This is a genomic window from Sphaerisporangium flaviroseum (assembly GCF_039537005.1).
GTDB lineage: Bacteria > Actinomycetota > Actinomycetes > Streptosporangiales > Streptosporangiaceae > Sphaerisporangium > Sphaerisporangium flaviroseum.
This window is the reverse complement of sequence record NZ_BAAAZR010000008.1, coordinates 165,548-222,661: the sequence shown is the minus strand read 5'-3', so window position 1 is coordinate 222,661 and position 57,114 is coordinate 165,548. Positions and strand designations below refer to the sequence as shown.

49 protein-coding genes and 1 pseudogene (1 of these 50 running past the window's edge) are annotated in these 57,114 nt (G+C 69.6%); 22 read left to right on the top strand and 28 right to left on the bottom strand.

The genetic code is table 11. The features are described from left to right. Both ABD810_RS17375 and ABD810_RS17370 read right to left on the bottom strand, forming a co-directional pair. Window positions 1-653, bottom strand: partial view of a class III extradiol ring-cleavage dioxygenase family protein gene (locus ABD810_RS17375; protein ID WP_344940582.1) — the 5' portion only. Its footprint begins 4 nt before the window's first position; the window shows 653 of its 657 coding nt (coding positions 1-653); the start codon lies at window positions 651-653; its stop codon lies off the left edge, out of view. Between the two features lie 335 nt (window positions 654-988). Next, the gene (locus tag ABD810_RS17370) at window positions 989-2,167 is read right to left on the bottom strand and encodes a CAP domain-containing protein (protein ID WP_344940579.1); all 1,179 of its coding nucleotides are present in this window, start codon (window positions 2,165-2,167) and stop codon (window positions 989-991) included. A gap of 348 nt (window positions 2,168-2,515) precedes the next feature. Between ABD810_RS17370 and ABD810_RS17365 the strand changes: the two genes are divergently transcribed. Continuing rightward, complete coding sequence (locus ABD810_RS17365) at window positions 2,516-2,995, top strand: hypothetical protein (protein ID WP_344940576.1); 480 nt, start codon at window positions 2,516-2,518, stop codon at window positions 2,993-2,995. A gap of 6 nt (window positions 2,996-3,001) precedes the next feature. Here ABD810_RS17365 and miaB read toward each other — a convergent pair whose 3' ends face one another. Beyond that, complete coding sequence (miaB, locus tag ABD810_RS17360) at window positions 3,002-4,507, bottom strand: tRNA (N6-isopentenyl adenosine(37)-C2)-methylthiotransferase MiaB (protein WP_344940573.1); 1,506 nt, start codon at window positions 4,505-4,507, stop codon at window positions 3,002-3,004. A 189-nt stretch (window positions 4,508-4,696) separates the two neighbouring features. On the opposite strand from miaB, the gene ABD810_RS17355 reads away from it, so the two are divergent. The 6 genes from ABD810_RS17355 (at window position 4,697) to ABD810_RS17330 (ending at window position 11,175) form a co-directional block, all read left to right on the top strand. Next, window positions 4,697-5,452 (top strand): amino acid ABC transporter ATP-binding protein, encoded by a 756-nt coding sequence (locus ABD810_RS17355; protein ID WP_344940569.1) that lies wholly within the window; start codon window positions 4,697-4,699, stop codon window positions 5,450-5,452. A 161-nt stretch (window positions 5,453-5,613) separates the two neighbouring features. Then, window positions 5,614-6,471, top strand: a complete 858-nt coding sequence (locus ABD810_RS17350; protein ID WP_344940566.1) for a glutamate ABC transporter substrate-binding protein — start codon at window positions 5,614-5,616, stop codon at window positions 6,469-6,471. Window positions 6,472-6,533: 62 nt separating this feature from the next. Beyond that, complete coding sequence (locus ABD810_RS17345) at window positions 6,534-7,217, top strand: amino acid ABC transporter permease (RefSeq protein WP_344940563.1); 684 nt, start codon at window positions 6,534-6,536, stop codon at window positions 7,215-7,217. A 58-nt stretch (window positions 7,218-7,275) separates the two neighbouring features. Next, entirely contained in the window at window positions 7,276-8,157 is an 882-nt protein-coding gene (locus ABD810_RS17340) for an amino acid ABC transporter permease (RefSeq protein WP_344940560.1), read from the top strand. A gap of 52 nt (window positions 8,158-8,209) precedes the next feature. Next, window positions 8,210-9,145 (top strand): transporter substrate-binding domain-containing protein, encoded by a 936-nt coding sequence (locus tag ABD810_RS17335; RefSeq protein ID WP_344940557.1) that lies wholly within the window; start codon window positions 8,210-8,212, stop codon window positions 9,143-9,145. Between the two features lie 38 nt (window positions 9,146-9,183). Next, window positions 9,184-11,175, top strand: coding sequence for a S9 family peptidase (locus ABD810_RS17330; protein ID WP_344940555.1), 1,992 nt, complete (start codon window positions 9,184-9,186; stop codon window positions 11,173-11,175). Window positions 11,176-11,401: 226 nt separating this feature from the next. Here the strand turns inward: ABD810_RS17330 and rny are convergent, their stop codons facing one another. Further along, complete coding sequence (rny, locus tag ABD810_RS17325) at window positions 11,402-13,021, bottom strand: ribonuclease Y (RefSeq protein ID WP_344940553.1); 1,620 nt, start codon at window positions 13,019-13,021, stop codon at window positions 11,402-11,404. 467 nt (window positions 13,022-13,488) lie between these two features. Between rny and ABD810_RS17320 the strand changes: the two genes are divergently transcribed. Continuing rightward, window positions 13,489-14,454, top strand: coding sequence for an LLM class F420-dependent oxidoreductase (locus ABD810_RS17320; RefSeq protein ID WP_344940551.1), 966 nt, complete (start codon window positions 13,489-13,491; stop codon window positions 14,452-14,454). 290 nt (window positions 14,455-14,744) lie between these two features. Here the strand turns inward: ABD810_RS17320 and recX are convergent, their stop codons facing one another. Both recX and recA read right to left on the bottom strand, forming a co-directional pair. Then, window positions 14,745-15,686, bottom strand: a complete 942-nt coding sequence (gene recX, locus ABD810_RS17315; protein WP_344940548.1) for a recombination regulator RecX — start codon at window positions 15,684-15,686, stop codon at window positions 14,745-14,747. 16 nt (window positions 15,687-15,702) lie between these two features. Beyond that, a complete protein-coding gene (gene recA / locus ABD810_RS17310) occupies window positions 15,703-16,797 on the bottom strand; it encodes a recombinase RecA (RefSeq protein WP_344940545.1) in 1,095 nt (364 codons plus the stop codon). Between the two features lie 263 nt (window positions 16,798-17,060). On the opposite strand from recA, the gene ABD810_RS17305 reads away from it, so the two are divergent. Then, complete coding sequence (locus tag ABD810_RS17305) at window positions 17,061-17,393, top strand: PadR family transcriptional regulator (protein WP_344940542.1); 333 nt, start codon at window positions 17,061-17,063, stop codon at window positions 17,391-17,393. Beyond that, window positions 17,390-18,328: a hypothetical protein gene (locus tag ABD810_RS17300; protein ID WP_344940539.1), complete on the top strand. Its 939-nt coding sequence runs from the start codon at window positions 17,390-17,392 to the stop codon at window positions 18,326-18,328. Before ABD810_RS17305 ends, ABD810_RS17300 begins: the two co-directional genes overlap by 4 nt. A gap of 272 nt (window positions 18,329-18,600) precedes the next feature. Here ABD810_RS17300 and ABD810_RS17295 read toward each other — a convergent pair whose 3' ends face one another. Beyond that, entirely contained in the window at window positions 18,601-18,795 is a 195-nt protein-coding gene (locus ABD810_RS17295) for a DUF3046 domain-containing protein (RefSeq protein ID WP_344940536.1), read from the bottom strand. 142 nt (window positions 18,796-18,937) lie between these two features. Continuing rightward, window positions 18,938-19,426 carry a VOC family protein gene (locus ABD810_RS17290; RefSeq protein ID WP_344940533.1) on the bottom strand — a complete coding sequence of 163 codons (489 nt, stop codon included), beginning with the start codon at window positions 19,424-19,426 and terminating at the stop codon, window positions 18,938-18,940. A gap of 136 nt (window positions 19,427-19,562) precedes the next feature. Here ABD810_RS17290 and ABD810_RS17285 point away from each other — a divergent pair, with 136 nt between their 5' ends. After that, window positions 19,563-24,233, top strand: coding sequence for an ATP-dependent helicase (locus ABD810_RS17285; RefSeq protein ID WP_344940531.1), 4,671 nt, complete (start codon window positions 19,563-19,565; stop codon window positions 24,231-24,233). Between the two features lie 85 nt (window positions 24,234-24,318). On the opposite strand, the gene ABD810_RS17280 is transcribed toward ABD810_RS17285, so the two are convergent. The 3 genes from ABD810_RS17280 to ABD810_RS17270 all read right to left on the bottom strand — a co-directional run bounded on the left by ABD810_RS17280 (window position 24,319) and on the right by ABD810_RS17270 (window position 27,630). Next, a complete protein-coding gene (locus ABD810_RS17280; RefSeq protein WP_344940528.1) occupies window positions 24,319-24,699 on the bottom strand; it encodes a VOC family protein in 381 nt (126 codons plus the stop codon). A 1,001-nt stretch (window positions 24,700-25,700) separates the two neighbouring features. Next, on the bottom strand, window positions 25,701-26,315 hold the full coding sequence (locus ABD810_RS17275; RefSeq protein ID WP_344940525.1) for a M15 family metallopeptidase: 615 nt from the start codon (window positions 26,313-26,315) through the stop codon (window positions 25,701-25,703). A gap of 121 nt (window positions 26,316-26,436) precedes the next feature. Further along, window positions 26,437-27,630 (bottom strand): ROK family transcriptional regulator, encoded by a 1,194-nt coding sequence (locus ABD810_RS17270; protein ID WP_344940522.1) that lies wholly within the window; start codon window positions 27,628-27,630, stop codon window positions 26,437-26,439. Between the two features lie 217 nt (window positions 27,631-27,847). On the opposite strand from ABD810_RS17270, the gene ABD810_RS17265 reads away from it, so the two are divergent. From ABD810_RS17265 to ABD810_RS17250, 4 genes are read left to right on the top strand one after another with little or no spacing between them, the layout of a single operon-like run. After that, entirely contained in the window at window positions 27,848-29,182 is a 1,335-nt protein-coding gene (locus tag ABD810_RS17265; RefSeq protein ID WP_344940519.1) for an extracellular solute-binding protein, read from the top strand. 2 nt (window positions 29,183-29,184) lie between these two features. Next, a complete protein-coding gene (locus ABD810_RS17260; RefSeq protein WP_344940516.1) occupies window positions 29,185-30,198 on the top strand; it encodes a carbohydrate ABC transporter permease in 1,014 nt (337 codons plus the stop codon). After that, window positions 30,198-31,049, top strand: a complete 852-nt coding sequence (locus tag ABD810_RS17255) for a carbohydrate ABC transporter permease (protein ID WP_344940514.1) — start codon at window positions 30,198-30,200, stop codon at window positions 31,047-31,049. The genes ABD810_RS17260 and ABD810_RS17255 overlap by 1 nt, the downstream gene beginning before the upstream one ends. Window positions 31,050-31,094: 45 nt before the next feature. Beyond that, window positions 31,095-32,639 carry a glycoside hydrolase family 3 protein gene (locus ABD810_RS17250; protein ID WP_344940511.1) on the top strand — a complete coding sequence of 515 codons (1,545 nt, stop codon included), beginning with the start codon at window positions 31,095-31,097 and terminating at the stop codon, window positions 32,637-32,639. Window positions 32,640-32,898: 259 nt separating this feature from the next. Here ABD810_RS17250 and ABD810_RS17245 read toward each other — a convergent pair whose 3' ends face one another. Further along, window positions 32,899-34,077, bottom strand: a complete 1,179-nt coding sequence (locus tag ABD810_RS17245) for an ROK family transcriptional regulator (RefSeq protein ID WP_344940508.1) — start codon at window positions 34,075-34,077, stop codon at window positions 32,899-32,901. Between the two features lie 228 nt (window positions 34,078-34,305). Between ABD810_RS17245 and ABD810_RS17240 the strand changes: the two genes are divergently transcribed. From ABD810_RS17240 to ABD810_RS17230, 3 genes are read left to right on the top strand one after another with little or no spacing between them, the layout of a single operon-like run. Continuing rightward, a complete protein-coding gene (locus tag ABD810_RS17240) occupies window positions 34,306-36,234 on the top strand; it encodes an endonuclease/exonuclease/phosphatase family protein (protein ID WP_344940505.1) in 1,929 nt (642 codons plus the stop codon). Between the two features lie 20 nt (window positions 36,235-36,254). Beyond that, window positions 36,255-36,704, top strand: coding sequence for an RrF2 family transcriptional regulator (locus ABD810_RS17235; protein WP_344940502.1), 450 nt, complete (start codon window positions 36,255-36,257; stop codon window positions 36,702-36,704). A gap of 7 nt (window positions 36,705-36,711) precedes the next feature. Then, the gene (locus ABD810_RS17230; protein WP_344940499.1) at window positions 36,712-37,503 is read left to right on the top strand and encodes a DNA-formamidopyrimidine glycosylase family protein; all 792 of its coding nucleotides are present in this window, start codon (window positions 36,712-36,714) and stop codon (window positions 37,501-37,503) included. Between the two features lie 96 nt (window positions 37,504-37,599). Here ABD810_RS17230 and ABD810_RS17225 read toward each other — a convergent pair whose 3' ends face one another. The 6 genes from ABD810_RS17225 to ABD810_RS17200 all read right to left on the bottom strand — a co-directional run bounded on the left by ABD810_RS17225 (window position 37,600) and on the right by ABD810_RS17200 (window position 44,256). Continuing rightward, window positions 37,600-37,965: a helix-turn-helix domain-containing protein gene (locus ABD810_RS17225; protein ID WP_344940496.1), complete on the bottom strand. Its 366-nt coding sequence runs from the start codon at window positions 37,963-37,965 to the stop codon at window positions 37,600-37,602. Between the two features lie 253 nt (window positions 37,966-38,218). Then, the gene (locus ABD810_RS17220; protein ID WP_344940493.1) at window positions 38,219-38,713 is read right to left on the bottom strand and encodes a CinA family protein; all 495 of its coding nucleotides are present in this window, start codon (window positions 38,711-38,713) and stop codon (window positions 38,219-38,221) included. After that, window positions 38,710-39,315, bottom strand: a complete 606-nt coding sequence (gene pgsA, locus ABD810_RS17215; RefSeq protein WP_344940490.1) for a CDP-diacylglycerol--glycerol-3-phosphate 3-phosphatidyltransferase — start codon at window positions 39,313-39,315, stop codon at window positions 38,710-38,712. The genes ABD810_RS17220 and pgsA overlap by 4 nt, the downstream gene beginning before the upstream one ends. Continuing rightward, window positions 39,312-40,718, bottom strand: coding sequence for a 30S ribosomal protein S12 methylthiotransferase RimO (gene rimO, locus ABD810_RS17210; protein ID WP_344940487.1), 1,407 nt, complete (start codon window positions 40,716-40,718; stop codon window positions 39,312-39,314). The genes pgsA and rimO overlap by 4 nt, the downstream gene beginning before the upstream one ends. Before the next feature lie 123 nt (window positions 40,719-40,841). Then, window positions 40,842-41,585 (bottom strand): helix-turn-helix domain-containing protein, encoded by a 744-nt coding sequence (locus tag ABD810_RS17205; RefSeq protein WP_344940484.1) that lies wholly within the window; start codon window positions 41,583-41,585, stop codon window positions 40,842-40,844. Between the two features lie 100 nt (window positions 41,586-41,685). Beyond that, window positions 41,686-44,256, bottom strand: a complete 2,571-nt coding sequence (locus tag ABD810_RS17200; protein WP_344940482.1) for an FtsK/SpoIIIE family DNA translocase — start codon at window positions 44,254-44,256, stop codon at window positions 41,686-41,688. Between the two features lie 129 nt (window positions 44,257-44,385). Between ABD810_RS17200 and ABD810_RS17195 the strand changes: the two genes are divergently transcribed. Continuing rightward, window positions 44,386-45,882 (top strand): sodium:solute symporter family protein, encoded by a 1,497-nt coding sequence (locus ABD810_RS17195; protein WP_344940479.1) that lies wholly within the window; start codon window positions 44,386-44,388, stop codon window positions 45,880-45,882. An 81-nt stretch (window positions 45,883-45,963) separates the two neighbouring features. Here the strand turns inward: ABD810_RS17195 and ABD810_RS17190 are convergent, their stop codons facing one another. Beyond that, window positions 45,964-46,149 (bottom strand): tautomerase family protein, encoded by a 186-nt coding sequence (locus ABD810_RS17190; RefSeq protein WP_344940477.1) that lies wholly within the window; start codon window positions 46,147-46,149, stop codon window positions 45,964-45,966. Between the two features lie 82 nt (window positions 46,150-46,231). Between ABD810_RS17190 and ABD810_RS17185 the strand changes: the two genes are divergently transcribed. Next, window positions 46,232-47,173, top strand: a complete 942-nt coding sequence (locus tag ABD810_RS17185; protein WP_344941965.1) for a sugar kinase — start codon at window positions 46,232-46,234, stop codon at window positions 47,171-47,173. A 5-nt stretch (window positions 47,174-47,178) separates the two neighbouring features. Here the strand turns inward: ABD810_RS17185 and ABD810_RS17180 are convergent, their stop codons facing one another. The 9 genes from ABD810_RS17180 to ABD810_RS17140 all read right to left on the bottom strand — a co-directional run bounded on the left by ABD810_RS17180 (window position 47,179) and on the right by ABD810_RS17140 (window position 55,634). Further along, a complete protein-coding gene (locus ABD810_RS17180; RefSeq protein ID WP_344940474.1) occupies window positions 47,179-47,979 on the bottom strand; it encodes an IclR family transcriptional regulator in 801 nt (266 codons plus the stop codon). Next, a complete protein-coding gene (gene kduD, locus ABD810_RS17175; protein ID WP_344940471.1) occupies window positions 47,976-48,722 on the bottom strand; it encodes a 2-dehydro-3-deoxy-D-gluconate 5-dehydrogenase KduD in 747 nt (248 codons plus the stop codon). Before kduD ends, ABD810_RS17180 begins: the two co-directional genes overlap by 4 nt. Next, entirely contained in the window at window positions 48,722-49,534 is an 813-nt protein-coding gene (gene kduI / locus ABD810_RS17170) for a 5-dehydro-4-deoxy-D-glucuronate isomerase (RefSeq protein ID WP_344940468.1), read from the bottom strand. Before kduI ends, kduD begins: the two co-directional genes overlap by 1 nt. A 110-nt stretch (window positions 49,535-49,644) precedes the next feature. After that, window positions 49,645-50,427: an IclR family transcriptional regulator gene (locus ABD810_RS17165; RefSeq protein WP_344940465.1), complete on the bottom strand. Its 783-nt coding sequence runs from the start codon at window positions 50,425-50,427 to the stop codon at window positions 49,645-49,647. A 42-nt stretch (window positions 50,428-50,469) separates the two neighbouring features. Further along, window positions 50,470-51,237, bottom strand: a complete 768-nt coding sequence (locus ABD810_RS17160; RefSeq protein ID WP_344940462.1) for an NAD-dependent epimerase/dehydratase family protein — start codon at window positions 51,235-51,237, stop codon at window positions 50,470-50,472. Further along, entirely contained in the window at window positions 51,231-52,382 is a 1,152-nt protein-coding gene (locus ABD810_RS17155; RefSeq protein WP_344940459.1) for an enolase C-terminal domain-like protein, read from the bottom strand. The genes ABD810_RS17160 and ABD810_RS17155 overlap by 7 nt, the downstream gene beginning before the upstream one ends. Window positions 52,383-52,497: 115 nt before the next feature. Continuing rightward, a complete protein-coding gene (locus ABD810_RS17150; RefSeq protein WP_344940455.1) occupies window positions 52,498-53,811 on the bottom strand; it encodes an ABC transporter substrate-binding protein in 1,314 nt (437 codons plus the stop codon). Between the two features lie 27 nt (window positions 53,812-53,838). Beyond that, complete coding sequence (locus ABD810_RS17145) at window positions 53,839-54,720, bottom strand: carbohydrate ABC transporter permease (protein WP_344940452.1); 882 nt, start codon at window positions 54,718-54,720, stop codon at window positions 53,839-53,841. Between the two features lie 11 nt (window positions 54,721-54,731). After that, window positions 54,732-55,634, bottom strand: a complete 903-nt coding sequence (locus tag ABD810_RS17140; RefSeq protein WP_344940449.1) for a carbohydrate ABC transporter permease — start codon at window positions 55,632-55,634, stop codon at window positions 54,732-54,734. Window positions 55,635-55,873: 239 nt separating this feature from the next. Here ABD810_RS17140 and ABD810_RS17135 point away from each other — a divergent pair, with 239 nt between their 5' ends. Together ABD810_RS17135 and ABD810_RS17130 are read left to right on the top strand one after the other, a co-directional pair. Beyond that, window positions 55,874-56,794 carry a 5-dehydro-4-deoxyglucarate dehydratase gene (locus ABD810_RS17135; RefSeq protein WP_344940445.1) on the top strand — a complete coding sequence of 307 codons (921 nt, stop codon included), beginning with the start codon at window positions 55,874-55,876 and terminating at the stop codon, window positions 56,792-56,794. Between the two features lie 134 nt (window positions 56,795-56,928). Then, window positions 56,929-57,114, top strand: a pseudogene (locus ABD810_RS17130) (hypothetical protein); the annotation flags it as partial.

The window sequence follows — 57,114 nt, the reverse complement described above, 5'->3', positions numbered from 1 at the left end:
GCTTCTCGGAGGCTCCAGCGGGCCACCAGGTACCCGACGCCGTATGGCGCGTCGTCGTAGAGCAGCTCACCCCGGAGACCGTCTCCTGCCCGGCCCGCGCCCGCGAGGACCTGGAACGCCGCCCGGCCTCCCACCCAGAGCTCCTGGGCGTCCGCGGGGTCGAGGGCCGCCAAGGCCTGGATGTCCGCGCCACCGAGGGCCTGGGCGAGCGCTTGATGGTACGCGGGAGCACCGGTCTGGAGATAGCCGGGCGCCTTCACGGTCAGCGTGGCCGGGCCGTCACCCATGACGAGCAGCGCGAGCCGCCGCCCGCGCTCGGCCAGGACCGCGCCCAGCCGGGCGCACGCGTCCGGCGAAGCCTCGGACGGCACCGCTTCGTACCCGGAAGGGGGACCCGCACCGGCGAGGCCCAGGAGCAGGCCGCCGATCGTCAGGGAGAGCGGAAGCACCGCGTTTCCCGAACCGACCCGGATGTCGACCCCCCAGGGCGCCAGGCTTCCCCCCGCGTCCGGCTCGTACGAGCCCGCGACGCCGGCGCCGCCTACCACGATGAGCGTGTCGGGCCGGGAACCGGCCAGGGACCGGACGGCGGACACACAGGCGTCCCGCAGGTCGTCCAGCTCCGGCGCCGCCGCACCTGCCAGCTCAGGCACGATCAACGGAGGATGCGGGCACACGGCCGCGGCGACGAGCACAAGATCAGGCTAACCGCACCCACACGCCACCCGGACCATGGCCGGCACCCACCTCGGGCGGATACCCAACTGAGGCCGGAAACTCGTCCCACGCCCGGGCGGGGGCACGTACTCCCCCGACCCCGCCTCGCCACTTGGTCCGGGGCACGTACTCCTCCAGGCCCACGCCGCCCGCCGCCTAGGCCGGGGCACGTACTCCCCCAAGCCCGCGCCGACCCCGGCCGGGCAGGCGATCGCCTGCCCGGCCGGGGTCGGTGGCTCGCCGTGGTGGCGGGAGCGTCAGCCGAGGGCGATCAGTCGGAACCGAAGTCCTGGGTCCACCAGGGGCCGCCGCTACCGAAGTGCACGCCGACGCCGATGGCCTTGAGCTTGCAGTTCATGATGTTCGCGCGGTGCCCGGGGCTGTTCAGCCAGCCCTTGACCACCGCGTCGGGCGTGGCCTGCCCGCGGGCGATGTTCTCGGCGAACATCGACGACTTGTACCCGGTCGCCTTGATCCGGTCCCAGGGGGAGCGCCCGTCGGCCGAGGTGTGGTCGAAGTACCCCTTGGCCGCCATGTCGTCGGAGTGGCCACGAGCCGCCTTGCGAAGGAGCTCGTCGATGCGCAGCGGGCCACAGCCCTGCTGCTGCCTGGCGACGTTGGTGAGGCGTGCCACCTCGTCCTCCGCGGCGACGACCGTGGAGGTCTTGCCCGTCGGAGCCGCGGTGGGCGACTTGGTGGGGCTCTTCGACGGCTTGGGCGCGGGCTTCTTGGTCGGCTTGGCCGAAGGCTTCGCGCTCGGCGTCGCCGAAGGCTTCGGCTTGCTGGAGGGCGGGTCGCTCGGCGTGGCGATCGGGCCGAGCCGCATGAAGCCGGCGCCCAGGCCGTTGAGCCTGCCCGGCAGCTGGGCGTTGGGCTGGACGTAGCCGGCCGCCGCCTCGGAGGACGGGCCCTGGCCCTGCGTGCCGGTGTTGTTCTTGGTCTGGACCTTGGCGACGGGCTCGGCGTTCTCGCCGGCCGGGGTGTCCGACCGGCCGCCCTCGTTCCCGGACTGGCCGGAGCCGCCCGATGCGTCGGACCTTGTGGATCCAGACGAACCGTCGGATCCAGACGAACCGTCGGATCCAGACGAACCGTCGGATCCAGACGAACCGTCGGATCCGGAGGAGCCGGCGCCCTTGTCGGAGGCGTCGTTCGGGTCTGACGCGGTGTCGTCCGCGGCCGCCCCGGAGTCGGCTTCCTCCGAGTCCGCTTCGTTCTGGAACGACTGCTCGCTCGCGGCCCCGGCATCGCTGGTGGCGGCGGTGCGGTTCGTGAGCGTTATCACCCCTCCGGCGGTGACGGCGGCCGCGAGCACGGCGGCCGCCGCGCTGATCACGAGGATCCGCTTCTTGGAGCCTGCCGGCGAGGGGGACTCGGCGGAGAGGTATTCGGTCGGTAGTGCAGAGCTGGACTCGTAGCGGCCCGGCGACAGACGGTCGTGCCGATCCATGTGGTGACTCCTGCGGCCTATCGGGGGGAAAGCGCTCCGGCTTCCGCGGGCGGTCGTCACACTAGCCCCATTGGCCGAATTGCCGCACCTCAATCACGAAAGAATCACGACTTGTCATCACTTGGACCGATCTCATTTCGAACAGTGGCCGCCGCAGGCGGTGTGACAGCCGTCTTCGGCATCGTGGGGCTGGCGATCACCCTTGGCACCGTTCCAACGACACCCCTATCCCCGCCCCCGCCGCGCGATCGGGCACTGCCCGCGCCGGCCCCCGATCACCTGCCCGACCTGCGCGCGGAGAGCGCGCCCGGTCCGCGACCGAGCGCATTATTCGAACAACAGAAAATCTTGCGCCATCCTGCTCTCGCGGCCTCCCTGGGGCAGGTGGAAGCGCCCGAGCGGCTGTGGACCCGATTCGTTCCCGCTCCCGTGGGCGGCGCCTTCGCCGAGGCGCCGGTCCATCCGGACCGGTGGCCGGGTACGGCGGGCTCGTACGCCGCGGGCCCGGCGAGAAGCGCCAAGACGGCAGGACGTACGGCCCGCGGTTCCGGGGGCGCGTACGGGCGCAGGCGCGGCCCCGCCGTCCCCCGCCAGGACGTGTGGCAGGGTCCCCCGGCGCAGGGGACACCCTCGGGACGGTGGAGCCCGCCGGTGACGGCGCCGGAGGAGACCTCCGAACCCCGGCCACTCCCCACACCGCCCGCGCGACCGCCGTCCGCCGACCGGTCCCCCTCGGCCGACCGGCCGCGCCCGGCTCCGAACCCCTGTGCGACCTTCGGCGACTTCCGCAGGGACTACTGCGACCAGGTACTCGGCAGACGCCGGTGAGGTGGGTCAGGAGCGCCGGAGGGACGGCATGCCCAGGGACACGGTGCCGGGCCGGCCGGACTCGGCGCCCGATCCCGTGCCGCAGGCCGCGCTCTCACGCGCCTCCCAGGCGTCACCCGCGCGGGTGCGGCGCAGCGCGAGGGCGGGGCCGTCGGCGACGAGATGGTGCGGAGCGGCGTAGGTGACCTCGACGGTCACCATGTCGCCCGGCCGGGGGAGCTCGCCGTTCCGGTCGGTCGCGTCCCGCAGGCTCGGCACGAAGTGGACAAGACGGTTGTCGGGGGCGCGGCCGGACATACGGTGGGTCGCCTCGTCCTTGCGGCCCTCGCCCTCGGCCACCAGCACCTCCAGGGTGCGGCCGACCTGTGCCTTGTTCTCGGCCCACGAGATGTCGTTCTGCAGGGCGACGAGCCGTTCGTAACGCTCCTGGACGACCGCCTTCGGTATCTGGTCGTCCATGGTGGCGGCCGGGGTGCCAGGACGGATGGAGTACTGGAAGGTGAAGGCGTTGGCGAAGCGGGACTGCCGCACGACGTCGAGCGTGCCCTGGAAGTCTTCCTCGGTCTCGCCGGGGAATCCGACGATGATGTCGGTGGAGATCGCGGCGTCCGGCATGGCGGCGCGCACCCGCTCGATGATGCCGAGGTAGCGCTCTGCCCGGTAGGAGCGGCGCATGGCCCTGAGCACGCGGTCGGATCCGGACTGCAGGGGCATGTGGAGCTGGTGCATGACGTTGGGCGTCTCGGCCATGGCGGCGATGACGTCGTCGGTGAAGGCCGCCGGGTGCGGCGAGGTGAAACGCACCCGCTCGAGCCCGGAGACGTCACCGCAGGCGCGCAGCAGCTTGCCGAACGCCAGCCGGTCGCCGAACTCGACGCCGTAGGTGTTGACGTTCTGCCCGAGCAGCGTGATCTCAAGGACGCCGAGCTCGACCAGGGAACGGATCTCGGCCAGGACGTCGCCGGGGCGGCGGTCCTTCTCCTTGCCGCGCAGCGCGGGGACGATGCAGAACGTGCAGGTGTTGTTGCACCCGACGGAGACCGACACCCACGCGGCGTACGCCGACTCGCGCTTGGTCGGCAGCGTGCTCGGGAAGACCTCGAGCGACTCCTTGATCTCGACCTGGGCCTCCTGCGCGATGCGCGCGCGCTCGAGGAGGACCGGCAGCGAGCCGATGTTGTGCGTGCCGAAGACCACGTCGACCCAGGGGGCCTTGCGGACGATCTCGCCCTGGTCCTTCTGCGCGAGGCAGCCGCCCACGGCGATCTGCATGCCGGGATTGCTCATCTTGGCCGGGCGCAGGTGGCCGAGGTTGCCGTACAACCTGTTGTCGGCGTTCTCCCTGACGGCGCAGGTGTTGAACACGACCACGTCGGCCGTCTCGCCGTCGCCGGGCCGGACGTATCCGGCGTCCTCCAGCAGACCCGAGAGCCGCTCGGAGTCGTGGACGTTCATCTGGCACCCGTACGTGATGACTTCGTACGTGCGGGTGCGCTCCTCGGTCACAGTCATCTCAACAGACAAGGGTAGGCGCTCCACGACGCCCACCGCACGCCGCGGTCCGTCCCGGTTCCGAACGCGGCCGGCAGGGGTCGCGAGCAGTCTCCGCCACTGGTGAACCCCCGCTCTGTGACCAGGCCGTGATGCGATCGGTACCGCCTGGTTAGTGACTGGTGGCATTGACCACCTACGTTGTGCAGCATGACGGAGAACGGGGACGCGACTCCTCTCGTCAGGGTCGAGAACGTCAACAAGAACTTCGGTGCCCTGCATGTGCTCAAGGACATCAACCTGACGGTCTCCCGGGGCGAGGTCGTCGTGGTGATCGGCCCTTCCGGGGGCGGTAAGTCGACGCTGTGCCGTGCCATCAACCGGCTGGAGGCGATCGACTCCGGCACCATTACCTTCGACGGGCAGCCGCTTCCCGCCGAAGGGAAGGCGCTGGCGCGGCTGCGGTCCGAGGTCGGGATGGTCTTCCAGTCCTTCAACCTGTTCGCCCACAAGACGATCCTCGAGAACGTCACGCTGGGGCCGATCAGGGTTCGGGGGATCCCCCGCGAGCAGGCGGAGAAGCGGGGAATGGAGCTGCTCGAACGGGTCGGCATCGACAGCCAGGCGGGCAAGTACCCCGCCCAGCTCTCCGGTGGCCAGCAGCAACGAACCGCCATCGCCCGCGCCCTGGCGATGGACCCCAAGATGATCCTCTTCGACGAGCCGACCTCGGCGCTGGACCCCGAAATGGTCCAGGAAGTGCTCGACGTCATGATCGGTCTCGCACGAGACGGCATGACGATGGTGGTCGTGACCCACGAGATGGGTTTCGCCCGCAGAGCCGCCAACCGCGTCGTGTTCATGTCCGAGGGACAGATCGTCGAGGAGAACACCCCCGACGAGTTCTTCACCACCCCCCGGACCGACAGGGCCAAGGATTTCCTGTCCAAGATCCTTACGCACTGATTCACACGCCCATGAACTCCCCGATCCAGCCGCAGCGTACAGCCTGGACAGCAGCTGTACGCCGCGATACGGACGTGTGGAACCCCCCGCGATCCCGACGCGTTGATCACGCCGCGCTGACAATCGACCGATCGTCACGAAGAAAGCTGAGGTACACGCATATGCGTTCACGACAGATCGGGGCCATCCTCCTATCTGCCGCGGCCCTGGCCGGCAGCCTTGCCGCCTGTGGCAGCAGCGGCCCCACGTCGGCCATCCAGAAGGCCAAGGACGACAAGAAGCTGACCATCGGCGTCAAGTACGACCAGCCGGGAATGGGCCTGAAGAAGCCCGACGGCACGGTCGAGGGCTTCGACGTCGACGTCGCCAAGTACATCGCCAAGGAACTCGGCGTTCCCGAGAGCGGCATCACCTGGAAGGAGGCTCGCTCGGCCAACCGTGAGACCTTCCTCCAGCAGGGCCAGGTCGACCTGATCGTCGCCACCTACTCCATCACCGAGGCGCGCAAGCCCAAGGTGACCTTCGCCGGGCCGTTCTACATCGCCCACCAGGACACGCTGGTCCGCGCGGACGACTCCTCGATCACCTCGCTCGACAGCCTCAAGGGCAAGCGCATCTGCCAGGTGACGGGCTCCAACTCCTGGAAGAACATCGCCGAGGGCACCAACAAGGAGAACAAGAAGGTCGACGTCACCCTGGTGGCGGCCGGTGCCTACGACGAGTGCATCACCAAGCTCAAGGGTGACGCCATCGACGCGGTGACCACCGACGACATGATCCTCGCCGGCTACGCCAAGCGTGAGGGCTCGGCGCTCAAGGTGACCGGCGCGCCGTTCACCGACGAGAAGTACGGCATCGGCCTGAAGAAGGGCGACAAGGAGACCTGCGAGGCGGTCAACAAGGCCGTCACCAAGATGTACCAGGACGGGACGATCCAGAAGCTGTTCGACAAGCACTTCGGCGGGACCGGTCTGACGTTCACTGCGACCGGGGCGCCCCCCGCCGAGGGCTGCAGCTGATACCCACGTCCACGCGCCGGTGAGGTCACCTCACCGGCGCTCCCCGTCTCCGGTGGAGCCCGATGGAATCGCTTTTCGACTTCAGCCCACTCGTTCAGGAATTCAGCACGATCCTCTCAGGCTTCTGGTCGACGATCCGCCTGACCCTCATGAGCGCGCTCCTGGCGCTGATCCTCGGCACGATCCTGGTCGCGATGCGGGTGTCACCGACGCCCGTCCTCCGTGCCGCCGGGACGCTCTACGTCAACGTCCTGCGCAACACCCCGCTCACCCTGGTGCTGCTGCTGTGCGCGCTCGGGCTGAGCGACACCCTGCAGCTCACGCTCTCCAGGGACCCCGGAGTCAACTACTACTGGTGGGCGACGGGCGGCCTGTCGGCCTACACGGCGGCGTTCGTCTGCGAGGCGCTGCGGTCCGGCATGAACACCGTGCCCATGGGGCAGGCCGAGGCGGCTCGTGCCATCGGGCTCACCTTCATGCAGTCCCTGCGCCTGGTCGTGCTCCCGCAGGCCTTCCGCTCGGTGATCGCCCCCCTCGGCAGCATCCTCATCGCCCTCACCAAGAACACGACCATCGTCATCGTGGCCGGCTATATCGAGGCCTCGGCGGTGATGAAGCAGATGTTCGACGACTACGGCGGCACGCTGCCGATCTTCCTGGGCTTCGCCGCGGGGTACATGGTCCTGACGCTGCCCACCGGGTTCTTCTTCGGCTGGCTGGCCAAGCGCCTGGCGGTGAGCCGATGACCACCGCCCCGGCCGGTATCGGGACCCCCGTACGGCCCCTGCGAGAGGAGGAGGACGCGTGAGCACCACCAACGTCCTTTTCGACGTACCGGGCCCGCGGGCACGCCTGCGCAACAACATCCTCACCCTCGTGTCCGCCGTCGTGGTCCTGGGCATCGCGTACCTGCTGATCAAGGGGCTGGCCGACAAGGGCCAACTGGCCGGCAAACTCTGGGAGCCGTTCCTCCGTGCCGACGTGTGGACGGGCCAGATCATCCCCGGCCTGTTCGCCACGCTGCAGGCCGCCGCGCTCTCCGCGGTGCTGGCGCTGATCTTCGGCGTCGTCTTCGGACTGGGCAGGCTCTCCGACCACGCCTGGATCCGGGTGCCGTCCGGGGCGGTCGTGGAGTTCTTCCGCGCGATCCCGCTGCTCCTGCTGATCTTCTTCGTCCAGGCGGGCCCGGCGACCATGAGCGGGTACACCCTCAACGTGCCGGCCTTCGCCGCCGTGGTCGTCGGCCTGACCCTGTACAACGGCTCGGTGCTCGCGGAGATCTTCCGCGCGGGCATCCTGTCGGTGCCGAGAGGGCAGTCGGAGGCGGGCTACTCTCTCGGGCTGCGCAAGGGAGGCGTGATGCGGCTCGTCCTGCTCCCGCAGGCCGTCACCGCCATGATGCCGGCCATCGTGAGCCAGATGGTGGTGCTCCTCAAGGACACGGCGCTCGGCTGGGTCATCGCCTACGAGGAGCTGCTGAACTTCGGCCTCAAGCAGATCCCCGCGAACTTCGGCAACCTCATCCCGAGCGCGATCGTCATCTCGGTGGTCTACATCCTGATCAACCTGCTGCTCAGCTACCTCGCCAACAGGCTCGAAAATCGGAGCAGGCGCAGCCGCCGCACCACCGCGAGCGTCGTCATGGCGCCGGGCGCCGTGGGCGTCAGCGCGGGCGGGGTCGAGTAAAGGTTTGACCTGATGGTGGGCGGGGGTGGCACCGGGCGGCTCTAATACTGCGATGAGCAGGACTCCGCCCGCCGCACCCCCGCCCGCGACACCGTGGGCGGGGCACGACCGGCCGCCGGCCGTCCCGACACCCCCACGCTCCACGCCACCGGCCGCCCCGACCCCGCCGACGCCTTCACGCTGCGCGCCACCGGCCCTTCGGACCCTGCTGGCCGTGGTGCTGTTCGCGGCCGGGACGGTACTCACCGGCTGCGAGAGCGGCCACGGCACGCTGGTCGTCGGGGTACGGCCCGGGCGGCCAGGGCTCGTCGACCGCGTACCGGCCGGGGGCTACGCCGGGTTCGAGATCGAGATCGCCGGCTACGTCGCGAGGCGCCTCGGCTACCGCGACGACCAGGTCCGCTACGTCGATCTGGGGCAGCGGACCGGCACGGGATCCCCTCTCGACCTGACCATGGGCGCGCTCGTGGCGACCGGCCGGGATCCCGCGGGCGTGCCCGTCTCCGGGCCGTATCTGGTCTCGGGGCAGGACATCCTCAGCGGCGCCGACGACCTCTCCATCCGGCGGCTCAGGGACCTGACCCAGAAGAGGGTGTGCACCGGCTCCCCCGGTCCGCTGGTCGCCCGGTTCGGCGTCGCGTGGCAGCGGGCGTTCCTGATCACCTCGACGGTGGAGGACTGCGTGCGGATGCTCGCCACCCGCCGGGTGCACGCGGTCACCGACGACGCCGCCGTGCTCGCGGGGCTCGCCGCCGCGTCGCCGGGAGGCTTCCGGCTCGTCGGCCACACCTTCACGCGGGACAAGTACGGCATAGCCCTGCGCGAGGACAGCGGCGATCTTCGCACCCGGGTGGACGACGCCCTGCGCGCGATGTTCGAGGACGGGACCTGGCGGCGCGCCGTCATCGACCATCTGGGGTCGCTGGCCGCGAAATACACGTCTCCGCCCACTTTGGAGAGGTACGCGAAGACGCGATCACCGCAGTAGCGACCACACGCCAGGGGGTTTTCCGGCAGGATGCGGCTATGCCCCCCGAGCGCACGTCCGGGCACCCGGCCTTGCCGTTTGGTGCCTGGCCCTCGCCGATCTCCACCTCAGATGTCGTCCGTGCCGGGCTGCGGCTCTCGTACCCGGCGGTTCATGACGAGGACGTCTGGTGGGAGGAGGACCGTCCCGCCGAGGGCGGGCGGCGCACCATCGTCCACCGCGCCGCCGACGGCACGCGCCGGGAGCTGCTGTCCGCGCCTTGGGACGCCCGCACCCGGGTCCATGAGTACGGCGGCCGCTCGTACGCCGTCGCGCCTGGGGTCGGCGTCGTCTTCGCCAACCACTCCGACCAGCGACTCTACGTGGTGCCCGCGGATTCTTCCGGCGGCGCTCAGGGAGGTGCTTCCGGTGGTTCCGGGGCCGCCGCCGGTCGTGGCGCCGCGGGCGACTCCGGCAACGGCCGGGTCGGCGGCGTCGCGCCCCGGGTCATCACGCCCGAGCCCGAGACCCCGTCCGGCCTGCGCTACGCCGACCTGACCATCCACGGGGACGAGGTGTGGTGCGTCCAGGAGCACCACGCCGAACACGGCAAGGTCATCCGGTCGATCGTGTCCATCCCGCTGTGCGGCGAGGGCGAGCCCAGGCAACGGGTGGCCGGCAGCGACTTCTACGCCTTCCCCACGATCTCCCCCGACGGCGAGCACCTGGCGTACATCTGCTGGGACCATCCGCGGATGCCCTGGGTCGGCACCGAGCTCCGCGTCACGAGCATCGCCGACGGCGGCTCATGGCGTGTCACGGGGGGTGCCACGGAGTCGGTGCTCGCTCCCCAGTGGAAGGACGACCTCACCCTCTACCTGATCTCCGACAGGTCGGGCTGGTGGAACCTCGAGCAGGCCGGCATCCACGACACGTCCACTCAGCCGCTCTGCCCGGCCGAGGAGGAGTTCGCCTGGCCGCTGGCCGAGCTGGGCGGCGCTCCGTACACCAGCCTCGGCGACGGGCGGCTCGCGGTGCTGCACGGGCGGGGGGACATGCGGCTGGCGATCCTCGATCCGCGGACCGGCGTCCTCACCGAGCCCGACCTGCCCTACGACGGCTGGGTCCCCTGCCTGAGTGCCGACGGGTCCACCCTGTGCGGCATCGCCTACGGCGCGGCGATCCCCCGCTCGGTGGTGCGGATGGACACCGTCACCGGGCGGGTGGAAGGCCTGCGGCGCGACATCGGCGAGCTGCCCGACATCGCCTACCTTCCCGTGCCGCGATCTGTGGAGATCCAGAGCCGGTTCGGGCGCCGCGTGCACGCCTACGTCTACCCGCCCGCCAACCCGGCCGTCCAGACCGGCGACGCCGCCCCGCCGTACGTCGTGTTCGTGCACGGAGGGCCGACCTCCCACAGCACCACCGAGCTCGATCTGCGGAAGGCCTTCTTCACCAGCCGCGGGATCGGCATCATCGACGTGAACTACGGGGGTTCCACCGGATACGGCCGCGTCTACCGTGATCACCTGAGGGGCCGTTGGGGCGTCGTGGACGTGGAGGACACGATCGCCGCCGCCGAGTGGCTGCTCTCCGACGGGCTGGCCGACCCCGAGCGCATCGCGATCCGGGGCGGCAGCGCCGGTGGGTGGACCACCATGGCCGCCTGCTGCGCCTCCGGGCTGTTCTGCGGAGGCGTCTCCATCGCCGGGGTCAGCGCGCTTGCGCCGCTCGCCGCCTCCACGCACGACTTCGAGTCGCGGTACGTCGAGTGGCTCGTGGGGCCGGAGGACCCGCTCCTGTACGCCTCGCGGGAGCCGCTTGCCAGGTGCGGCCAGATCGACTGCCCGATGCTGCTGATGCAGGGGCAGGACGATCCGGTCGTGCCACCGGCGCAGTCCGAGGCGTTCGTGGCGGCCCTCACCGAGCGGGGCGTGCCCTGCACTTATCTCGCCTTCGAGGACGAGTCCCACGGCTTTCGCAAGGCCGAGACCAAAATCGCCGCCCTCGCCGCCGAACTCGCCTTCTACCAGCAGCTTTTCCGCACCTGACCCTCCGCTCCCCCAGGACGAACCCGGCGCGCACCAGCCTGGCGGCCTCGTCAGGCGCGAGGGGGCCGGGCACGGGTGTTCCCGTTCCGGCGGGGGAGGCGGATCGCCGGTGCCCGGTCCGGGACGGTCGAGGAGACCGCCGAGTCTCAGCGGGCGAACGCGGCCGGGCGGCCTCGGCGAGCGCGAGGGGGCCGGGCACGAGGTGTTCCCGTTCCCGGCGGGGGTCTCAGCGGGCGAATTCGGTCGCCCTGGACTCGCGGACCACGGTGATGCGGATCTGGCCGGGGTAGGTCAGCTCCTCCTCCACCTGCTTGGCGACGTCCCGCGCGATCACTTGGGCCTGGATGTCGTCGATCGCCTCCGGCCGGACCATGACCCGGATCTCGCGCCCGGCCTGCATGGCGAAGACCTTCTCCACCCCGTCGTAGGACTGTGCGATCTCCTCCAGCCGCTCCAGCCGCTTGACGTAGGCCTCCAGCGACTCCCTGCGCGCGCCGGGACGGCTGCCGCTGATGGCGTCGGCGGCCTGCGTCAGCACGGCCTCGACCGTACGGACCTCGACCTCGTTGTGGTGCGCCTCGATGGCGTGCACCACGTCCTCGTGCTCGCCGTACCGCCGGGCGATCTCGGCGCCGATCAGGGCGTGACTGCCCTCGACCTCGTGGGTGAGCGCCTTGCCGATGTCGTGGAGCACCGTGCACCGCTTGAGCAGCATGGGATCCAGACGGAGCTCGGAGGCCATGATGCCCGCGATGTGCGCCGACTCGATGAGGTGCTTGAGCACGTTCTGCCCGTACGAGGTGCGATAGCGGAGCTGGCCCAGCAGCGTGATGAGCTCCGGGTGCATGTCGGTGATGCCCAGCTCGACCAGAGCGTCCTCACCGGCCCGCACGCACAGGTCCTTGACCTCGTCCTTGCTGCGCTCGTACGCCTCTTCGATGCGCTGGGGGTGGATGCGGCCGTCGAGGACGAGCTTCTCCAGGGTCAGCCTGGCCGTCTCGCGCCGCACCGGGTCGAAGCAGGACAGCAGCACGGCCTCGGGGGTGTCGTCGATGATCAGGTTGACACCCGTGGTCGACTCGAAGGCCCTGATGTTGCGGCCCTCACGGCCGATGATGCGGCCCTTCATCTCGTCGCCGGGCAGGTGGAGCACGCTGACCACGGACTCGGCGGTCTGCTCGGTCGCCACCCGCTGGACGGCCAGCGTGACGATCTTGCAGGCGCGCTTCTCGCCCTCCTTGCGGGCCTCGCCCTCGATCTCCCTGACGATCAGCGCGGCCTCGCGCTTGGCCTGGTTCTCGATGGTCATCACGAGCTCGGACTTCGCCTGATCGGCGGTGAGCCCGGCGACCCGTTCCAGGACCGCCCGGCGCTTCTCCTCGACCTGGTCGAGCTCCGCGCGCCGGTCGGCGAGCTCGGTCTCCGTCTCGGCGAGCTTCCTGCCTTGGTCGGCCTGCCTGCGGGCCTCCTCGTCGAGCCGCTGCTCCCGCTCGGCCAGGCGGTTCTCCCTGCGCTCCAGGTCGGACCTGAGCTCTTTGAGCTCGTTCTTGAGGGAGCGGGCCTCCTCCTCGACCTCATTGCGCATCCGTAACGAGGTCTCGGCGGCCAGCTCGGCTCTGCGGAGCACCTCGCCCGCGTCGGACTCGGCCTTGACCCGGATCTCCACACCCTCGCGGCGTGCCTGCTCCAGCTCGGCCTGGATGTCGGCCAGCTCCTCAGGCGTCGGGCCCCGCTTGGCCGACCGGTCGCCACCCGTCCGGCGTATCAGCACAACAAGCGCGACAATCGCGATAAGTGCCAGCAAGACAACGGCCACCGCCAGCATGATCACGACTGTCGAATCCATGCGCGCCCACCCCTCCTCGCGTCGCGAGCATCAGCACGCAAGGTGTTACACGCACAGCACGGACCGGTCCGACCGGGCGATTGTGGTCAGACGAATATATCCAGCGTTCGGATGCGGAGGCATCTGGCCGCTGGGTGTGATCGGTCTTGATCGTCCGTCGTTTACCGTTATGGCAATCCGCACTGCGCGGAGTAACTCCTCACTGTGGTCGAGATTAAGCGTCAGAGAGGTAACGAGCAAGCAAAGACCGCCCGTCAAGCCACTTTTGCCCTCTCACGGGAGCCTGTTCGCACTTCCCGCGAGGCACTCTCTGCCCGATTGATCCCGTTTTGCAGCCTAAACGGTGAAAAATGATCTTAAGTTGTAGCGGCGTGCTGCTGCGGGCCGGCGGCTGACCCTCCACCCGATTGCGAAGATCTTCAGCTGCGGGCCGCACGATTTCAGGGCAGGGCGGGTATGTGGCCGCCATGGCTCAGATCGGTTACACGCTAATGTGCGAGCAGACCCCGCCCAAGCAACTGGTCGAGGACGCCGTGAGCGCCGAACGCGCGGGATTCGACTACGAGACCATCTCCGACCACTACTTCCCGTGGCTGGAGGAGATGGGGCACTCGCCGTACGCATGGTCGGTGCTGGGCGCCGTCGCGCAGGCCACCGAGCGCATCCCGCTCATGACGTACGTGACCTGCCCGATCATGCGTTACCACCCGGCGGTGGTGGCGCAGAAGGCGGCGACCATGGGCGCGCTGTCGGACGGGCGCTTCACGCTCGGCCTCGGCGCCGGTGAGCACCTCAACGAGCACGTGGTCGGTCAGGGGTGGCCGCCGGTGAACATCCGCCACGAGATGTTCGGCGAAGCCATCGAGATCATTCAGGCGCTGTTCGGCGGGGAGTACATCAGCTACCGAGGCGACCATTTCACCATCGATTCGGCGAAGCTCTACGACCTCCCGGATGAGCCCGTGCCGGTCGGCATCGCCGCTTCCGGGCCTCAGTCGGTGGACCTCGCGGCGGAGTACGGAGACGCGTTGATCACCACCGAACCCGACCCGGAGCTGGTGGAGCGCTTCCGCGCGTCCGGGGGTGCGGGCAAGCCGATCTACGGCCAGCTCGTGGTCTCGTACGACACCGACGCCGAGGCCGCCAAGGAACGGGCCCACCGCCTGTGGAAGTGGTTCCCCGCCGGGTGGAAAGTACTGGCCGAGCTACCCGGCCCGGTGAACTTCGCGGCTTACTCGCAGTTCGTCCGCCCCGAGGACGTGACGGAGCACGTGCCCTGCGGCGCCGACGTGGACGCGGTGGTCCAGGCGGTCAAGCAGTTCACCGACGCCGGGTTCACGCACGTGGCCCTGGTACAGGTCGGCGCGGACCGCCAACGCGAGTTCCTCGCCTGGTCCGAAAAAGAACTCCTCCCCACCCTCCGCACCCTCTGACCACCCCGGCCAAGACCAGGAGTCCATCCGCCACGTCGTCCACCGGTGGCCTGTATAACGTCACCCCGAACGAACCCACCAACGCCCACCAGCCCATCCCAAACCACGAGCCCACCCCTAAGCCAGCAGCCCAACCCAAGATCAGGAGCCCACCCCAAGACCACCAGCCCATACAAAGACAGGAGCCATCCCAAGGCCAGGAGTCCATGTGGCGGCAGATATCGCGGACCCTCTTCCAGATCACCAGCAACCGCGACGATCAGCATGCGAGCGTCAGGAATGTGTGGGATCTATTCCAGGCCGTCAGGGATGTCGTCGGTCGACTCGCCCTCGCTTTCGAGGGCCTCTCGGACGACGCGGTAGGCAAGGCTGCCGGAGTAACCCTTACGGGCGAGCATGCCTGCCAGGCGCCTGACCCGGGCGGGCGGTTCGAGACCGCGGGTGCCCGGAAGCTTGCGGGCCACCAGCCGCCGGGCGGTCTCCAGCTCCTGATCGGGGTCGAGCTGATCGACCGCGTCGCGAACGGTGTCCTCGTCGACACCCCGTGTGCGCAGCTCGGCTGCCAGCGCCCGCCTGGCCAGACCCCGGCCGGCGTGACGGGAGCTGACCCATGCCTGGGCGAACGCCTCGTCATCGATGAGCCCCACATGGGAGAAGCGCGCCAGCACCGACTCCGCCGCGTCGTCGGGGATGTTCCTCCGGCGCAGCGCTTCGGCGAGCTGGGCTCTGGTGCGCGGGGCGAGAGTCAGCAACCGCAGGCAGACAGACCTGGCCACCGCTTCCGGATCGGCCGGAGGCCCCTGAGCGGCCATGGATCCGGCAACCGGCCCGTCGAACGGGGAACCAGCAACCGGCCCGTCGGCTGGGGAACCGGGAACAGGCCCGTCGAACGGGGAACCGGCAACCGGTCCGTCGGATCGCCGTGACGAGGCACCCCGCCTGCCCCCGTAACCTCCGCGCCCTCCCGATCTCCCACCCGACCTACGCCGAGACCCTTCCCCAGAACCGTACTGACGCGACTCCTCACCAGGCACGGCCCCAGAACCGTACTGAGGCTCCTGCTCATGCTGGGCTGTTTCAGGTGGGTGTTCGGAGGTTCCGGTGCGGTTGCGGCCGCTGCGGCGGCCGCCGGGCCTGGAGCCGGCGGGTCGATCACCCTCGGGGGTCTCCTCGACCCAGGCTCCCCAGTCCCCTGGCCGAAGCCGGCCAGGGGTGTCGTCGCTCGCAGGCATGTGAGATCAGCTCAGATCAGACGTCACCCGGCTTGGGAGCCTTGCTGCCACGACCGGCGGCCGCGGGAACCGGAGCCGCCACCGGAGGGGCCGAAGCCTCGGCGGGGGTGTCGAGGCGAGGCCCGACACCGAGCTTCTCCTTGATCTTCTTCTCGATCTCGTTGGCGATGTCGGGGTTGTTCTTCAGGAAGTTACGGGCGTTCTCCTTGCCCTGCCCGAGCTGGTCGCCCTCATAGGTGTACCAAGCGCCGGCCTTGCGGACGAAGCCGTGCTCGACGCCCATGTCGATCAGGCCACCCTCGCGGGAGATGCCGAAGCCGTAGAGGATGTCGAAGTCGGCCACGCGGAAGGGCGGGGCCATCTTGTTCTTCACGACCTTGACGCGGGTGCGGTTGCCGACCGGCTCGGTGCCGTCCTTGAGCGTCTCGATGCGCCGCACGTCAAGGCGCACCGAAGCGTAGAACTTCAGCGCCTTGCCACCCGTCGTGGTCTCAGGCGATCCGAACATGACGCCGATCTTCTCGCGCAACTGGTTGATGAAGATGGCTGTCGTGCCGGTGTTGCTGAGGGCGCCGGCCACCTTGCGGAGGGCCTGCGACATCAGACGGGCCTGCAGACCGACGTGGCTGTCGCCCATCTCGCCTTCGATTTCGGCCTTGGGCACCAGAGCCGCGACCGAGTCGATGACCACGAGGTCGATCGCGCCCGAACGGATCAGCATGTCGGCGATCTCCAGCGCCTGCTCACCGGTGTCGGGCTGGGAGACCAGCAGGGCGTCGGTGTCGACGCCGAGCTTCTGGGCGTAATCGGGGTCGAGGGCGTGCTCGGCGTCGATGAAGGCGGCGATGCCGCCCCCGCGCTGGGCGTTGGCGACGGCGTGGAGCGCCACCGTGGTCTTACCGCTGGACTCGGGGCCGTAGATCTCGACGATGCGGCCACGGGGGAACCCACCGATGCCGAGCGCGACGTCGAGGGCGATGGCCCCGGTGGGAATGATCTCGATGGGGGCTCGCGCGTCATCGCCGAGGCGCATGACAGAGCCCTTGCCGAACTGCCGCTCGATCTGAGCGAGAGCAGTCTCAAGGGCCTTCTCGCGGTCGTTGGCTGCCATGGAGTGCTCCCCTGGAGGGTGTGTCGAAGTCGTTTCCGTCGCCTGAAAGCTACGGGCTGCCACCGACATTTTCCCGGAGCGGGCCCAGGGGCGTCGGCAACTTTCAATATAGCCGAACGATTGTTCGATCACAGCTCAACACAACGAGAGCCCTCGAATGGGCCATGCCTCTCGCGGGGACGTCGTCATGTGATCCGTCTTGACCTCTGAACAATTGTGACGATCGCTCACCTATAAGTAGATGATCGGCATATATTGATCACATGAGGCAGATGCAGGAGCCGACCTTCCTGATCCTGACCGCGCTAGCTGCCGGTCCACAACACGGGTACGGCGTCATCACTGATGTGGAGCGCATCTCCGACGGCCAGGTTCGCCTGCGCGCCGGCACCTTGTACGCCGCTTTCGACCGACTCCAGGAAGAGGGCCTGATCATCGAGGACCGAGAGGAGATCGTCGATGGCCGGGTGCGTCGCTACTACCGGCTGACCGGCGACGGTGCGGCGAGACTGGCGGCGGAGGCTGAGCGGATGCGTAGGCACGCCAAGGCGGCCACCGCACGCCTGCGCGCGATCGGCTCGGGAGGAATGGCATGAGCCCGCTCGAAGCCCGCTACCGGCGGCTGCTGGCCTGCTATCCCCGCGACCACCGGGCGCGGCACGAAGCGGAGATGATGGGAGTGCTGCAGGCGGGGGCACGGCCCGGACAGACCCGCCCAGACCTGGCTGACGTGGCCGACCTGCTGCGGGGTGCGGCGCGGGTGCACACCCGGCGGGCCTTCGGCGCGGTCTCGGCAGGCGCCTGGCGCGACGGGCTGGCCGTCGCCGTGGCGCTATGGCCGTTCCTGATGCTGGTCACCGAGGTGGCGACCGTGTCGCTGCGGGTCGCCGAATCCCTGCGTCACGGCGCGGCCTTCCTGGAGCAACCGAGCTCGATCCGTTTCCTGACCGAGCCGGCCCTGGTCGCGGCCCTGCCCGCGCTGGCCGTGCTGTTCGGCCGCCGGTGGATCGCCGTGCTCGCCGTGGTCGCGTTCGCGCTGGCCGGCCACCCGGGCCCTGAACTGAATCTGGACATGCTGTTCCTCCCGAACTACGGCCCCCTCCTGCTGGCCGAGGTGATGGCGCTGGTCATCGCCTTCATGCCGGTGGCCTACCGCGCGGTCGGGCTGATCCCCCGGGGCGCCTTCCTGCTGTGGGGGCCGCTCGCCCTCGTGGGGCTCATCGCCAGCGAGGCCATCGTGCGCGCGCGCTGGGTAGACGTGATCGCCGACCACGTCATCACGACCTGGAAGCCGGTGCCGTGGCTGATCGTGGTCGCGCTGGCGGCCGGGTACGCGTGTCGATCGGCCGTGGGTCGGCGGGCGGCGCTACTGCTGTTCCTGCCCGCGGCGGCCCTGGGCGACCTCGGGGACCTGCCGTCGGTGCCCACCTCCACGGCCCTTGCCCAGCTCGGGTGTGCGGCCCTAGCCTTCACCGCCGCGGCTGCCTTAACCCGGCGGCGGAGCGGCCAGAGACGAGCCCCGGCTTCTTGAGGAAGAACGCCCAGCGGATCAACGACCAGGCAGCCTCGATGGAGTGGTACCAGCGCTCGCTGAACATGAATCCGCCTCATCCAGGCGATACCACCGGTCGCTGAGCTGGTACCAGAACTCACGCATAGACCCAGTCACTCAAATTTCGCTGGCACACGCTCAACCTTCGCTGGCACAGGACACGAACAGGCATATCCGTCTCGTGATCAGGTGTCCGGCCAGGTCATGATCGGCATACGGACCCGGCGTCCGTCCGTGGAAGACGCCCTCGATCAGCGCAGCCGGGGGTCCACGTCGGTCACTCCGCACACGGCGCGCCAGACCTCTTTGGCCGCCACCCCGTCGTCGAGCGCCTGCTTCACGGTACGACCACCGAGCTCGGCGATCACGTAGTCATGCGCCCAGGAGGTGGCGTACCTCTCACCGAAGTGGCGGTTCATCCGGTTCCAGAAGTCGGTCAAGCGCATTCTTCCAGTATGGTCCCGGAAGCCGCATGGACGGACCTGAGCCCTCGTTCGGGCCACGATCAAGATCCAGGCGCTCCCGAGACGACACGGGCCGGAGAAGGACCTGGCGCGCGGAGCCGGATCGGCCGAGGAACGCCGGCGGTCACAGGACGCGAGAGCCGTACATCTCCCCGAGAGGGTCGGCGAGCAGCTCCAGGCGGGCACCATCGGGATCACGGAAGTAGATGGAGGCGTCGCTCTCGATCTGGTACTGCACGCCCGCGTCGTCCAGCTTGCCCCGGAGCCTCTCCCATTTCCCTCGTTCCACGGAGATGGCGATGTGATGCAGCCCGCCCAGCACCTCCTGGTACGGTCCCAGGTCCAGTCCGGGGAGATCGAAGAACGCCAGCAGGTTGCCGTTGCCGATGTCGAAGAAGAAGTGGTTCGACCCCTTGTAATCACGGTTCTCGAAGATCTCCGTGAGCGGGAACTCCAGGACCCCCTGGTAGAAGTCGATGGTTCGCTCGACGTCCGAGCAGATCAGTGCGAAGTGGTGAAGGCCGCGCGCGCTGCTCTCGGGGCGTTGCGCGTGGAGATGCCGTTCCCGGATCCGCTCCCGGGTCGCCTCGATGGCCGCGTAATCGATGTCCATAGTCCAGATGACGGCCCAGACGCGCCCGATGTCAAGTCGGAGTGCCTCGTCCTGGACGACACCTTCTTTTCCTCAGACGCACGCCCGGCGACGGGCGGTGGCGCGTTTTGTCGGTGGCGCGTTGCATGATGAAGCGGTGACGGCATCAGTGTTCGACCATTTCACCTCGGTGACCAGGCAATGGTTCGCCGACTCCTTCGCCGCGCCCACCACGGCGCAGGAGGGGGCGTGGAGGTCGATCGCGCGCGGCGACAACACGTTGGTGGTCGCGCCGACAGGGTCCGGCAAGACCCTGGCCGCCTTCCTGTGGTCGCTCGACCGCCTCGCCGCCGAGCGCATGACCACCGGGCCGCGAGACGGAGGGTCACCCGAAGCCGGGGCACCCCGGCAGCGAGCGGCCAAGACCCGCGAGCGATCGCTCCAGGAAGCGAACCCGGCGCGCCAGTGCCGCGTCGTCTATGTCTCACCGCTGAAGGCGCTGGCGGTCGACATCGAGCGCAACCTGCGAGCCCCGCTGACCGGCCTCAAGCAGACCGCCCGCCGGATGGGCCTGCCCGTGCCGGAGATCTCGGTCGCCATCCGTTCGGGAGACACCGCCGCCGAGGACCGCCGCCGCTTCGCCGCCAACCCGGCCGACATCCTGATCACCACCCCCGAGTCGCTTTACCTGCTGCTCACCAGCAAGGCGCGTGAGGCGCTGCGCGGGGTGGAGACGGTCATCATCGACGAGGTGCACGCCGTCGCCGCCACCAAGCGAGGGGTTCATCTGGCCCTGACCCTCGAGCGGCTCGACGCGCTGCTCGCCCGCCCGGCGCAGCGCATCGGCCTGTCGGCCACGGTCCGGCCGGTGAGCGAGGTGGCGACCTTCCTGGGCGGCGCCCGGCCGACGACGGTCGTGCAGCCGCCTTCCCAGAAGGTCATCGAGGTCGACGTGATCGTCCCCATCGAGGACATGACCGAGCTCAACGTGGCTCCCCAGCAGACCGCCCCGGCCGACGACGACGAGTCCTCCTGGTCGATGCAGCCCCCGGCGCGGCGGTCCATCTGGCCGCACGTCGAGGAGCACCTGCTCGACCTGATCGAGTCCCACCGATCGACGATCATCTTCGCCAACTCCCGGCGCCTCGCCGAGCGCCTGTGCGCCCGGCTCAACGAGCTCGCGTTCGAGCGCATGGCGGGCCAGGCCGACGGCCCGGTGACCTCTCCCGGAGACGACCTCTCACTCGGGAAGTGCTCACCACCCGCTCTGTCGCCACCGGCGGCGCTGATGGCACAGGCCGGTGCCACCAAGGGCGTGGTGCCCGAAATCGTCCGCGCACACCACGGGTCGGTCTCCAAGGAGGAGCGAGCGCAGATCGAGGAGGCGCTGAAGTCCGGGCGCCTGCCGGCCGTGGTCGCCACCTCCAGCCTGGAGCTCGGCATCGACATGGGCGCGGTCGATCTCGTGGTCTGCGTGGAGGCTCCGCCTAGCGTCGCCAGCGGCCTGCAGCGCATCGGCCGGGCCGGTCACCAGGTGGGCGCGGTCTCCAAGGGCGTGATCTTCCCCAAATATCGTGGCGATCTGATCCAGACCACCGTGGTGTCCGAGCGCATGAAGAGCGGCCAGATCGAGGAGATGCGCTATCCACGCAACCCTCTCGACGTGCTCGCCCAGCAGATCGTGGCGATGTGCGCGCTCGACGAGTGGACGGTCGACGAGCTCGAGACTTTGGTCAGGCGGGCCGCTCCCTACGCCACACTGCCGCGGAGCGCCCTTGAGGCCACACTCGACATGCTGGCCGGGCGTTATCCCAGCGAGGAGTTCGCCGAGCTGAGGCCCCGCATCGTGTGGGACCGCGTGACCGGCCGTATCACCGGGCGTCCAGGTGCCCAGCGCCTCGCGGTCACCAACGCCGGCACCATCCCCGACCGGGGCATGTTCGGCGTCTTCCTGGTAGGCGGCGATACCGGGCGCGGCGGCAGGCGGGTCGGCGAGCTCGACGAGGAGATGGTCTACGAGTCCCGGGTCGGGGACGTCTTCGTGCTGGGCGCCACCTCATGGCGCATCGAGGACATCACCGCCGACCGGGTGCTGGTCTCCCCCGCCTCTGGGCAGCCGGGCAAGCTGCCGTTCTGGCACGGCGACGCGCTCGGCCGGCCTGCCGAGCTGGGCCGGGCACTCGGCGCGTTCCTGCGCGAGATGTCGGAAGGGAAGACCGAGCGCCTCTCCGAGGCCGGGCTCGACGCCTTCGCCGTCGGCAACCTCCTCGCCTACCTCTCCGAACAGCGTGAGGCCACCGGGTACGTCCCCGATGACCGCACCCTGGTCGTCGAGCGCTTCCACGACGAGCTCGGCGACTGGCGCGTCGTCATCCACACACCGTACGGCGCCCGTGTCCACGCGCCCTGGGCGCTCGCCATCGGGCGCCGCCTGCGCGAGCGGTACGACCTCGACGTGCAGACGATGCACTCCGACGACGGCATCGTGCTGCGCATCCCCGACACGCTCGAAGGGGCGCCCACCGATGTGGCGATCTTCGACGCCGACGACATCGAGCAGATCGTCACCGAGGAGCTGGGCGGGTCGGCGCTGTTCGCGTCCCGCTTCCGCGAATGCGCCGGCCGCGCGCTCCTGCTCCCCCGGCGTAACCCCGGAAGGCGATCTCCCCTGTGGCAGCAGCGCCAGCGCGCGGCCAACCTGCTGAAGGTCGCGAGCAAGTACGGCTCGTTCCCCGTGGTCCTCGAGACCATGCGCGAGTGCCTCCAGGACGTTTTCGACGTGCCGGGGCTGGTCCAGCTCATGCGCGACATCGCCGCCCGTCGCGTGCGCGTGGTCGAGGTGGAGACGAACCAGGCGTCGCCCTTCGCCGCGTCGCTGCTGTTCGCCTACGTCGGCGCTTTCATGTACGAGGGGGACGCGCCGCTGGCGGAGCGGCGTGCCCAGGCGCTGGCCCTGGACACCCATCTGCTGGCCGAGTTGCTGGGCGAGGCCGATCTTCGGGAGTTGCTCGACCCCGACGTGGTGGCCGACACCGAGCGGGAGCTGGCCAGGCTGGGCCGGCCGCTGCGCGACGCCGAGGACCTCGCCGACCTGCTGAGGACCCACGGCCCGTTGCAGGCCGAGGACGTCACCGTACGAGAGGGTGATCCCGCCTGGCTGGCCGATCTGGAGTCGGCCCGGCGGGCCATCCGCGTGAGGGTCGCCGGAGTCGAGCAGTGGGCGGCGATCGAGGACTCCGCGCGACTGCGTGATGCGCTGGGCGTGCCCCTCCCGATGGGCGTGCCGCATGTCTTCCTGGAGCCGGTGACCGATCCGCTCGGCGACCTGCTCGCCCGGCACGCGCGCACGCGCGGCCCCTTCCCCGCGTCCACGGCGGCAGTCCGGTTCGGTCTCGGCGTCGCGGTCGTCATCGACGCGCTGCGGCGGCTGGCGTCGTCGGGCGGGGTGGTGTCCGGTGAGTTCCGTCCCGGGGGTTGGGGCGAGGAGTGGTGCGACGCCGGTGTGCTGCGGCTCCTGCGGCGCAGATCGCTGGCCCGGCTCCGTAAGGAGGTCGAGCCGGTCCCGCCGGAGGTGCTCGGCGCCTTCGCCCCCGCGTGGCACGGCATCACCGAGGGCAGGTCCGCCCGGGGCATCGATGCTCTGGTGCACGCCATCGAGCAACTGCAGGGCGCGGCCGTGCCGGCGTCCGCGCTGGAGACGCTGGTCCTGCCCAGCAGGGTCCCCGGGTACGAGCCCGCCCTGCTCGACGAGCTGACCGCCTCGGGCGAAGTCGTCTGGGCCGGGCAGGGTTCGCTGCCCGGAAGCGACGGCTGGGTGTCACTGTTCTTCGCCGACACCGCCCCCCTGCTGCTGCCTCCGCCGGCCGAGATCACGATGACTCCGCTGCACGAGAAGGTGCTGGAGGCGCTGAGCGGCGGCGGCGCCCTGTTCTTCCGCGATCTCGGAAGCCGGGTCGCATCGCTCGACGACACGGCGCTCGCCGGCGCGCTCTGGGATCTGGTGTGGGCGGGGCGGGTGTCCGGCGATACGCTGGCACCACTACGGGCGGCGCTGGGTTCCGGACGGCCGGCGCACCGCGCGTCATCGGCCCGCAGGCGCAGAGCCGTGCTGCCGACCCGGGCCGGTCCGCCGACCGTCAGCGGCCGCTGGTGGCTGCTGCCCGAGCCCTCCGCAGATGCGACGCAGCGCGCTCATGCCCAGGCCGAGGTCCTCCTGGAGCGGCACGGCGTCGTGACCAAGGGCGCGGTGGCGGCGGAGCGTCTCACCGGAGGCTTCGCCACCGTCTATCCCGTGCTGCGGGCATTCGAAGAGTCCGGGCGGTGCCGCCGGGGGTACTTCGTCGAAGGTCTGGGAGGCGCGCAGTTCGCCCTTCCCGGTGCCGTCGACCGCATGCGGGCCATCGGGTCGAGCATGTTCTCCGAGATCGGCGGCGCCCGCCCGCAGGAAGGCGCCCGGGTCGAGCGACGTGCGGTGGTCCTCGCCGCGACCGACCCCGCCAACCCGTACGGCGCGGCGCTGCCATGGCCGGCCCACCCTGGGGAGATCACCCATAAGCCCGGGCGCAAGGCAGGTGCGCTGGTGGTGCTGGTCGACGGCCGGCTGGTGCTCTACGTCGAGCGCGGCGGGAAAACCCTGCTGTCCTTCGCCGACGACGACCGGCTGCGGCCCGCGGTGGACGCCCTGGCGCTGGCCGTCCGCGACGGAGCGCTCGGGAAGCTCACCGTGGAGAGGGCCGACGGCACGTCCATCATCGACTCCCCGCTCGCCGCCGCGCTGGAGTCCGCCGGCTTCCACCCGACCCCTCGCGGCCTCCGCCTACGCGCCTGACCTTTCACTGAACCGCTGGTCAGAGGGCGGTTGGTTAGTTGATCAGCCGGTCAGGCGTCAGTGGGTTCCGGTTTGTGGAGGTTGGTCAGGGCCAGATTTTGGCTTGCACTCCGAAGACATCCGGGTCGCTTTCCACGGGGAGGACGCAGAGCAGGTGCCCGCCGGGCGCGCGCAGCACGCGGCACTCCTGCCACTGCGACACCTGCGTGGCACCGAGGCCGATCAAGCGCGCGGTCTCGGCCTCCACGTCGTCCGTCTCAATGTCCAGGTGGTAGCGAGGTACGTCCTCGACCGCCTGTATAGCGGTGACCAGCCCGGGAATGGCCTCGTGCAGCGTGGTGAACTGCGGTTCCGAGGGGAGGGCCTCAGTCCGGACGCCGAGAGCGGCCGACCAGAAAGCCGCCGCGTTGGCGGCTTCGGCTTCGGGCGTGTCGATCAGAATGGCGTAGACGCGGCTTCGATGCATGCGCCGCAGATTATCGGTCCCTCTTGGTCTTGTGACGGAGATCGATCCGGCGCAGGGCTCGCCGTTGACAGGCTTGTAAACGGGTCCCGGTCAGGGGGCTTGATAGACCGGCTTCGTCGGCTCGCAGGCGAGCGGGGTCGGGGCGGCGGATTACGGCCCTCCCGGCGCCCCTGCTGATCGGGAAACCTGGTTGTCCGGGAACCCGGTTGATCGTAGACCGTGCCTGGTTGGGGGTAAGAACCGCCCGAACGAGTGGGCCGGCGTGTTATAGGCAAGATCGAGAAAGTGTGGGTGGCCGGGCGGCTATGCGAGGTTCCTTGGTTCGGCCCTTCTTGGGGGGTCCAGGGCTGGGTGGGAATCAACCGGGTTCCCCGATCAAACGGGCGCCGGGAGGGACCTCTACGAGTCACCACCACCAACGCCATCCACCGTCCCACCGCACCACGATCCCGCCGCCGCTACAGCGGCGCACATGGGTGCGAAAGACCATACAACTGCCAAGAACCCCTCCACCAACCACCCGAACGCCCCTCGGGATAACCCAGCTCGGCCCCTCCAGGGCCGTCCACCGCCGGGGTGGGAATCAACCGGGTTCCCCGATCAAACGGGCGCCGGGAGGGACCCTCTACGAGTCACCATCACCCAACGCCATCCACCGTCCCATCGCACCACGATCCTGCCGCCGCTACAGCGGCGCACATGGGTGAGACGGCCATATGACTGCCGTCCATGCAACCGCCGAGAACCTCATCACCAAGCGCCCCAACGCCCCCGGAGGTAACCCAACTCGGCCCCCTCCAGGGCCGTCCGCTGCCGGGAGGGGTGCGGACCTGACCGACGCGAACCTGAACGCGGCCGGCATCGACGACCAGACCAAGCTCCCCGCAGGGGCCCCTGGGACGTGAGTAACCGTGTGTCCCACCCCAGGCGTCCCGCCCCCAGCGTCCAACCCCCGGCGTCAAACCCCCGCGATCACGACCCGACGGCTGTGCAGGCACTCACTAAGGGAGTGTGCGAGGGCCGTAGATGGCGGTTCTGGTGTTGGTGGTCATGGCCCAGTAGCGGTCGCCGTAGGACCAGTGCCACCACTCGGTCGGGTAGTTGACCAGCCCGGCGGCCTCCAGAGCCGCGCCGAGGATCTTCCGGTGCGCGCGTGCGTCGGCGGAGATGTTCGGGGCGGCGGTGTAGCAGGCTCCGTCGCTCTCCTCGGGGTTGGCGTTGACCGGGGTGCCCATGTCGAGTTCGACGCCGGCCTCGGTGGCGAGGGTAAGGTCCACCGCCGCGCCCGCCGTGTGCGGTGCGACCTCGATAGGGGAAACGTACCGACTCGCCGCTACATGCAGCTCTTCAGGCGACATTTCCGGGAACGCCCCCCGAAGCTCGTCCTTGTATCCCTCGAAGTACTGCCGTTGCAGCGCCGGAGGCCGGTACCCCTCGACCACGAGCAGCCGGTAGCCGTACGGGAGCTTCCGCTGCGCCTTCACCAGCCGGGCGAGCAGGCTCTCACGCAGGTGCGCGTAGGCGCCGCCCGGGTCCGCCAGCCTGCCGTCGACCGCCAGGACGCCCCTCACGTCGGCCAGCGGCTCCCCGTTGTCCTCCACGGGGATCGAGGTCACGCGAGGGTCAGAAATCAGGACGACATTGTGCATGAGCAGCAAGTCTGGCATAAACGGCATGCCAAGGACGGCAGCCAAGGGTCGCACGGCGGATGACCTTGCCGTACGACCAAGCGTCTCCTCAGACGTCGACCGTGTTGGAGAAGACTTCCTCCCGCGCCTGGTCCAGGGCCGCCAACACCGCCCCGCGCAGCACCGGATTGCCCTCGACCCGCGTGACGGCGACCCGCGGCCGGCTCGGGCAGATCTGGGCCACCGCCTCCTCCACCCTGCTCGCCAGCGCCCGTCCACCGGCACGGCCCACGTCCCCGCTCAGTACGACCAGCCCGGGGTCGAGCACGACCGTCACCGCTGCCACCCCGATGGCCAGCCGCCGCGCCAGCTCGTCCAGGAACCGGTCGTGACCGCCCGCGACGGCCATACGGACGATCCCCGCCGCGGAGCCGGCCCCGTGCGAGGAGCCGTTCGAGCCGAGGATGCCGTGGGCGGCGGCGAGGCCGATGACGGCGGCGGTGCCGACCAGGCGCTGGAAGGAGCCGGACTGCGGCTCTGCGACGTCGATGGGCAGCGGTTCTCCCGGCACCGGGAGCCATCCGATCTCCCCCGCTCCTCCGGTGAACCCCCGGTGCAGGCGAGAGCCCAGCATGACGCCCAGCCCCTGGCCAACCCCCGCCCATACCAGGACGAAGTCATCGAACCCGCGCGCGGCCCCGTACGAGTGCTCGGCCAGCGCGGCCAGGTTCACATCGTTCTCGATCATCACCGAGGACCCCAGCGTGGCGCGGAGGTCGGCGAGCACGCCCGCGTGCCAGGACGGCAGGTCGAAGGAGAATCGGACGTCACCGGTCCGCGGATCGACCACGCCGCGGGTGCCGATGACCAGGGCGCTCAGCCGGGACATGCTCACGTCGGCCGACTCGCAGGCCTGCCGCACCGCGCGGTGCACGGTCTTCACAGGCTCCCCGGTCCGGCAGGGGTCCACGGTCACCTCGGCGATGATGTTCCCGGTGATGTCGGCCACGCCCGCGGTCACCCTGTCCGGCAGCACTTCCAGGCCCGCGACGTAGGCGCTGGAGGGGACCACCGTGTACAGCGCGGCGTTGGGCCCGCGGCCGCCAGGGCGCTCACCCGAGATCGCCACCAGCCCGCGTTCTTCGAGGCGGGCCAGCAACTGCCCTGAGGTGACCTTGGACAGCCCTGTGTGCTGGCCGAGTTCGGCCCGGGTCAGCGGTCCTTCGGAGAGCAGGAGTTCCAGGGCGGCGCGGTCGTTGAGCTGACGCAGGAGCCTGGGCGTCCCTGGGCGTCGTCTGGGCATGGAGTCTGGCCCTCTCGTCACGATCCGCTAACGGGCGTTTCTTTTAAGAAAGTTTCTTGTTAGTTTAGCGGCAGTCACCCCGCAGGCAAGTGATCAGGCCTCGGGATGTCGCAGCGCAGAGCACGAAGATGGCGCCTTTCGCCTGGTGCACCGCCCCTGACGTGCGCCTTTCGATGAGCGCGAGCCCGACGTAAAGCCGGGAAGGGAGAACCCGAACGTGAAGATCGGAAAGATCGCTGCCGCGACGGCCACGACCGCCGCTCTTGCCCTTGGTGTCGCCGCCTGCGGGAGCAGCGAGCCCACCAAGCCGGCCGAACCCCAGGCGTCCGCCGCCGCCTCGGGCCCGAAGTTCGCCGGTCAGACCCTGACGGTCTGGCGACTCGGGGCCCCCAACGACGTGCAGACCAAGTACATGGAAGACCTGAACGCCAAGTTCAAGGAGCAGACGGGCGCCGAGGCCACGGTCCAGTGGATCCCTTGGCCTGACGCCCAGAAGAAGTGGACCGCCGCGCTCGCCGGCGGCGAGGGCCCGGACGTGACCGAGTTCGGCAACGACCAGGTCGCCGCCTGGGTCGCCCAGGAGGCCCTCGCCGACATCACCGACGTGGTGAAGGCCAACGCCGACTTCCAGCAGATCCCGCAGAACCTGTGGGGCTACGAGACCATCGACAACAAGATCTATGCCGCGCCGTGGGGCGGCGGCACCCGGGCCGTCCTCTACCGCAAGGACTGGTTCAAGAGCCTCGGCATCGAGGCGCCCAAGACCTGGGACGACCTGGTGGCCGCGGCCAAGCAGATCGTCGCGAAGAAGGGCAAGGACGTCGACGGCTTCGCCTTCAACGGCGGCTCCGACGCCAACATGTCGCTCTCGCCGTTCGTCTGGTCCGCCGGCGGCGACTTCGCCGCCTTCGAGGGCGGCAAGTGGATCGGCAAGCTGACCGACCCGGCCTTCAAGGAGGGCTTCCAGTTCTACACCGACCTGGTGGCCAAGGAGGGCGTGTCCGGCAAGGCGCGCCTCGCCCAGAACTCGGTGGACATCAGCCAGCGCTTCGCCGCCGGCAAGGTCGGCATGTACGTCACGGGTGGCTGGGACATCGACACCATCAAGGAACAGAGCAAGGGCAAGGTCGGCGACGACCAGATGGCCTTCTTCTCGCTTCCCAACAAGGAGGGCAGCGGCCCGGCGCCCGCCTTCCAGGGCGGCAACGACATCGCCATCTGGAAGGACGCCAAGAACCCCGAACTGGCCGCGGAGTACCTCAAGCTCGCCGCGGGCAAGGAGTTCGGCACGCGGTACGCCAAGGAGGGCGGCCTGCTGCCCCTCTACCCCGACGCTCTGGCCGACTTCGCCAGCGACCCGGTGCAGGCGCCGTTCGCCGAGACGTTCAAGGTGGCCAAGGGCTTCCCGGCCGACCCGAACTGGGCCGAGGCCAACGACACCAAGGCCGTGCTGCAGAACGCCGCGCGCGCCGTCATCGAGGGCAAGAAGAACATCGACACCGCCCTCGCTGACGCCAACAAGGAACTCGAGACGATTTTGAACCAGCAGTAGCCATGGCGCAGACCTCCACGGTCGCCCGGGGCGGAGGCAAGTCCTCCGCCCCGGCGCGGCGCCGGTCCCACCGCCCTCCACGCCGGTCAAGCGGCATGCCGGCCTGGGTCATCCCCTACGCCATGCTGCTGCCCGGCCTCCTGGTCATCGCGATCCTGCTGCTCTATCCGCTGTACCAGATGGTCGACATGTCCTTCCACAAGGTGGGACTGCGGCAGATCCGGCCCAACCCCCAGCCGGCCGAGTTCCTGGGGCTGGGCAACTACACCCAGGTCTTCCAGTCCGACCTGTTCTGGTCCTCACTGCGCAACACCGTGGTCTTCGCCGTGATCACCGTCGCGCTCACGCTGCTCACCGGCACGCTGGTCGGGCTGCTGCTCCACAGGCTCGGCAAGAAGATGTCCACCTTCGTCATCGTCGGCATCATGGCCGCCTGGGCCACCCCGCCCACCGCCACCGCCATCATCTGGAAGTGGCTCTTCGACCCCGACGCCGGCGTGGTGAACTGGTCGCTCAACCTGCTTCCGGACTGGTTGTCCAGCATGGTCCTCGGACGGTCGGACTGGTCGGGCCAGCCCTGGCTCAACGATTCCACGACGATCTACCTGGTGCTGATCGTCGCCGTGGTGTGGGCGTCCTTCCCGTTCATCGCGGTGTCGGTGCTGGCGGGGCTCAAGAGCATTCCGTCCGAGCTGTACGAGGCGGCCAGGGTCGACGGGTCGACCCCCCTCATGACCTTCAGGCGGATCACCTTCCCGCTCCTGAAGCCGGTGTTCTCGGTCCTGCTGGTGCTCTCCGTCATCTGGGACTTCAAGGTCTTCACCCAGCTGTACGTGCTCGCTGGTGGCACGACCAACAGGGACGCGTTCAACCTGTCGCTGTGGGCGTACACCGAGGCGTTCAGCGCACCGCCCAAGATGGGCTTCGGCGCCGCCATCGCCGTCATCCTCACGGTGATCATGCTGCTGATCACCGCCGTCTATGTCCGGCAAATCGTGAGAACGGAGGACGTGTGATGAATCCGCGGACCACCAAGCGGCTGAAGCTGTCCGGGTTGAACGCGGCCGGCGTCCTGGTCTTCCTGTTCGCGGTCTTCCCCGTCTACTGGATGGTCGCCACGGCCTTCAAGCCCAACGACGAGATCTTCACGACGCGGTTCATCCCCTTCCCGTTCGCGCCCACCCTTGACCACGTCTCCCGGGTGCTGACCAAGGGCGTCGCCGGGCACTCCGTATGGCAGTACCTCATGAACAGCGCGGTCGTCGCCCTGGGCACCGTGCTCATCGGCTCGATCTTCGCGCTCCTGGCCGCCACCGCCGTGGCGCGCTTCAGGTTCAAGTTCCGTACGAGCTTCCTGATCCTGCTGCTCATCGTGCAGATGGTGCCCGCCGAGGCACTGCTGATCCCGCTGTTCCTCATGGTCAAGCGGCTCGGGCTCTACGACCAGCTCCTGGGCCTGATCGTGGTCAACGTGGGATTCACGCTCCCGTTCGCGATCTGGATGCTGCGGACCTTCGTGGCCGCCGTGCCCAAGGAACTGGAGGAGGCGGCGGCGATCGACGGGGCCAGCCGGTTCGAGACGTTCTGGAAGGTCCTGTTCCCCCTGGTGGCGCCGGGCCTGGTGGCGACGAGCATCTTCTCGTTCATCACCGCGTGGAACGAGTTCGTCTTCGCGCTGACGCTGATCAACGACCAGGGCTCGTACACGATGCCCGTGGCGTTGCAGTTCTTCACCGGGCAGCGGTCGACGGACTGGGGCGGGATCATGGCCGCCTCGACCCTGATGACCATCCCGGTCATCGTGTTCTTCCTGCTGGTGCAGCGACGCATGGTGTCGGGCCTGGTCGCCGGCGCCGTGAAAGGCTGACCATCAGAGCCTCCCAAACTCTGAGCTAAGGAGTCGAGTACAGCCATGTCTGAGTTCTCCGTGGGCGAGTCCTCCGTGGACGGGTTCTCCGTGGGCCGGTCCTCCGTGGACGGGTTCTCCGTGGGTGATTCCTCCCTGGACGGGTTCTCCGGGGGCGGAGGCGACCGGGGGCTGCACCGTCTCGCGGCCGGCACGCTGCTCGCGGCCTTCCCCGGCACCACCGCGCCCGAGTGGATCCTGCGCGAGCTGGAAGAGGGTCTGGGCGGGGTCACGCTCTTCGGCTTCAACGTCGCGGGAGCCGAACAGCTGGCGGCGCTCACCGCACAACTGCGCGACGCCGGTGACCCCGTCATCAGCCTGGACGAGGAGGGCGGGGACGTCACCCGGCTGGCGTACCACGTCGGCAGCCCGTACCCCGGCAACGCGGCACTCGGTGCCGTCGACGACGTCGAGCTGACCCGCCGGGTCTACCGTTCGATCGGCGACGACCTCGCCCGCTGCGGCGTCAACCTGGACATGGCCCCCGACGCCGACGTCAACACCGCCGACGACAATCCCGTCATCGGGACCCGTTCGTTCGGCTCGGACGCGGCCCTTGTGGCACGGCACACCGTGGCGGCCGTGGCGGGGTTGCAGGACGCCGGTGTGGCGGCCTGCGTGAAGCACTTCCCCGGGCACGGCGCCACCCGGCAGGACTCCCACCTGGAGATCCCCCTGGTGGACGTCTCCCGCGAGGTGCTGTGGGAGCGCGAGCTCGTCCCCTTCAGGGCCGCCATCGAGGCGGGCACCAAGTCGATCATGACAGCGCACGTGCGGGTCCCGTTCCTGACCGGTACGGCTCCCGCCACGCTGTCGGCCGCGGCGCTGACCGAGCTGCTCAGGGGCGAGCTCGGTTACGACGGCGTGGTGATCTCCGATGCTCTCGACATGCACGCCATCACCGAGAGCGTGGGGCTGGGCGGAGGTGCCGTGCTGTCGCTGGCGGCCGGGTCGGACCTGCTCTGTCTCGGGCCGCTGCCTACGCGGGAGCAGATCGGCCAGGTCAGGGCCGAGATCGTGGCCGCGGTCCGCGACGGCCGGCTTCCGCTCGCCCGTCTGGAGGAGGCCTGCGAGCGCGTCGCCCGGCTGCGTGGCTGGTTCGGCTCGCCGCGCGAGGAGGCCAGGGACGGCAACGTGATCGGCCTGACCGCCGCCCGCCGGGCGGTGAGCCTGTCGGGTACGGCGACCCCGCTGGTGAACCCCTTCGTGATCGAGGTGGACACCCCGCCCACGATCGCCGTCGGGGACGTGCCGTGGGGATTCGCCCCGTGGCTGCCGGACGCCGAGATCGCCCGGATCAAGCCGGACTCGGCCGACACCACCGGGCTGCTGGAACGCGCGCGGGGGCGCTCGCTGGTGATCGTGGTCAAGGACGCCCACCGCCACCGCGCGAGCCAGGACATCGTCTCCGCGCTGCTGGCCGCCCGCCCCGACGCGACCGTCATCGAGATGGGCCTGCCGATCTGGCGTCCTTCCGCGGCGGCCTACATCGCGACATACGGCGCCGCCCGCGCCAACGCCCAAGCCGCCGCAGAACTCCTCACGGCCTGATCATCAACCCACCCCCGACCAGTGCCCCCCCGTGAACGACCAATGCCCCACCGTAAACGGCGCCGCCCCCACCGCTCCCCTCCTCGCCGTACCGGCGCCGGCCAAAAGACCCAACAGCGGCGAGGAACGGGCACGTGCCGGACACGGTGGTCGGGGTGGTCGGGATGAGGAGGTGAAGAGCTCCTCGCGCGAGTTTGTGTCGGTGGTGGCGGCCAGGAGGTGAAGAGCTCCTCGCGCGAGTTTGTGTCGGTAGTGGCCGTCAGGAGGTGAAGATCTCTTCGCGGGCCTGGTCGAGGGCGGCGAGGATGGCGCCGCGGAGGACGGGGCGGCCTTTCACCTCGCTGACGACGACCTCGGGGCGTATCGGGCAGATGGCGGCCACGGCCTCCTCGACCCGATGGGTCAGGGCGCCGCCGCCCGCCCGGCCGACCTCGCCGTTGAGCACGACCAGCGTGGGGTCGAGGACGACGCAGACCGAGGCGACGCCGAGAGCCAGCCGGTGGGCCAGCTCGTCGAGGAACGCCGACCCCGCCTCCCCGCTCTCGATGGCCGCGCGCACCGAGTCGGCGGCGGACCCGCCCGCGAAGCCGTAGGGCTCGGCGAGCTCGGCCACGGCTTCGGCGCTGATCAGGGACTGCAGGCCACCGGCCAAGGCAGGAAGGCGCCCGGGGACCGCCTTGACGTCCGCGGCGAGGGGAACCCCCGGCACCGGAAGGTAGCCGATCTCGCCCGCGCTGCCGGAGCGCCCGCGGTGCAGCCTGCCTCCGAGCACGACGGCGAGGCCGACCCCGCGCTCCACCCAGAGCAGGACGAAGTCGTCGATGCCCTTGGCAGCGCCCTCGGAACGCTCGGCGATCGCGGCGAGGTTCACGTCGTTCTCTATGGTGACGGGCCGTCGCAAGTCGTGGGCGAGGGCTTCGTGGCTGCCCTCGTGCCACCCGGGCAGGTCGAAGGAGAAGCGCACGTCGCCGCTGCGCGGGTCGACCACGCCCGGCGTGCCGATCACGATGCCCTTGAGGCGCGACAGCGCGACCTTCCCCGAGCGGCACGCCTTCACCACCGCGTTGTGCACCAGCGCCACCGGATCGCCGTGGCCATTGGTGGAAACCGTCACCTCGGCCACGATTTCGCCGTTGATATCCGCGATCGCGGTCGTGATGGATTCCGGTCCGACATCGAGCCCGGCCACATACGCGGACGATGCGATCACCCCGTAAAGGGCCGCATTGGGCCCCCGGTTCCCCGCCTGTTCCCCCACCACCTCGACCAGGCCGCGCTCTTCGAGCCTGGAGAGCGTCTGGGACGCGGTGACCTTGGAAAGACCGGTCATGTCGCCGATCTGTCCCCTGGTCAGCGGCCCGGAGGCGAGCAGGAGCTCCAGCGCGGCCCGGTCGTTGATCTCCCGTAGCAACCTGGGCACGCCAGGACGTCGCTCCATCGCATGCTTTCTTGTCGTCGGTCCCCGTTGGGTTTATCACAAACGCGATGCGCGGTGTGACACAACCATTCATCAGTAAAGCTTCCTGCTAGTTTACCGGCATCACCTGCCGGCTCCCGTCCGGCGAGATGACCGTCTTCTTGCGAGAGGTCGTCTTCTTCATTGCCGGAGCTTGCTTTCCGGGTGCCGGTGACACGAGGATCACTCATGTCTTTGTCGAGGAGAGCCATGGGTGAGCCCGCCGTCGAGTCCCCAGCCCGCGCCGGGCGTGCCATCTCGCTGTGGCGACCGCGGCCCGGGCCGTTCACCCGTCACCAGATCGCGGTGACCGCCCTGGCCCTCGGCATCGTGCTGTTCACCCAGGTGCTCCGGGTCTTCCTGCCGTCGCTGATCACCCTGTTCGGCCGCGCGGGCGACACCCCGCCCGAGCAGATGGGTCTCTACGCGGCCCTGTGGTTCGTCCTGCCGTTCGCCGCCGTCCCGCTCGCCCGCGCGGCGGGTCCGCGGCGCGTCGTCCTGGGCGGCGCGATCCTGCTGGCGGCCGTCCGTTTGGCGCTCCAGGCGACGGACGGCGGCTCCCCGCAGCTCTACCTCGCCGGCGCCGGCGTCTCGCTCGGCCTCGTCTTCCTGTACGGCTGCGCGCTCACCGTCCCGCGTAAGGCCGCGCCCACCGCGATCGCCGCGGGTCTGGCCGTCTCCGCGGTAGGCCACCTGGCGCTCGGCCAGATGGACCTGGTGTGGCGCGACGGCCCGCTCCCCTGGCTCGCCGTCGTGGCCCTGTGCGCCGCCTTCCTGTGGTCCGTATGGCTCGCGCCCGTCGCCGAGGACGTCGCCTCCGGGAGGCTCTGGGTCGTTCTCGCCTGCGCCCTGGTCCTGAACGGCATGTACCTGGAGACGATCGGCCTCGCGGAGCCGCCGGGAAGCGGTCGACAAGGTCCCGCGCAGATCGCGATCATGATGGTGGTGCTGGTCGCCGGCCAGTTCGGTATGGTCTCCTTCGCCGCCTGGCCACCCCATCAGTGGTGGGTCGCGATCGTCGTGCTGCCCCTGTCGGCGGTGCTGATGATCGTGTCGTCCTCAGCGGTCCCGGCGCCGTTCGCGGCGCTGGCCCTCGGCGCCTGCCTGGCCATGGCCGGCCTGCCACGCGCCTCCTCGCCGGCGCGGAGCGGCCTCGCGCTGCTCGGCGGGATGCTGGTGTTCCTGGTCGCCGTCTTCGTCTACTACGCGGCCTACGACATCGACCTTGGAGTGGCCAACGGCATCGTGCCCGGCCTGCTGGCGGTGCTGATCTCCATTCTGGCGTTCACGGCCGCGAAGGGCAGGCGGATGCTCCTGACCCGGCCGCCTCACCGCTGGAGGTTCGCGGCCCTCGCCCTGGTGGTCGCGGCGGCCACCGCCGCGGTGACGTGGCGGCCCCTGCCGGCCGTACAGGCCGCACCCCGCGCGGAGTTCACGCTCGTCGCCTACAACATCCGGATGGGGTTCGGGCTGAGGGGCACCCTCGACCTCGATCGGATCGCCGCGTGGGCCAGGAGCGAGCGTCCCGACGTGATCCTGCTCAGTGAGGTGGACCGGGGCTGGCTCCTCAACGGCGGCCACGACGGCCTGGCCCGGATCGCCGGCGGACTCGGGATGCGCTACCACTTCGCCCCCGCCGCGGACGGCCTGTGGGGTGACGCGATCATCACCAACCTGCCGATCGGGCAGATCGTGTCGCACCCCCTGGGCAGGCACGACTACCCGACCGGCGCCCAGGCACAGACGGTCGTCGTCGAGGTCGGCGGGACCGAGGTCGGGATCGTCAACACCCACCTGCAGGCGCCCCCCGGCCAGGCGCCGGAGGTGGCGGCCATCGCCAGGGACCTGGCGGTGGCCGCGACGCGGGCGGGCACGGGCGGTCCCCGGCCGGTGGTGCTGGCGGGTGACCTCAACATCACTCCGGACGACCCCGAGATGCGGGTGCTGGAGGCCGCGGGGCTGTCGGACGCCTTCCACGGAAGGGGAAATCCTCTGACATCCCCGGCGGACAACCCGGTCAAACGGATCGATCACGTGCTGGTGAGCCCCGGTCTGGCCGTGGTCGACGCCCGGGTCCCGCGGGTCACTTTCTCAGATCACCTGCCGGTGGTGGTGCGGATGCGCGTAACCAGGGTTTAACAGGCGGGATAATCGACAACATGCGTCTTTCCGCCCGTGTCGACTACGCCCTTCGCGCCGCCGCCGAGCTGGCCGCCTCCGGCAGCGGCCCCACCACCGTGGGCGAGCTCGCCAAGGAACAGGAAATGCCCCCCAAGTACCTGGAGAACATTCTCCTCCAGATGCGCCGGGCCGGTCTGGTGCGCGGCCAGCGCGGTCCCGAGGGGGGCTACGTCCTCGCCAGGCCCGCGACCGAGATCTCCCTGGCAGATGTGATCCGTGCCGTGGACGGGCCGCTGGCCAACGTCCGGGGCGAGCGTCCCGAGCACGTCGGCTACCGCGGAGCGGCCCGATCGCTCCAGCAAGTGTGGATCGCCCTGCGCGCCAGCGAGCGCGCGATCCTCGAGGAGGTCACTCTGGACCAGATCGCCGCGGACACGCTGCCCGACCGGGTGCTGGAGCTCGCCGCCGACCCGGCGGCCTGGGACTGACCGGGCCATGCCCGAGGGCGACGCCGTCTATCGTGCCGCGGCCAAGCTGCGAGCCGCCCTCGACGGACGGGTGCTCACCCGTTCGGACTTCCGGGTGCCCCGGCACGCCACCGCGGACCTCACCGGCCGCACCGTTCTCACCACCGTGTCGCGCGGCAAGCACCTGCTCACCCGGGTCGAGGGCGGGCTGACCGTCCACACGCACCTGCGCATGGACGGGGCCTGGCGGATCCAGGCGGCAGGGACGCACCTGCGCAGGGGCGACGTCGTACGGCTGATCCTCGCCAACGAGCGCTGGCAGGCCATCGGGATCAAGCTGGGGATGGTCGACCTGCTGCGCACCGATCAGGAGGACCGGGTCGTCGGGCACCTGGGACCCGACCTGCTCGCCCCCGACTGGGACGCCGAGCAGGCGGCGCGAGCGGCGCGTAATATCGCGGCGAATCCGGACATGACGATCGCGGAGGCGCTTCTCGACCAGCGGAACGTCGCCGGGCTGGGCACGATCTGGCGTGCGGAAACGCTGTTCCTGTCGGGGATCTCGCCGTTCAGGCGCGTTCGAGAGGTGGAGAACCTCGAGAAGATGATGTCGCTGGCGCACCGGCTGCTTGATGCGAACAAGGATCAGCCCGGTGGTCCGCTGACCACGGGGGACCAGCGCCCTGGAAGGCGACTCTGGGCGTACGGCCGGGCCGGGCGGCCCTGTCTTCGCTGCGGCAACAAAGTGGTCGGCGGTGAGCTCGGGGCGCAGCCATACGAAAGAGTGATCTTTTACTGCCCCGCCTGCCAGCCCCGCTAACGGGCCCGGTCACCGGACAGCGCGCGACACACGGACCATCACCAGTGAGATCACTGTGACAGCCCGACTTATCAGGACGAAAGCCGCAGCCGCGAACTACGCGGCGACCATGTCCTTGACTTCGGGAAAGCCGTCGAACTCGGGACCCGACATCGTGCTGGGCACGGTCTCGGAAATGGGCAGACGCTCGTGCTCGGGCGCATCGGCCAGCACGGGCGCGTGTTGAAGCTCGGCCAGCGCGAACTGGTCGGAAACCTCACGGAGCACCTGCGAGAGCGGCACACCAAGGGCGCCGCAGATCGAGGCGAGCAGCTCTGAAGACGCTTCCTTCTGGCCACGCTCCACCTCGGACAGATAGCCCAGGGAGACACGTGCCAGGGTGGAAACCTCACGTAGGGTGCGTGCCTGCCGCACCCGCAGCCGCCGCAGCACGTCACCGAGCAGCTGACGCAGCAGGACCATCTGTCGCTCCCTCCCTGGCGCAGGCGCCTTCACGACGTTCCGCGCGGTCGGTTCGTATCGCCCGTTTTTCGATTGCCCTTCGTACATACTCCTCGCCGTCATCATTGGTTCGCTCGGCCCCTTTGCCGGGCGTACGCCGGACCTGCTCCTCACCGATGGGTCACGAACCTCGCTCACCACTCCACCGTACCTGCATAGACCAATGGGGCGGCAGACCGTGGGGAGCATGTTCGCTGGTGACGTAACGCGGTAATCATCCGGTATGTTCCCCCATTTGTGCCTCCAGCACACCTCTGAGAAGATCCAAACCCTCCGTCACGGTACTTTTGCGGATCTCTTCCCGAGAGCCCGGCAGGATCACGTCACGATGCCAAACCGCGCCCCCAGGGCCGCTCACGGCGACGTGGACCGTGCCCACCGGCTTGCCGTCCTGCTCGTCCGGCCCGGCGACGCCGGTCACCGCCAGCCCGTACGTGGCGCCGGCGAGCGCCCGGACACCGGCGGCCATCGCCGCCGCGACGTCCGGATGAACCGCACCCTCCCTATCGAGTAGATCTTTGGGAACGTCGAGGAGCCCGGCCTTCAGATCGGTGGCATAGGCGATCACTCCGCCCCGGAACGCGGCGGAGGCGCCGCTCGGGGTGGTGAGGGTGGCGCCGATGAGCCCGCCCGTCAGCGACTCGGCCACCGCGACGGTGGCCTCCCGGCGTACCAGCAGGGAGAGCACCTCGGCGGCGGCCGAACTCACTCGCCGCGTGCTTTCTGGGCGACCTTTCGCAGCCGTATGGCGCGGATGACGTAGTCGAGCCCGGTGACCACGGTGACGGCCAGGGCGAGCCCCATGGCGATCCACCTGATCGGGTCGGGCACGAGGGGGAAGATGTAGAGCGCGATCGCCACGATCTGCAGCACGGTCTTGACCTTGCCGCCGTAGCTGGCGGGGATGATGCCGTGGCGGATCACCGCGAAGCGCAGCGCCGTGACGCCGATCTCCCTGAGCAGGATCGTGGCGGTGACCCACCAGGGCAGCTCACCGAGCACCGACAGGGTGACCAGGGCCGCGCCGATCAGCGCCTTGTCCGCGATCGGGTCGGCGATCTTCCCGAAGTCGGTGATCAGGCCGTACCGCCGGGCGAGCCAGCCGTCGAGCTGGTCGGTCAGCGAGGCGAGCAGGAAGACGAGGAGGGCCGCCGACCGCCAGCCCTCCCCCTCGACGAACATGCAGGCGACGAAGAACGGTACGACCACCAGCCGGAGGACGGTCAGCACGTTGGCGATGTTCCACGGGCTGACGCGCCGAGCCAGGGATTCCACAAGCGGCTCGGTGCCGGTCTCCGGCGGGTTCGTCATGGCCCGGCCTTGATGCGGGCGATGAGGTCGACCCCCTCGGCGTCGACGACCGTGGCGCGCACGATCTGCCCGGGGACCAGCCCGATGCCCTGGACCGTGACAGAGCCGTCGACCTCGGGACCCTGGTGGGCGGCACGGCCTTCGTAGCCGCCGTCTCCCAGGTCTTCCTCGACGAGCACCTCGATCTCGGTGCCGATGCGCTCCTCGGCGCGCTGGGCGGTCAGCTCTTCCGCGAGCTCGGTCAGCGCCGCGACCCGCTCGTCGATGGTGTCCTGGTCGAGCTTGCCGCCGAAGCGGGCCGCCTCGGTGCCGTCCTCGTCGGAGTAGCCGAAGACGCCGATGACGTCGAGGCGTGCCTCGTCGAGGAACCCCACCAGGTCGCCGAACTCGGCTTCGGTCTCGCCGGGGAAGCCGGCGATGAAGTTGGAGCGCACGCCGGCCTCCGGCGCGCGGTCGCGGATCGTCTCCAGCAGGTCGAGGAACCGGCGGGGGTCGCCGAAGCGGCGCATGCGGCGCAGCACCGGCCCGCTGGCGTGCTGGAACGACAGGTCGAAATAGGGTGCGACACCCTCGGTGCCGGCGATCACGTCGATGAGGCCGGGGCGCAGCTCGGCCGGCTGGAGGTAGCTGATGCGGACCCGCTCGATGCCCTCGGTGGCGGCGAGCTCGGGCAGCAGCTTCTCCAGGGCGCGCAGGTCGCCGAGGTCCTTGCCGTAGGAGGTGGAGTTCTCGCTGACGAGCACGAGCTCCTTGACGCCCTGCCCGGCCAGCCAGGCGGCCTCGGCCAGCAGCTCCTCGGGACGGCGCGAGACGTACGCGCCGCGGAAGGCGGGGATGGCGCAGAAGGTGCAGCGGCGGTCGCAACCTGAGGCGAGCTTCAGCGAGGCCACCGGGCCGCCGGAGAGCCGCTTGCGCAGCATGCGGGGGCCGCTCGCGGGCGCGAGGCCCTCGGGCAGGTCGCCGTGGCCCGGGATGTGAGCATGGCCGGCGGAGCGCTCGACCGGGCTGATGGGCAGCAGCGTGCGGCGGTCGCGCGGGCTGTGCGGCGTCAGCGACCGGCCCTCGAGCACGTCGTCGAGGCGCGCGCCGATGTCGGTGTAGTCGTCGAAGGAGATGACCGCGGAGGCCTCGGGAAGGGCCTGCGCCAGCTCCTTGCCGTAGCGCTCGGCCATGCAGCCCGCGGCCACGACCTTGGCGCCGGAGTCGGAGGCGGCGAGCAGCGTGTCGATGGAGTCCTTCTTCGCCGAGTCGATGAAGCCACAGGTGTTGACGACGACGACATCGGGGTTGTCGTCGTCGAGCCGCCACCCGGCGGCCTCCATTCGCGCGGCGAGCTCCTCGGAGTCGACTTCGTTACGCGCGCAGCCCAGCGTGATCAACGATGCGGTTCGGCGGGAAGACATGATGGTCTCTACGGTATCGGGAGTTGGCCACCGCCCGGCGCACTCCCCCCGTACTTCGGCCGCCGACTCTCGCCGGCGGCGCGCCGAGACGCCCTCTGGCACGCCGCCGGGAGGCCACCGGCGTCATCTCGAACCGGGCGCCTCCGGACCGAATGATCGGTGCACCGTCTGCCCGATCTTGCCGGGCACGCCCACGTGCTTTCCGTTCACCTGCAGGTCGACGCCGCCGGCGTTGCCGATGGTGACCCGCATCTCCTTGCGCGCCTTCCACGTGGAGGTGGTGCCCGCGGGCATGGTGCCGCGGAACATGTGCTTGCCGTTGGCGTCGCTGACCTCGAGCCATGATGGCTTGTTGGCCTTCACCTGAAGTGTCACCAGATCGCTAACCGGTTTGGCCGCCTTGGGGTGGGTCGACGGCTTCGGCGTGGCCGGGACGGTGGGGCCGGTGGTCGGTTTGAGGTCGGCTGCGGTGGTGATGGTCTCGCCGGATCCGCTCATCACCCTGGTCACCCCGAAGACGGCGACGATGGCGAGGGCGATCGCCATGGCGGTGGACCAGTTGGGACTGCGGCGTTCACGGAGCTTGATCGTGCTCTCCGCCTGGAACACGGCCGCGGCACGGACCGGGAGGGGGACCCCGCCGTGTTCCTCGTCGTATTGGTGCACGATGGCGTCGGGGTCCAGCCCGAGCGTCTTGGCGATGTTGCGGACGTGACCTCTTGTGTAGAAGTCGCCCCCGCAGAGCGAGAAGTCGTCTCGCTCGATGGCATAGATGACCGTCTCTCTGATCCGCGTGCGACCGCTCAGTTGAGCGACCGTCATGCCTGCCGCGTGTCGTGCCGCGGCCAGCGTCACTCCAATGCTCATACGTCCCCCTCGCCGTGCACCCTGCGCTACGCGCCCGTATTCCGACGATGCGTAGTCATTCACATTCAACCAGTTACCGAGGGGGTCGGTGGCGGAGGGGTCACTCTCCGCGCAAGTCGGCGAGCAGGCCGGGCAGATCGTCGGGTTTCACCATCACCTCACGCGCCTTGGAACCCTCGCTCGGGCCCACCACGTTCCTGCTCTCGAGCAGGTCCATGAGGCGGCCGGCCTTGGCGAAGCCCACGCGCAGCTTGCGCTGGAGCATCGAGGTGGAGCCGAACTGCGTGGTCACGATCAGCTCGGCGGCCTGCACGAGCAGATCGAGGTCGTCGCCGATGTCCTCGTCGATCTCGCGCTTGGCGGCGGCCACCGCGGAGACGTCGTCGCGGTACTCCACCTGCATCTGCGCCTTGCAGTGCGCGACGATCTCGTTGATCTCCTTCTCGGACAGGAAGGCGTTCTGCAGGCGCATGGGCTTGCTGGCGCCCATCGGCAGGAACAGCGCGTCGCCCTGGCCGACCAGCTTCTCCGCGCCCGGCTGGTCGAGGATGACCCGGGAGTCGGCGAGCGAGGAGGTCGCGAACGCCAGCCGGGACGGCACGTTCGCCTTGATCAGGCCGGTCACGACGTCGACCGAGGGGCGCTGGGTGGCGATGACCAGGTGGATGCCGGCGGCGCGCGCGAGCTGGGTGATGCGGACGATGGAGTCCTCGACGTCACGCGGGGCGACCATCATCAGGTCTGCCAGCTCGTCGATGATCACGAGCAGGTAGGGATACGGCTGGTAGACCCGCTCGCTCCCCGGCGGGGGCACGAGCTTCCCCGCGCGCACCGCCTTGTTGAACTCGTCCACGTGCCGGAAGCCGCTCGCGGCCAGGTCGTCGTAGCGGCGGTCCATCTCGCCCACCACCCATTCGAGGGCCTCGGCGGCCTTCTTGGGGTTGGTGATGATGGGCGTGATCAGATGGGGGATGCCCTCGTAGGTGTTCAGCTCGACCCGCTTGGGGTCGACGAGCACCATGCGCACCTCGTCGGGCGTGGCGCGCATCAGGATCGAGGAGATGAGCCCGTTGACGCACACCGACTTGCCGGCGCCGGTGGCGCCAGCGATGAGCAGATGGGGCATCTTGGCGAGGTTGGCCACGATGGTGCGGCCCTCGACGTCCTTGCCGAGTCCCACGATCATCGGGTGGTGGTCGGCCTGGGCCACCTGCGAGCGGAGCACGTCGCCGAGGCTCACCAGGTCCTTGTCGGTGTTCGGGATCTCCACCCCGATGGCCGACTTGCCGGGGATCGGGGACAAGATGCGGACATCAGCTGACTTAACGGCATAAGCGATGTTCTTGGTGAGGGCGGTGACCTTCTCCACCTTGACCGCCGGGCCCAGCTCGATCTCGTACCGCGTCACCGTCGGGCCACGGGTGAACCCGATCACCTGCGCGTCGATGGCGAACTGCTCCATCACGCTGGTGAGCGCGTTGACCACGGTGGTGTTGGCCTTGGTCTGCGGCTTCGGCGGGGTGCCCTGGCGCAGCACCTGCAGGTCGGGCAGCGCGTAGGGCCCTGCCTGCGGGGAGAGCACGAGCTGCTCGACCTTGCGCGGCGCGGGCGAGGGGTGGGGAGGCTCCGACGCGCGCACCGCCTCCACCGGCTCGTCGTCGACCAGGCCGGGGACGATCTCCGGGGAGTGGTCGGCGTTCTTACCGGGGGTGTCGGCGATGAGCGGGGTGTCGTAGGGCTTGATGTGCTCGCCGATCTCCGGCTCGCCGTCGACCCCGGGCTTGCCGCCGGAGGACCCGCCACGTGTCTTGCGGGGACGCCGCACCCGCTCCCCGGTCTTGCCCGGGGCCTCTCCCGCCGCGCCCTTCTGGAAGAGCATGTGCTGGATCTCGGACAGCCGCTCGGGCACCCGGTGGACCGGGGTGGCGGTGATCACCAGGATGCCGAACCCCGAGAGCATCAGGAGCAGCGGGATCGTGATGAACGCCGGAAGGATGCTGGACGGCGGCGCCGAGACGATGAACCCCACCATGCCGCCGGCCGCCGAGACCTTGTCCATGCCGTCGGTCTTCCCGGGGCCGGAGGGGTACGGCGTGGCGTGCGCCACGTGGATGATGCCGAGCAGGCCGGCCAGCAGCGCGGTCCAGCCGATCATCATGCGGCCGGTGTCGGCGTTCTGGTCGGGATGCCTCAGCAGGCGCCAGGCGATCAGCGCGAGCAGGATGGGCACCGACCAGGCCAGCGAGCCGAGGGCGCCGCGCATGACCGCGTCGACCACGGTCGCGACCGTGCCGCGGGTGGCACGCCAGGTCATCGCGGCGAGGATGATCGCCCCGCCCAGCACCGCCAGGCCGAGCCCGTCGCGGCGGTGCGCGGGGTCCAGCTCGCGCGCCTGCTGCCCGAAGGCGCGTGCGGCGGTGCCGATGCCGTTGGCGAAGAGCAGCCACACGCCGATGAACAGCTTGCCGATCGCCAGGAAGACCCAGCTGATCGGGTCCGGAGCCGCGGAGGCGGGACGACGGGCGGGCGCACGGCCGCCCTGGCGCCCGCCGGAGGCCCGCGTGCCGGTCGGCCGTTTCGCAGGGGACGTACGCGACGACGGGGACCGCTTCGCCGACCCCTTTGGGGTGCTTTTCGACGTACGGGTGGCCATGCTACTGAGGGTACGCATGAGGCGCCCCTGACGGCGGGGAGGCGCGCCGGGCCGGGTAACGATGGTCCACGGGATTGTGTTCTATGTGTTGACATCATGTTTCATGTAATGGAATCTCCATCCAATGGGACGTTGGAAGGAGGACTGATGTCCGCACTCGACTGGTCCGTGCTGGCCGCCTACTTCGTGGTAATGGTCGCTATCGGGGTGTGGTCCAAGAACCGCATCAGGACCGTCATCGACTACTTCACAGCCGGGGGAAAGATCCCCTGGTGGCTCTCAGGGATCTCCCACCACATGTCGGGCTACAGCGCGGTCATGTTCGTCGCGTTCGCGGCCGTCGCCTACGACTACGGGCTGACCGTCTACGTCTGGTGGGCGATGACCATCGGCATCGGCGTGGGCATCGGCGCCTTCCTGTTCGCCGCGCGCTGGAACCGGCTCAGGTCCAAGCACGGCGTGGTCTCGCCGCTGGAGTACCTGACCCGGCGCTACAACCTGCCCACCCAGCAGGTGATGGCCTACAGCGGCGCGCTGCTGAAGGTCGTCGACATCGCCGCCAAGTGGGTCGCCATCTCGGTCCTGCTCAAGGGCTTCGCCGGCATCCCCATCCAGTACGGCATCGCGATCACCGGCGCGGTGACGGTGATCTACGTGACGGTGGGCGGCCTGTGGGCCGACGTCCTCACCGACTTCGGGCAGTTCATCATCCAGGCCGTGGCCGGCGTCGTCATGTTCGTGGCCGTGCTCGGGCACCTCGGCGGCGTCTCCGCGCTGTGGACGATGTGGGACAGGCTTCCCCCCGGGCACGGCGACCCGCTGACCGGGCCCTACACCTCCACGTACTTCTTCGCGTTCCTGCTGATCAAGACGTTCGAGTACAACGGCGGCATGTGGAACCTCGCCCAGCGGTACATGGGCGCGCCGTCCGGATCGCAGGCCAAGAAGGCCGCGCTGCTGTCGAGCGGACTGTGGCTGGTCTGGCCGCTGGTCCTGTTCATCCCGATGTTCGCCGCCCCGCTCATCGTGCCGGGCCTGGCGAACTCCGACCAGTCGTATGTACGGCTCGCGCAGGAACTGCTGCCGGCGGGACTCATCGGCCTGGTGCTCGCGGGCTTCTTCTCGCACACGATGGCGATGGTGTCCTCCGACGCCAACGTGATCTCCGCGGTGATCACCCGCGACATGCTGCCGGTCTTCGTCAAGCGGGTCAGGACGTTGACGGCCCAGGGCGCGCTGAAGCTGGCCCGGGTCACGACGTTCATCTTCGTGGCGACCAGCATGACGATCGCGATCATCACCCAGGGTCAGGGCGTGGTGCTGAAGATCGTCGTGGACGTGGTGGCGGCCACGATGGGGCCGATCTCGATCCCGCTGATGCTGGGACTGCTCCCGTGGTTCAAGCGGAGCGGGCCCACGGCGGCCATCATCTCGTGGGCGGCCGGCCTCAGCGTCTGGGCCGTGATCAAGTGGGTCATCGCGTCGACCAACACGACCCTGGTCGTGGCGGCGCCACTGGTGACGTCGCTGATCCTCTACGTCCTCATCGGCTTCCTGCGTCCGGAGAACACCCCCGACAGGGAGGAACTGGTCGACTCGCTCGGCAGCGACTCGCCCCCCGAGCGCGCCTCCGTCCCCGCGTAGGCCGGGGCCACGCGGAACACGGGAACAAGAGCAGGGTGGGAGAGGTGGACATCTCTCCCACCCTGTCGTGGGCTTACTGGGTTACTTGTCCGATTCCAGGGTGCCGGCGTTGGCCACGTCGGACTTCTCGATCTCCCAGAACACGATGCGCACGGATTCCCGGCGCGCCTTCAGGATGTCCACGGCGGCATCCGTGACCGCCGCCACGAAGTCACGGCGCTGGTCCATGGTCCGTCCCGACAGCAGTTCCACGGTGATGTTCGGCATGATGACCTCCGGGTTGTATTTGTTGCATCACATGAAATCAAATTCCACTACATGAACCAAGAAGGAGTCCGTCGTGGACGTGATGGTGATCGGCGAGCCGCTGGTGGAGTTCTCGGCGTCCACTCCCCTGACCGAGGCGGACACCTTTCACCTGTCGTTCTCCGGTGACGCACTGAACGCCGCCGTGGCGGCCGCCGCGACCGGCGCGCACGTCGCCCTGGTGACGCTGGTGGGCGAGGACGAGTTCGGTGCCCGGCTGATCCGGTTCGCCGCCGCCCACGGCATCGACACCCGCTGGATGCGCCAGGGGACCGGCTCCACGGGCGCCTACGCGGTGGGCGCCGACCCGAGCGGCGAGCGCGCCTTCGGCTACATGCGGGCGTGCAGCGCGGCCTCCAGGATGGGCCCTTCGGACGTCGCGGAGGCGCCCCTGCCGGAGACGTCCGTGCTGCTGCTCAGCGGCGTCACGGCGGCGCTGTCGCCCTCCTGCGCGCATGCCGTCCGTTACGCGGCCGAGATCGTCGGCGAGGCCGGGGGGAAGGTCGTCTACGACCCGAACTTCCGTTCCCGGCTCACCACCGCCGGCACGGCGGCCGGCATGCTGGCGGCGATCGCCCCGCACGCCGCCCTGGTGACCCCCTCGTGCCCCGGCGACAGCATTCCGCTCCTGGGCACCGACGAGCCCTTCGCGGCCGTACAGGTGTGCAGGGAACTCGGCGCGCGGGCGGTGGCCCTCACGCGGGGGCCCGAAGGAGTGCTGCTCGCCGACGGCGACGAGCGGCCCGTGGAGATCCCTGCCGTCCCGGCCAGGGTCATCGTGGACCAGACCGGAGCGGGGGACGCCTTCGCCGGCACCGTGGCCGCCAGGCTCGCCCTCGGCGACCCGCTCCAGCGGGCCGTACGGGCCGGCACCGCCGCCGCCGCCGTCAGCCTGGAAGGCCAGGGAGGCACCGGACGGGTCGCCACGCCCGGGGACATCGAGCGCCTGCTCGGCGAGCTGTCGGGGACGCCAGAAGCGCCGTAGGGCGATCAGCGGGCGACGGCCGCGGCGGGGGCGCCGAGGGCCAGGGAGACCTCGCGGGCCGCGGCGATGACCACGGGGGCCAGGACCTCCAGCCCGTCGCGCTCCATGTCCATCGCCAGCGAGGAGATGGAGATGCCGCCCAGCACCCGCCCGGTGTGGTCGAACACGGCAGCGCCGACGCAGCGGATGCCGGGCTCGTTCTCCTCGTCGTCCAAGGCGTAGCCGACCGCGCGCACCTTGGAGAGGTGGGCGAGAAGGCCCTCGACGCTCGTCAGGGTCGCGGGCGTCAGGCGGGCCAGGCCGGTGCGCTCGGCGATGACCCGCACCTCGTCGTCGCTCAGCTCGGCCAGGATGGCCTTGCCGATGGCGGTGCTGTGCAGGCGCAGGCTCATGCCCACCCGCGAGGGCATCTGGTAGGGCCTGCGGCCCTCGAGCTTGTCGACGTAGACCGCCTCGTCACCGCTGAGGATGCCGAAGTGGGTGGTGTAGCCGGTGCGCTCGTGCAGTGCCCGGAGGGCGGCGGAGGCCTGCCGGGAGGGGTCGAAGCGGCTCATGACCTTGCCCGCGAGCGTGAGGATGCGCGGGCCCGGCTCGTATCCGCCGGCGCCGTCGGCGCGGGCGAAGCCCCAGTCGACCAGCGACTGCAGGATGCGGTGAACGGTCGACTTGGAGACGCCGGTCGCCGCGGCGATGTCGGTGACGCGGTGGTGCTCGGCGATCGCCTCGAGCACCGCCAGCGCCTTGTCGATTGAGCTGCCTTCCCTGACCACGCCCTTGAGCCTACTAACTCGTGCGGATCCGATCACCGGGCGAGCCAGCCTCCGTCGACGGCGAGGAGGTGGCCGTTGACGTAGTCGGAGGCGTCCGAGGCGAGGAACACCGACGCGCCCACGAGGTCCTCGGGCGTTCCCCAGCGCCCCGCCGGGATCCGCGCCCTGATGGCGGGCTCGCGATCAGGGTCGTCCCGCAGCGCGCCGGTGTTGTCGGTGGCGATGTACCCAGGGGCGATGGCGTTGACCTGGACGCCGCTCGCGGCCCACTCGCAGGCCAGTGCCCGGGTGAGGCCGGCGACGGCGTGCTTGGCCGCGGTGTACCCGGGAACGTTGATCCCGCCCTGGAAGGAGAGCATGGACGCGATCATGATGATCTTCCCGGAGCCGCGCTCCAGCATGGGACGGCCGATCGCCTGGCTCAGCAGGAAGACCGCGTCGAGGTCGACGTCGAGCACGGCCCGCCAGTCGGTGTAGGAGTGCTCCACCGCGGGCGCCCTGTGGATGATTCCGGCGTTGTTGACCAGGATGTCGACGCGGTGCCGCGAGAGAAGCTCCTCGACCGCCTGAGGCAGCCGGGCGACGTCCGACAGGTCGAGGATCCACCGCCAGGCCTCCCTGCCGGCCTTGCGGACCTCGGCCTCCACCTCGCCGAGGTCGTCGTTGCGGCCGTGCAGGACGACGTCGGCGCCCGCCTTCGCCAGGCCGACCGCGATCGCGCGGCCGATCCCCGTGCGGGTGCCCGTGACGAGCGCCGTCCTGCCCTCCAGCGAGAACATCACCGCATCGCGCCGATCGCGACCTGCTCCATGTCGTCGTACGCCTGGTTCTCGCCGCCCATCGCCCAGACGAAGGCGTAGTTGCGGGTGCCGAAACCGCAGTGCACCGACCACGACGGGGAGATCACGGCCTGGCGGTCGGCGACGATCAGGTTGCGCGTCTCGTCCGGCCTGCCCATGAGGTGCACGATCCGCTGGTCCTCGGGGAGGTCGAAGTAGAGGTAGATCTCGGTGCGCCGCTCGTGCGTGTGGCACGGCATCGTGTTCCACATGCTCCCCGGCTCCAGCACCGTGACGCCGAGCACGAGCTGGCAGCTCTGGATGCCCTTGGCGTGGATGTACTTGTAGATCGTGCGGTCGTTCGACCCCTCCTGCGAGCCGAGCCGCACGGGCTCCGCGTCCTCCAGCCCGGCCCGGACCGTCGGATGCTCGGTGTGGGCGGGGGTGGAGACCAGGTAGAACGCCCCGCCGGTGAACGACACCGCACGCGCTCCCCTGCCGATGTACAGGCACTCCTTGGCGCCCAGCTCGTACACCGTGCCGTCCACGGTGACCGCGCCGTGATCTCCGACGTTGACCACGCCGAGCTCGCGGCGTTCGAGGAAGTACTCGGCTCTGAGCGGGTCCGGGCAGGGAAGGTCGAGGGACGTGTCCCCGGCGAGCGCTCCCCCGACGACGATGCGGTCCTCGTGCGAGTACACGAGGCGGACCTCCCCGGGGACGAACAGCTCCTCCGCCAGGAAACGGCTCCTGAGCCGGTCGGTCGTCATGCCCGGCACCTGGTCGGGTGCGGTCGCGTACCGTACCTCCACCACGCCTCCTTTATCCCGTTACATAAAATGGCATATTGCTATATAAAATAACTACCGGCGTGCGAGGTCAAGCGGGCAACGTGGAGATCGCTGACCGGCGGAAAGGTTCGTCAGTACGTGCGGCGGACGCCGCGGGCGGCGACCTCGATGCGGTCGCGGGCCTCCAGCAGGCAGGCCGCGATCTCCTTGTCCCGGCCGGCCGTCAGCCGGGGAACCGGCACCGAGACGCTGACCGCGTCGCGGGGCGGATAGGCGATGTCGAGCGCCACGCCGAAGCAGCGCAGGCCCTCGGTGTTCTCCTCGCGGTCGATGGAGTAGCCCCGCTTGCGGATGCGCCGCAGGTCGGAGACGAGCTGGCCCTGGTCGACGATCGTGTTCTTGGTGAGCCGCGGCAGCTCCGCGGGCAGCAGGCGCGCCACCTCCACGTCGTCGCGCGTCGCCAGGATCGCCTTGCCGAGCGAGGTGGTGCTGGCCGGGAGGCGGCGGCCCACCCTGGTGAAGGGCCGCAGGTAGTGGCGGGACGCCCTGGTGGCGAGGTAGACCACGTCGAAGTGGTCGAGCCTGGCGAGGTGGACGGTCTCCCCCGTGACCTCGGCGAGCCAGTCGAGCGCCTCGCGCGCGATCTGGACCACCGGGTCACCGTCGATGTAGGTGGCGCCGACCAGCAGAGCCCGCATGCCGATGCGGTAGAGGGTGCCGGTGACGTCGGTCTCGATCCAGCCGAGGCCGACCAGCGTGCGCAGCAGGGCGTGCAGGCTGCTCTTGGGGTAACCGAGCTTGCCCTGCAGGTCGGACAGGCTGTGCAGGCCGGGATACTGGGCGAAGAAGTCGAGCAGCTCCACGGTCCGCACGGCGGACTTGACGTGCGGCATCGCGGTACCCTGCTCGGTCATCTACGTCCTCCCAGCCGCACGTTACCTTCATATTCTCCCCGGTCACGACTCGACGACGCGACCGCCGACCCATGCGTAATCAGGATCGTCCCGGTCGAGCTCGCCCAGCTCCGCCGCGTACTCCTCCGCGTCGTCCCTCGGCTCGTAGCCGAGCGCCGTTCCGGCGGCGTGGTCCCACCAGTTGCGGGTGTTCGCCGAGACGCCCCACACCGTGGCGTAGGTGAGGTCCGGCGACGTCAGGCAGGCGTGGACGAGCCGCACCATGTCCCCCAGGCTGATCCAGGTGGACAGCTCGCGGGGCAGCTTCGGGCGGGGCCGGAAGCTGCCGATCCGCAGGGCGGCCACGCGCATGCCGTACCTGTCGGAGTAGTAGCGTCCGAGCGCCTCGCCGTAGGCCTTGGAGACCCCGTAGTGCGAGTCCGGCGCCACGGGCGTGTCCGCCGGAGCGAGCTCCTCGCGCGGCGTGAAGCCCACCGCGTGGTTGCTGCTGGCGTACACGACACGCTCCACCCCGGCCAGCCGGGCGGCCTCGAAGACGCGGTACGTGCCCTCGATGTTGGCCGTGAGGAGCTCCTCGAAGGTGGCGGACGTGGATGGGACGCCGGCGAGATGCACGACGGCCGTCACCCCGTCCATGGCGCTCCGCAGCGCCCCCGCGTCGGTGACGTCGCACCGGACGACTTCATGGTCGGTGCGGTCGATCGGCATCCTGTCGAGCAGCCGCAGAGTGTGACCGTACTGGGGCAGGCCGTCGGTCAGGCAGACGCCGATTCGACCCGCCGCACCGGTCACAAGAACGTTTTTCACCATGCCGCCACCGTATGGGCCGCGACATAGTCCGCGTCAAGATCGTCACCCATACCAGGGCGGGCCGGCAAGGTGACGTTGCCCGCGTCGTCCAGCGGATCGACGATCGAGCGGAGATGCGGCGGAGGGGTGTCGTAGTCGGAGTGCGGGTGCAGCAGGCCACGCTCGTACCACTCCCCGCACAGGGTCGCCCCGATGACCGCGAGCGCCCCCGAGCCGTTGCCGTGGATCTCGCAGCCCATCCCGAACGACTCCGCCGTGTGCACCGCCTTCAGCGCGGGGATGACGCCGCCCGAGGCGACGACCCCGACGCGCAGGATGTCGCACGCCCCCGCCGCCACCCACTCGGCCCGCGCCATGTGCTTGCCCCAGGAGGTCTCCGGGCCGAGGATCGGCGTCGCGAGCTGGTCGGCCAGCCACTTGTACGACTGGACCGAGGCCTCCTCCATCGGCTCCTCGTACCAGGCGAAGTTCAGCTCGTCGAGCGCGCGCCCGAGCTTGAGCGCCTCGGTGCGGCTGTACCAGTGGTTGCTGTCCAGCATCAGCGCGACGTCCGGCCCGACCGCCTCGCGCACGGCCGTACAGGCCTTGATGTCCAGGTCGACGCCGTGGGGCATCGGGGGCATCCAGGTGTGGAGCTTGATGCCGCGGTAGCCGCGCGCCACGAGTTCCTTCGCGAAGTCGGCGTAGTCGGAGAACGACGCGAGGCCGCCGGGGAGGTCGTCGCCGCACATGGTGCTCGCGTAGGCGGGGATCGTGGAGCGCGCCCCACCGAGGAGCCGCCACACGGGAAGGCCCAGCTTGCGGCCCGCGAGGTCCCACAACGCCTGGTCGACGCAGCTCAGCAGGCGGTCGGTGAGGTGGCCGTGCGCGCCGCGCTGGCGCCGGGCGATCGCGTGCCAGAGGCGCTCGCGATCGAGGCTGTCCTGGCCCACCAGGACCGGGCGCACGTGCGCCCGGATCATGCTGTCTCGCAGCGTCTCGGCCTGGCCCAGGCAGTAGCCCTTGGCGCCGTCGCCGTCGGTGATCTCCAGCAGGGCTTCCTCGACCTCCCTGGGAGGCCCGGGATGCCGGTGCCCGTGCCCGTCGACCACGGACCTGATGACGGTCGTGAACACGGTGACGGTGACCCGCTCGATGACGGCCATGCCACTCCTCTCCTCGGTCTGCCTGAACGGCCCGCGTCCGGGTGGAACCCGGGGCCGGCGCCCACGGTCAGGGGATGGGCGCCGGCACCGGGGTCGTGACCCGGGGTCCCAGAGCCTAGGAGTGGGACTTCTTCCACTCCGCCTGGGCCTCGGTGAGCTTCGTCGCCATCGTGTCGAGGAACTCCTGCGGCTTCATCTGGCCGAGGAGCACCTTCTGGAACAGCGGCTCGGTGTCGGCCTTGGTGATGGCGGAGAACTGCGGCAGGTAGTAGGGCGGGGAGACCACCGTCGTGCCGGGGTCGCCGAGCACCTCGACCGCGTTCTTCAGGTACGGCCGCTCATCCAGCCACGAGTCGGCCTGGGCCTCCTTGTTCGCCGGGATCTGGCCGGTCTGCTGGTTCCAGTAGCTGTTGCTCTCCTTGGAGACCAGGAAGTCCACGAACTTCCAGGCCGCCTCCTTGTTCTTGCTGTTCTTGAACACGGCGAAGCCGTCGACCGGGTTGGCCACGATGGTGCGCTTGCCCGACTCGCCCACGGGCATCGGATACGCGTCGATCTTGTCCGCGCCGAACGCCTTGACGTGGTCGTTGTACGACCCGAGGTTGTGGTGCATCATCGCGACCTTGCCGCTGGTGAACTGCGCCACCATCTTCGGGAAGTCGTTGGTGACGTCGGCCTCCGGCGTGTTCTTCTTGTACAGTGCGGCGATCTTGGTGACCAGCTCGACGTTCTTGGGGTCGTTGACGGTGCTCTTGCCCGAGCTGTCGAAGAACTCGGTGACCCCGGAGTAGGCGTAGGCCTCGGCCAGGAGCTGGAAGATCGATCCGGCGCCGCCGCGGATCGTCCAGCCGTACTGGTCGGGGGCCTTGGTGAGCTTGTCCACCGAGCTGAAGAAATCGTCCCAGGTCTTGGGCGCCTCGACCCCGGCCGCGGACAGCTTCTCCTTCTGGTACCAGACGACGTCCAGGTTGGAGGTCGCGGGGACCAGGTAGAGCTTGCCGTCCGGGGTGGTCTCCTTCACGGAGGTGAGCATGCTGTCGAGCAGCTTGCCGTTCGCCTGGCTCTTGGCCAGCCAGTCGTCGGCCGGTTCGAGTGCCTGCTGCCCCGTGAGGTTGGCCAGGTAGCTGGTGGTCACGCCGCCGACGTCGGGCGTCTCGCCGCCCGCGACGGCGGTGTCGTACTTCTGCTGGACCGAGGCGATCGGGATGCCGACGTACTCGACGTGGATCGTCGGGTTGGCCTTCTCGAACCGCTTGATCAGTTCCTGGTAGATGGGCGTGCGCACGCCGCCGTTGTTGTCCCAGAAGGTGATGGTCGTCTTGTCCGACCCCCCGCTCCCGGAGCCGGAGTCCGAGCCGCAGGCCGTCGCGGTCGCGGACAGGGCGAGGACGGCGACGGCGGCCGTACAGACCTTTTTGATGGTTCTCATGGTTTGGTGTCCTCCAGGCGGGGGGTGCTATCCCTTCACGGCACCGGCGCTGATGCCGTGCACGAGATAGCGCTGAATCACTGCGAACACGCAGACGACGGGTATGGCCGCAACCACGCCACCCGCCGCCAGTGCTCCGAAGTCGGCGCTGTACTCGCCGATCGTGTAGCTGAGACCGACGGGGATCGTGAAGTTGTCCTGCTTGCTGATGAACATCAGCGCGAACAGGAAGTTGTTCCAGGTGTGGATGAAGGCGAACGACCCCACGGCGATGAGCCCGGGCCGGAGCTGCGGCAGCACGACCGCGAAGAAGGCCCGCATCCGCGTGCAGCCGTCCACCATCGCCGCCTCCTCCACCTGGAAGGGGACGGCGGAGACGAACCCGCTCATCAAGATGATCGACAGCGGCAGGTTGAACACCGTGTCCGCCACCACCAGGCTCCACAGGGAGTTGATGAGCCCAAGGCCCCTGAAGATGGTGAAGAGCGGGATCAGCATCATGGCGCCCGGGATGAACTGCGTGCACAGCAGGGCGACCATGAAAGCCGTGCGGCCCCGGAAGCGGAACCGGGACAGCGCGTATCCGCCCATGAGGGCGATGACCGTGGTGAAGAACAGCGACAGCACGCCCACGATCACGCTGTTCTGGAAGAACACGGCGTAGCCGATGTCATTCCAGACGGTGTCGAAGTGCTCGAAGGTGATCGGCCACGGCACCGGCGCGGTCGAGCCCGTGGGCCGGAGCGCGAAGACGATCATCCAGTAGAACGGGACCAGCGTGAAGACCAAGTAGAGCACCAGCGGGATGTGCAGGCGCAGCACCCTGCCCCGGTCCTTCCGCCGCGGGCGGGGCGCGGTGGCCCCGGTCCGCACCTCGGCGGGGCGTCGCGTGATGACCTCGGTCGCCATGGAACCGTCCCTCATGCCTTGTGATCCGCGCCGAACCGGCTCAGCCGGAGGTAGAGGAGCGAGCAGAACAGCAGGATCAGGAAGCCCGCCGTGGTGAGCGCGGAGCCGTACCCGAAGTCCTTGGAGTCGATCGCACGCTGGGCCACGTACAGCGGCAGGGTGGTCGTGATCTGGGCCGGCCCGCCGCCCGTCAGCGTGTAGATCAGGTCGACGTTGTTGAACTCCCAGACCGAGCGGAGCAGCGTGGCCAGCACGATGGCGTCCCGCAGGTGCGGGAGCGTGACGTGCACGAAACGGCGCGTACGGCCGGCCCCGTCGACCGCCGCCGCCTCGTACAGCTCCCCCGGGATGCCCTGCAGCCCCGCGAGCAGCAGGATCGCGAAGAACGGCACGCCGCGCCACAGCTCGGTGATGACGACGGCGCCGAAGACGGTGTCCGGGTTGCCCAGCACTGCGGCCTCGGGGGCGCCGAGGTAGCGCACGATGCCGGTGGTCGGGTTGTACAGCAGGATCCAGATGCCCGTGGTGAGCACGCCGGAGACCGCCCACGGCGAGAACACCAGCGACCGGGCGAGCCCCCGGCCGATGAAACTTTCATTGACGATGAGGGCGAGCGCCAGCCCGAGAACGAGTTGCAGCGCGATCTCGACGACCACCCACTTGGCCGTGAAACCCAGGCTGGACCAGAACAGCGGGTCCTGGAACAGCATCTCCCGGAAGTTGTCCAGGCCCGCGAACCCGTTGGCCCATGGCCTGGTCAGGTTGTAGTGCCGCAAGCTGTAGTACAGGACACTGCCGATGGGGTACACGAGGAACACCGCGATCAGCAGGACCGTGGGGGAGATCAGCAAGTACGGGGCCCAGCGCAGGGCCCAGGGGCGTCCCCTCGGCCGGGCCGTCCTGGCCAACGCCACCTCGCGCTCCGTTCGGTCGGGTGACACATTCCTGAACCACGTTCACATTTGTGGACGCGCCGTCAACGTAGGAACGCGACACGCGCGCTGTCAACCCTTTGCCACGTAACCAAAGCATTTCGAATGCCGGGCCGGCGCGTTTCCGCCGCTCCCTTGACTGGTGGGGTCTGTCCGCCATACGTTCCATACGTTCATATACGTGAATACAGTTCTGGAATGTGTACGCGAGAGAGGACCGCATGACTGCGCTGGTGGATCGGCTCGACGGGCTGCTGTTCTTCCCCGTCACACCGTGCGACGACCGGGAGCGGCTCAACCTCGACGCCTTCCGCCAGCACGTGCGGGAGGGCGTCGCGGCGGGATGCGGCGCGGTGTTCGCCTGCTGCGGGACGGGCGAGTTCCCCTCGCTGGGGCTGGACGACTACGCGGCGTGCGTCGCCGCCGCGGTGGAGGAGAGCGCCGGGCGCGTGCCCGTCGTCGCGGGCACGGGCTACGGGACGGCGCTGGCCTCGCGGTTCTCCGCCGCGGCCGAGGCCGCGGGGGCCGACGGCCTGCTCGCCCTGCCGCCCTACCTGGTCCAGGCCGACCAGGACGGCCTGCGGCGCCACTACGAGGCGCTGGCCGACACCACCGGGCTCCCGGTCATCCTCTACCAGCGCGACAACGCGATCTTCGAGCCCGACACGGTCGTCGCCCTGGCCCGCCATCCCCGGATCGCCGGTTTCAAGGACGGGTACGGCGACCTCGACCTGCTCCAGCGGATCATCAGCGCGGTCCGCTCGGCCTCGGCCGAGCTGCTCTACTTCAACGGGCTGCCCACGGCGGAGATGTCGGCGCTCCCCTACCGGGGGCTCGGCATCACCCGCTACTCCTCGGCGGTCTTCTGCTTCGTGCCCACCGTCGCGATGACCTTCCACAAGGCCCTGGTGAGCGGCGACGACATCATGGTCGACCGGCTGATCGACGAGTTCTTCCGGCCGCTGGTGGAGCTGCGCCGCCAGGGCGCCGGATACGCGGTGTCGCTGGTGAAGGCGGGTGTGCGGCTGCGCGGGCTGGACGTCGGCCCCGTGCGCGCCCCGCTCGGCGAGCCCGCCCCCGAACACGTCAAGCGGCTCGGTGAGCTGATCGAGCGCGCCCTCGAGGTGATCGAGGGCTCCTGACCTTCGCGTTTGGGCGCCATGTCTCGGGGAGGCGCCCACCGGGGACCCACGCGGGCACGCCGCCCGCCTGGCCCCGACCCCCTGGAGGCTGCCCTCGGCCAGAGCGGGAGCTTCCCTGACCCAGGAGGTATCCCTTGACAACACCCTTGAGAACGACGGCCGTGCTCCTCTCGGCCCTGTGCGCGGCGGCGCTCGTCACGGTCCCCGCGGCCTCAGCCGCGACGGCGGCGCCGGCCGGCTCCGGACACGCGGGCAAGGACGTCCCCCTGGGGCGGCGCACGCTGCCCGCCGGGGACGGGTGGGCCGCCGCGACCACCGGA

Bases quoted from the DNA above. Each gene is read 5' to 3' on its own strand.
- ABD810_RS17370 (WP_344940579.1), bottom strand. From the start codon at position 2,167: ATGGATCGGCACGACCGTCTGTCGCCGGGCCGCTACGAGTCCAGCTCT.
- miaB (WP_344940573.1), bottom strand. From the start codon at position 4,507: ATGACTGTGACCGAGGAGCGCACCCGCACGTACGAAGTCATCACGTAC.
- ABD810_RS17355 (WP_344940569.1), top strand. From the start codon at position 4,697: ATGACGGAGAACGGGGACGCGACTCCTCTCGTCAGGGTCGAGAACGTC.
- ABD810_RS17350 (WP_344940566.1), top strand. From the start codon at position 5,614: ATGCGTTCACGACAGATCGGGGCCATCCTCCTATCTGCCGCGGCCCTG.
- ABD810_RS17345 (WP_344940563.1), top strand. From the start codon at position 6,534: ATGGAATCGCTTTTCGACTTCAGCCCACTCGTTCAGGAATTCAGCACG.
- ABD810_RS17335 (WP_344940557.1), top strand. From the start codon at position 8,210: ATGAGCAGGACTCCGCCCGCCGCACCCCCGCCCGCGACACCGTGGGCG.
- ABD810_RS17330 (WP_344940555.1), top strand. From the start codon at position 9,184: ATGCCCCCCGAGCGCACGTCCGGGCACCCGGCCTTGCCGTTTGGTGCC.
- rny (WP_344940553.1), bottom strand. From the start codon at position 13,021: ATGGATTCGACAGTCGTGATCATGCTGGCGGTGGCCGTTGTCTTGCTG.
- ABD810_RS17320 (WP_344940551.1), top strand. From the start codon at position 13,489: ATGGCTCAGATCGGTTACACGCTAATGTGCGAGCAGACCCCGCCCAAG.
- recX (WP_344940548.1), bottom strand. From the start codon at position 15,686: ATGCCTGCGAGCGACGACACCCCTGGCCGGCTTCGGCCAGGGGACTGG.
- recA (WP_344940545.1), bottom strand. From the start codon at position 16,797: ATGGCAGCCAACGACCGCGAGAAGGCCCTTGAGACTGCTCTCGCTCAG.
- ABD810_RS17305 (WP_344940542.1), top strand. From the start codon at position 17,061: ATGAGGCAGATGCAGGAGCCGACCTTCCTGATCCTGACCGCGCTAGCT.
- ABD810_RS17300 (WP_344940539.1), top strand. From the start codon at position 17,390: ATGAGCCCGCTCGAAGCCCGCTACCGGCGGCTGCTGGCCTGCTATCCC.
- ABD810_RS17295 (WP_344940536.1), bottom strand. From the start codon at position 18,795: ATGCGCTTGACCGACTTCTGGAACCGGATGAACCGCCACTTCGGTGAG.
- ABD810_RS17290 (WP_344940533.1), bottom strand. From the start codon at position 19,426: ATGGACATCGATTACGCGGCCATCGAGGCGACCCGGGAGCGGATCCGG.
- ABD810_RS17280 (WP_344940528.1), bottom strand. From the start codon at position 24,699: ATGCATCGAAGCCGCGTCTACGCCATTCTGATCGACACGCCCGAAGCC.
- ABD810_RS17270 (WP_344940522.1), bottom strand. From the start codon at position 27,630: ATGCCCAGACGACGCCCAGGGACGCCCAGGCTCCTGCGTCAGCTCAAC.
- ABD810_RS17260 (WP_344940516.1), top strand. From the start codon at position 29,185: ATGGCGCAGACCTCCACGGTCGCCCGGGGCGGAGGCAAGTCCTCCGCC.
- ABD810_RS17255 (WP_344940514.1), top strand. From the start codon at position 30,198: ATGAATCCGCGGACCACCAAGCGGCTGAAGCTGTCCGGGTTGAACGCG.
- ABD810_RS17250 (WP_344940511.1), top strand. From the start codon at position 31,095: ATGTCTGAGTTCTCCGTGGGCGAGTCCTCCGTGGACGGGTTCTCCGTG.
- ABD810_RS17245 (WP_344940508.1), bottom strand. From the start codon at position 34,077: ATGGAGCGACGTCCTGGCGTGCCCAGGTTGCTACGGGAGATCAACGAC.
- ABD810_RS17240 (WP_344940505.1), top strand. From the start codon at position 34,306: ATGGGTGAGCCCGCCGTCGAGTCCCCAGCCCGCGCCGGGCGTGCCATC.
- ABD810_RS17235 (WP_344940502.1), top strand. From the start codon at position 36,255: ATGCGTCTTTCCGCCCGTGTCGACTACGCCCTTCGCGCCGCCGCCGAG.
- ABD810_RS17230 (WP_344940499.1), top strand. From the start codon at position 36,712: ATGCCCGAGGGCGACGCCGTCTATCGTGCCGCGGCCAAGCTGCGAGCC.
- ABD810_RS17225 (WP_344940496.1), bottom strand. From the start codon at position 37,965: ATGGTCCTGCTGCGTCAGCTGCTCGGTGACGTGCTGCGGCGGCTGCGG.
- pgsA (WP_344940490.1), bottom strand. From the start codon at position 39,315: ATGACGAACCCGCCGGAGACCGGCACCGAGCCGCTTGTGGAATCCCTG.
- rimO (WP_344940487.1), bottom strand. From the start codon at position 40,718: ATGTCTTCCCGCCGAACCGCATCGTTGATCACGCTGGGCTGCGCGCGT.
- ABD810_RS17205 (WP_344940484.1), bottom strand. From the start codon at position 41,585: ATGAGCATTGGAGTGACGCTGGCCGCGGCACGACACGCGGCAGGCATG.
- ABD810_RS17200 (WP_344940482.1), bottom strand. From the start codon at position 44,256: ATGCGTACCCTCAGTAGCATGGCCACCCGTACGTCGAAAAGCACCCCA.
- ABD810_RS17195 (WP_344940479.1), top strand. From the start codon at position 44,386: ATGTCCGCACTCGACTGGTCCGTGCTGGCCGCCTACTTCGTGGTAATG.
- ABD810_RS17190 (WP_344940477.1), bottom strand. From the start codon at position 46,149: ATGCCGAACATCACCGTGGAACTGCTGTCGGGACGGACCATGGACCAG.
- ABD810_RS17185 (WP_344941965.1), top strand. From the start codon at position 46,232: ATGGTGATCGGCGAGCCGCTGGTGGAGTTCTCGGCGTCCACTCCCCTG.
- kduD (WP_344940471.1), bottom strand. From the start codon at position 48,722: ATGTTCTCGCTGGAGGGCAGGACGGCGCTCGTCACGGGCACCCGCACG.
- ABD810_RS17165 (WP_344940465.1), bottom strand. From the start codon at position 50,427: ATGACCGAGCAGGGTACCGCGATGCCGCACGTCAAGTCCGCCGTGCGG.
- ABD810_RS17160 (WP_344940462.1), bottom strand. From the start codon at position 51,237: ATGGTGAAAAACGTTCTTGTGACCGGTGCGGCGGGTCGAATCGGCGTC.
- ABD810_RS17155 (WP_344940459.1), bottom strand. From the start codon at position 52,382: ATGGCCGTCATCGAGCGGGTCACCGTCACCGTGTTCACGACCGTCATC.
- ABD810_RS17150 (WP_344940455.1), bottom strand. From the start codon at position 53,811: ATGAGAACCATCAAAAAGGTCTGTACGGCCGCCGTCGCCGTCCTCGCC.
- ABD810_RS17145 (WP_344940452.1), bottom strand. From the start codon at position 54,720: ATGGCGACCGAGGTCATCACGCGACGCCCCGCCGAGGTGCGGACCGGG.
- ABD810_RS17135 (WP_344940445.1), top strand. From the start codon at position 55,874: ATGACTGCGCTGGTGGATCGGCTCGACGGGCTGCTGTTCTTCCCCGTC.